The 57,671-nt window shown below is 70.2% G+C and carries 51 protein-coding genes (2 of these 51 only partly in view); 29 read left to right on the forward strand and 22 right to left on the reverse strand.

The features are described 5' to 3' along the window. From IF46_RS0124115 to IF46_RS0124155, 9 genes are all read left to right on the forward strand, one after another. Positions 1–109 carry the final stretch of an ABC transporter permease gene (locus tag IF46_RS0124115; RefSeq protein ID WP_030490654.1) on the forward strand. 791 nt of this gene lie to the left of the window's left edge, so the window shows 109 of its 900 coding nt (coding positions 792–900); its start codon lies off the left edge, out of view; it ends in the stop codon at positions 107–109. 1 nt (position 110) lies between these two features. After that, the gene (locus IF46_RS0124120) at positions 111–1,088 is read left to right on the forward strand and encodes an ABC transporter ATP-binding protein (protein WP_030490655.1); all 978 of its coding nucleotides are present in this window, start codon (positions 111–113) and stop codon (positions 1,086–1,088) included. Beyond that, positions 1,085–2,056, forward strand: a complete 972-nt coding sequence (locus IF46_RS0124125; RefSeq protein ID WP_036393063.1) for an ABC transporter ATP-binding protein — start codon at positions 1,085–1,087, stop codon at positions 2,054–2,056. The genes IF46_RS0124120 and IF46_RS0124125 overlap by 4 nt, the downstream gene beginning before the upstream one ends. Positions 2,057–2,067: 11 nt before the next feature. Further along, entirely contained in the window at positions 2,068–3,306 is a 1,239-nt protein-coding gene (locus IF46_RS0124130; protein ID WP_036393064.1) for an amidohydrolase family protein, read from the forward strand. Next, positions 3,303–4,946, forward strand: coding sequence for a DUF885 domain-containing protein (locus IF46_RS0124135; protein ID WP_030490658.1), 1,644 nt, complete (start codon positions 3,303–3,305; stop codon positions 4,944–4,946). The genes IF46_RS0124130 and IF46_RS0124135 overlap by 4 nt, the downstream gene beginning before the upstream one ends. A gap of 41 nt (positions 4,947–4,987) precedes the next feature. Next, the gene (locus IF46_RS0124140) at positions 4,988–5,359 is read left to right on the forward strand and encodes a nuclear transport factor 2 family protein (protein WP_030490659.1); all 372 of its coding nucleotides are present in this window, start codon (positions 4,988–4,990) and stop codon (positions 5,357–5,359) included. Next, positions 5,356–5,682 carry a TIGR04076 family protein gene (locus IF46_RS0124145; protein ID WP_030490660.1) on the forward strand — a complete coding sequence of 109 codons (327 nt, stop codon included), beginning with the start codon at positions 5,356–5,358 and terminating at the stop codon, positions 5,680–5,682. Before IF46_RS0124140 ends, IF46_RS0124145 begins: the two co-directional genes overlap by 4 nt. Beyond that, the gene (locus tag IF46_RS0124150; protein ID WP_030490661.1) at positions 5,679–6,671 is read left to right on the forward strand and encodes an LLM class flavin-dependent oxidoreductase; all 993 of its coding nucleotides are present in this window, start codon (positions 5,679–5,681) and stop codon (positions 6,669–6,671) included. Before IF46_RS0124145 ends, IF46_RS0124150 begins: the two co-directional genes overlap by 4 nt. 102 nt (positions 6,672–6,773) lie before the next feature. Then, on the forward strand, positions 6,774–10,142 hold the full coding sequence (locus IF46_RS0124155) for a S8 family peptidase (protein WP_232234142.1): 3,369 nt from the start codon (positions 6,774–6,776) through the stop codon (positions 10,140–10,142). A 60-nt stretch (positions 10,143–10,202) separates the two neighbouring features. On the opposite strand, the gene IF46_RS0124160 is transcribed toward IF46_RS0124155, so the two are convergent. The 3 genes from IF46_RS0124160 to IF46_RS0124170 all read right to left on the reverse strand — a co-directional run bounded on the left by IF46_RS0124160 (position 10,203) and on the right by IF46_RS0124170 (position 13,926). Continuing rightward, the gene (locus IF46_RS0124160; RefSeq protein WP_030490663.1) at positions 10,203–10,697 is read right to left on the reverse strand and encodes a DUF2231 domain-containing protein; all 495 of its coding nucleotides are present in this window, start codon (positions 10,695–10,697) and stop codon (positions 10,203–10,205) included. Positions 10,698–10,771: 74 nt separating this feature from the next. Continuing rightward, complete coding sequence (locus IF46_RS0124165; protein ID WP_198041519.1) at positions 10,772–11,956, reverse strand: SGNH/GDSL hydrolase family protein; 1,185 nt, start codon at positions 11,954–11,956, stop codon at positions 10,772–10,774. A 101-nt stretch (positions 11,957–12,057) separates the two neighbouring features. After that, positions 12,058–13,926 (reverse strand): LamG-like jellyroll fold domain-containing protein, encoded by a 1,869-nt coding sequence (locus IF46_RS0124170; protein WP_030490665.1) that lies wholly within the window; start codon positions 13,924–13,926, stop codon positions 12,058–12,060. A gap of 256 nt (positions 13,927–14,182) precedes the next feature. On the opposite strand from IF46_RS0124170, the gene IF46_RS0124175 reads away from it, so the two are divergent. From IF46_RS0124175 to IF46_RS0124200, 6 genes are all read left to right on the forward strand, one after another. Further along, complete coding sequence (locus tag IF46_RS0124175) at positions 14,183–16,267, forward strand: phosphocholine-specific phospholipase C (RefSeq protein ID WP_030490666.1); 2,085 nt, start codon at positions 14,183–14,185, stop codon at positions 16,265–16,267. Between the two features lie 596 nt (positions 16,268–16,863). Next, complete coding sequence (locus IF46_RS0124180) at positions 16,864–17,877, forward strand: ABC transporter permease (protein ID WP_084598029.1); 1,014 nt, start codon at positions 16,864–16,866, stop codon at positions 17,875–17,877. Between the two features lie 80 nt (positions 17,878–17,957). Continuing rightward, a complete protein-coding gene (locus tag IF46_RS0124185; protein ID WP_198041520.1) occupies positions 17,958–19,697 on the forward strand; it encodes an ABC transporter substrate-binding protein in 1,740 nt (579 codons plus the stop codon). A gap of 112 nt (positions 19,698–19,809) precedes the next feature. Continuing rightward, positions 19,810–20,787, forward strand: coding sequence for an ABC transporter permease (locus IF46_RS0124190; protein ID WP_030490669.1), 978 nt, complete (start codon positions 19,810–19,812; stop codon positions 20,785–20,787). Beyond that, positions 20,784–21,887, forward strand: coding sequence for an ABC transporter ATP-binding protein (locus tag IF46_RS0124195; RefSeq protein ID WP_084598023.1), 1,104 nt, complete (start codon positions 20,784–20,786; stop codon positions 21,885–21,887). Before IF46_RS0124190 ends, IF46_RS0124195 begins: the two co-directional genes overlap by 4 nt. A gap of 13 nt (positions 21,888–21,900) precedes the next feature. Beyond that, entirely contained in the window at positions 21,901–22,932 is a 1,032-nt protein-coding gene (locus IF46_RS0124200) for an oligopeptide/dipeptide ABC transporter ATP-binding protein (protein WP_051724127.1), read from the forward strand. A 29-nt stretch (positions 22,933–22,961) separates the two neighbouring features. On the opposite strand, the gene IF46_RS0124205 is transcribed toward IF46_RS0124200, so the two are convergent. The 4 genes from IF46_RS0124205 to IF46_RS0124220 all read right to left on the reverse strand — a co-directional run bounded on the left by IF46_RS0124205 (position 22,962) and on the right by IF46_RS0124220 (position 27,418). Then, positions 22,962–23,996 (reverse strand): LLM class flavin-dependent oxidoreductase, encoded by a 1,035-nt coding sequence (locus IF46_RS0124205; protein WP_030490672.1) that lies wholly within the window; start codon positions 23,994–23,996, stop codon positions 22,962–22,964. A 154-nt stretch (positions 23,997–24,150) separates the two neighbouring features. Beyond that, entirely contained in the window at positions 24,151–24,987 is an 837-nt protein-coding gene (locus IF46_RS0124210; RefSeq protein ID WP_030490673.1) for an aldo/keto reductase, read from the reverse strand. A gap of 47 nt (positions 24,988–25,034) precedes the next feature. Then, positions 25,035–26,870 carry a DUF2075 domain-containing protein gene (locus IF46_RS0124215; RefSeq protein WP_232234143.1) on the reverse strand — a complete coding sequence of 612 codons (1,836 nt, stop codon included), beginning with the start codon at positions 26,868–26,870 and terminating at the stop codon, positions 25,035–25,037. A gap of 212 nt (positions 26,871–27,082) precedes the next feature. Then, positions 27,083–27,418 (reverse strand): nucleotide pyrophosphohydrolase, encoded by a 336-nt coding sequence (locus tag IF46_RS0124220; RefSeq protein WP_030490675.1) that lies wholly within the window; start codon positions 27,416–27,418, stop codon positions 27,083–27,085. Positions 27,419–27,480: 62 nt separating this feature from the next. On the opposite strand from IF46_RS0124220, the gene IF46_RS0124225 reads away from it, so the two are divergent. Next, entirely contained in the window at positions 27,481–27,891 is a 411-nt protein-coding gene (locus IF46_RS0124225; protein WP_030490676.1) for a hypothetical protein, read from the forward strand. A gap of 189 nt (positions 27,892–28,080) precedes the next feature. On the opposite strand, the gene IF46_RS0124230 is transcribed toward IF46_RS0124225, so the two are convergent. Next, positions 28,081–28,584, reverse strand: coding sequence for a hypothetical protein (locus tag IF46_RS0124230; protein WP_157563415.1), 504 nt, complete (start codon positions 28,582–28,584; stop codon positions 28,081–28,083). 280 nt (positions 28,585–28,864) lie between these two features. On the opposite strand from IF46_RS0124230, the gene IF46_RS0124235 reads away from it, so the two are divergent. Continuing rightward, entirely contained in the window at positions 28,865–29,332 is a 468-nt protein-coding gene (locus tag IF46_RS0124235) for a hypothetical protein (protein WP_030490678.1), read from the forward strand. Between the two features lie 56 nt (positions 29,333–29,388). Here IF46_RS0124235 and IF46_RS0124240 read toward each other — a convergent pair whose 3' ends face one another. Beyond that, positions 29,389–29,592 (reverse strand): DUF397 domain-containing protein, encoded by a 204-nt coding sequence (locus tag IF46_RS0124240; RefSeq protein WP_030490679.1) that lies wholly within the window; start codon positions 29,590–29,592, stop codon positions 29,389–29,391. Beyond that, entirely contained in the window at positions 29,585–30,472 is an 888-nt protein-coding gene (locus IF46_RS0124245; protein WP_030490680.1) for a helix-turn-helix domain-containing protein, read from the reverse strand. Before IF46_RS0124245 ends, IF46_RS0124240 begins: the two co-directional genes overlap by 8 nt. 232 nt (positions 30,473–30,704) lie before the next feature. Between IF46_RS0124245 and IF46_RS0124250 the strand changes: the two genes are divergently transcribed. Both IF46_RS0124250 and IF46_RS0124255 read left to right on the forward strand, forming a co-directional pair. Further along, complete coding sequence (locus IF46_RS0124250; RefSeq protein ID WP_030490681.1) at positions 30,705–31,007, forward strand: DivIVA domain-containing protein; 303 nt, start codon at positions 30,705–30,707, stop codon at positions 31,005–31,007. Beyond that, a complete protein-coding gene (locus IF46_RS0124255) occupies positions 31,004–31,255 on the forward strand; it encodes a hypothetical protein (protein ID WP_030490682.1) in 252 nt (83 codons plus the stop codon). The genes IF46_RS0124250 and IF46_RS0124255 overlap by 4 nt, the downstream gene beginning before the upstream one ends. Before the next feature lie 14 nt (positions 31,256–31,269). Here IF46_RS0124255 and IF46_RS0124260 read toward each other — a convergent pair whose 3' ends face one another. From IF46_RS0124260 to IF46_RS0124285, 6 genes are all read right to left on the reverse strand, one after another. Further along, positions 31,270–31,785, reverse strand: a complete 516-nt coding sequence (locus tag IF46_RS0124260; protein WP_232234144.1) for a Uma2 family endonuclease — start codon at positions 31,783–31,785, stop codon at positions 31,270–31,272. Between the two features lie 233 nt (positions 31,786–32,018). Beyond that, entirely contained in the window at positions 32,019–33,116 is a 1,098-nt protein-coding gene (locus IF46_RS35295; protein WP_084598024.1) for a Kelch repeat-containing protein, read from the reverse strand. Between the two features lie 350 nt (positions 33,117–33,466). Continuing rightward, positions 33,467–33,682: a hypothetical protein gene (locus IF46_RS34885; protein ID WP_030490685.1), complete on the reverse strand. Its 216-nt coding sequence runs from the start codon at positions 33,680–33,682 to the stop codon at positions 33,467–33,469. Between the two features lie 121 nt (positions 33,683–33,803). Further along, positions 33,804–34,196, reverse strand: coding sequence for a hypothetical protein (locus tag IF46_RS34520; protein ID WP_036393069.1), 393 nt, complete (start codon positions 34,194–34,196; stop codon positions 33,804–33,806). Positions 34,197–34,382: 186 nt separating this feature from the next. Then, positions 34,383–34,727, reverse strand: coding sequence for a type VII secretion target (locus IF46_RS0124280; RefSeq protein ID WP_030490687.1), 345 nt, complete (start codon positions 34,725–34,727; stop codon positions 34,383–34,385). Further along, positions 34,714–35,106 (reverse strand): hypothetical protein, encoded by a 393-nt coding sequence (locus IF46_RS0124285; RefSeq protein ID WP_030490688.1) that lies wholly within the window; start codon positions 35,104–35,106, stop codon positions 34,714–34,716. Before IF46_RS0124285 ends, IF46_RS0124280 begins: the two co-directional genes overlap by 14 nt. 356 nt (positions 35,107–35,462) lie before the next feature. On the opposite strand from IF46_RS0124285, the gene IF46_RS0124295 reads away from it, so the two are divergent. Then, entirely contained in the window at positions 35,463–36,407 is a 945-nt protein-coding gene (locus IF46_RS0124295) for a TAXI family TRAP transporter solute-binding subunit (protein WP_030490689.1), read from the forward strand. Positions 36,408–36,429: 22 nt separating this feature from the next. Here the strand turns inward: IF46_RS0124295 and IF46_RS0124300 are convergent, their stop codons facing one another. Further along, positions 36,430–37,866: a sensor histidine kinase gene (locus tag IF46_RS0124300; protein WP_030490690.1), complete on the reverse strand. Its 1,437-nt coding sequence runs from the start codon at positions 37,864–37,866 to the stop codon at positions 36,430–36,432. 6 nt (positions 37,867–37,872) lie between these two features. Continuing rightward, on the reverse strand, positions 37,873–38,556 hold the full coding sequence (locus IF46_RS0124305; RefSeq protein WP_030490691.1) for a response regulator transcription factor: 684 nt from the start codon (positions 38,554–38,556) through the stop codon (positions 37,873–37,875). Between the two features lie 144 nt (positions 38,557–38,700). Here IF46_RS0124305 and IF46_RS0124310 point away from each other — a divergent pair, with 144 nt between their 5' ends. The 8 genes from IF46_RS0124310 (at position 38,701) to IF46_RS0124345 (ending at position 53,088) form a co-directional block, all read left to right on the forward strand. Further along, the gene (locus IF46_RS0124310) at positions 38,701–39,717 is read left to right on the forward strand and encodes a tripartite tricarboxylate transporter substrate-binding protein (protein WP_030490692.1); all 1,017 of its coding nucleotides are present in this window, start codon (positions 38,701–38,703) and stop codon (positions 39,715–39,717) included. A gap of 1 nt (position 39,718) precedes the next feature. Then, a complete protein-coding gene (locus tag IF46_RS0124315) occupies positions 39,719–40,180 on the forward strand; it encodes a tripartite tricarboxylate transporter TctB family protein (protein WP_030490693.1) in 462 nt (153 codons plus the stop codon). Between the two features lie 20 nt (positions 40,181–40,200). Next, positions 40,201–41,706, forward strand: a complete 1,506-nt coding sequence (locus tag IF46_RS0124320; protein ID WP_030490694.1) for a tripartite tricarboxylate transporter permease — start codon at positions 40,201–40,203, stop codon at positions 41,704–41,706. A gap of 42 nt (positions 41,707–41,748) precedes the next feature. After that, positions 41,749–42,726: a helix-turn-helix transcriptional regulator gene (locus IF46_RS0124325; RefSeq protein ID WP_051724129.1), complete on the forward strand. Its 978-nt coding sequence runs from the start codon at positions 41,749–41,751 to the stop codon at positions 42,724–42,726. 116 nt (positions 42,727–42,842) lie between these two features. Continuing rightward, complete coding sequence (locus tag IF46_RS0124330; RefSeq protein WP_051724130.1) at positions 42,843–44,618, forward strand: alpha/beta hydrolase; 1,776 nt, start codon at positions 42,843–42,845, stop codon at positions 44,616–44,618. Between the two features lie 140 nt (positions 44,619–44,758). Continuing rightward, positions 44,759–47,212, forward strand: coding sequence for a glycoside hydrolase family 2 protein (locus IF46_RS0124335; protein ID WP_051724131.1), 2,454 nt, complete (start codon positions 44,759–44,761; stop codon positions 47,210–47,212). A gap of 46 nt (positions 47,213–47,258) precedes the next feature. Beyond that, a complete protein-coding gene (locus IF46_RS0124340; protein ID WP_030490698.1) occupies positions 47,259–49,049 on the forward strand; it encodes a gamma-glutamyltransferase family protein in 1,791 nt (596 codons plus the stop codon). 166 nt (positions 49,050–49,215) lie between these two features. Next, positions 49,216–53,088, forward strand: coding sequence for a S8 family serine peptidase (locus tag IF46_RS0124345; RefSeq protein ID WP_198041521.1), 3,873 nt, complete (start codon positions 49,216–49,218; stop codon positions 53,086–53,088). 47 nt (positions 53,089–53,135) lie between these two features. On the opposite strand, the gene IF46_RS0124350 is transcribed toward IF46_RS0124345, so the two are convergent. The 4 genes from IF46_RS0124350 to IF46_RS0124370 all read right to left on the reverse strand — a co-directional run bounded on the left by IF46_RS0124350 (position 53,136) and on the right by IF46_RS0124370 (position 57,031). Next, entirely contained in the window at positions 53,136–54,101 is a 966-nt protein-coding gene (locus IF46_RS0124350; RefSeq protein ID WP_030490700.1) for a helix-turn-helix transcriptional regulator, read from the reverse strand. A gap of 110 nt (positions 54,102–54,211) precedes the next feature. Next, positions 54,212–54,838 carry a response regulator transcription factor gene (locus IF46_RS0124355; protein WP_030490701.1) on the reverse strand — a complete coding sequence of 209 codons (627 nt, stop codon included), beginning with the start codon at positions 54,836–54,838 and terminating at the stop codon, positions 54,212–54,214. Then, positions 54,835–56,022: a sensor histidine kinase gene (locus IF46_RS0124360; RefSeq protein WP_030490702.1), complete on the reverse strand. Its 1,188-nt coding sequence runs from the start codon at positions 56,020–56,022 to the stop codon at positions 54,835–54,837. The genes IF46_RS0124355 and IF46_RS0124360 overlap by 4 nt, the downstream gene beginning before the upstream one ends. Positions 56,023–56,104: 82 nt before the next feature. Next, on the reverse strand, positions 56,105–57,031 hold the full coding sequence (locus IF46_RS0124370; protein WP_030490703.1) for a hypothetical protein: 927 nt from the start codon (positions 57,029–57,031) through the stop codon (positions 56,105–56,107). Between the two features lie 166 nt (positions 57,032–57,197). Between IF46_RS0124370 and IF46_RS0124375 the strand changes: the two genes are divergently transcribed. After that, positions 57,198–57,671, forward strand: the 5' portion of a protein-coding gene (locus IF46_RS0124375; protein WP_030490704.1) for a glyoxalase. 276 nt of this gene lie beyond the right edge of the window; only the first 474 of its 750 coding nucleotides appear in the window; it begins with the start codon at positions 57,198–57,200; its stop codon lies off the right edge, out of view.

Here is a 57,671-nt window from a genome sequence, read left to right on the forward strand (position 1 = left end):
GGTCAGCGTCTTCCCCGGCCTCGCCATCCTGACCGTCGTCATGGCGTTCAACGTGCTCGGCGACGCGCTGCGCGACCGGCTCGACCCCCGCTACTCGAAGGGACGCTGAGGTGGCACCGCTGCTCGACGTCGACTCCCTGGCCGTCACCCTGCCCTCGCCGCGTGGCCCACTGCCGATCCTGCACGACGTGTCGCTGACCGTCGACGAGGGCGAGTTGGTCGGCATCGCGGGGGAGAGCGGCTGCGGCAAGAGCCTCACCGCGCAGACCCTGCTCGGGTTGCTGCCCCCGGGGGCAGCGGTAAGCGGCTCGGCCCGGTACGCCGGCACCGAACTGCTCGGCCTCGACACCAAGGGCTGGCAGCGGGTCCGTGGCGCCGGCATCGCCATGGTGTTCCAGGACCCGAGCGCTGCGCTGCACCCGATGCTCACCGTCGGAAGGCAGCTCACCGAGCACATGCGGGTGCACCTGCGGATGGACCGCCGCGCCGCCAGCCGCCGCGCGGTGGAGCTGCTCGACCAGGTCCGCATCCCGGACCCGGAGCGGGCGCTGCGCGCGTACCCGCACCAGTTCTCCGGCGGCATGCGGCAGCGGGTGGCCATCGCCATCGCCCTGGCCGCCCAACCCCGCCTGCTGATCGCCGACGAACCGACGACCGCCCTCGACGTCACCGTGCAGGCCGGCATCCTCGCCCTGCTGGAACGGCTGCGCGCCGAGACCGGGCTGGCCGTCGCGTTCATCACCCACGACCTCGGGGTGCTCAGCGCCCTCACCACCAGGGGATACATCTTCTACGCCGGGCGGGTCGTCGAGACCGGCCCGACGGGTGCGCTGCTCACCGCCCCCACGCACCCGTACACGGCCGCGTTGCTCGGCGCCCGACCGCACGGCACCCAGACCGGCGGGACGTTGCGGCCGATCCCGGGCGCGCCGCCGGCGCCCGGCGAGGCGCCGCCGGGTTGCCCGTTCCAACCCCGATGCGGGTACGCCGAACCGTCCTGCGGCGACGCCCCGCCCCCGCTCACCCCCGCCGGTGCCGACCGGTCGGTGGCCTGCGTGGTCCGTCCGCGCCTGGAGGTGGCCGCGTGAACGCCCCAGCCCGACTGTCCTTCACCGATGTCGAGGTCGAGTACCGCTCCCGAGGGCGGGGGCGGGTCCGGGCCGTCGCCGGGGTCAGCCTGGAGGTGTCGCCCGGCCAGATCGTCGGCCTGGTCGGCGAATCCGGGTGCGGCAAGTCCTCCCTGGCCCGCGTCGCGGTCGGGCTCAGCGCACCGAGCGCCGGCACCGTCCGGTACGCCGACCGACCGGTCACCCCGCTGGGCTGGCGACCCCGCTCGGGTGCCGAGGTCGGCCTGCAGATGGTCTTCCAGAACCCGTACGCCTCGCTGAACCCCCGGCGCACCATCGGCTCCCAGCTCCTCGACGGCGTCCCGGCGGCGGTCACCGGGGCGGCCCGCCGGGCCCGGGTGCACGAGCTGCTCGAACGGGTGGCCATGCCGACAAGCGCCGCCCAACGGTATCCGCACCAGTTCTCCGGCGGTCAGCGGCAGCGCCTGGCGATCGCCCGCGCGCTCGCCCCGGAACCTCGCATGATCATCGCGGACGAGCCGGTCACCGCGCTGGACGCCTCGTCCCAGGCCCAGGTGGTCAACCTGCTCGTCGGGCTGGTCCGCGACCTCGACATGGGCATGCTGTTCATCTCCCACGACCTGGCGCTGGTGCACGAGATCGCCGACGTGACCGCCGTGATGTACCTGGGCCGGATCGTCGAGGCCGCACCCACCCGCGAGCTGTGGCGCGAGCCCCGACACCCGTATACCCGGGCGCTGATCGACGCGGTGCCGCAGATCGGGCCCACCCCGCGGCTGCCCGCCATCCTCGCCGGGGAGGTGCCCGACCCGGCCAACGCCCCCACCGGGTGCCGTTTCCGGCCGCGCTGCCCGCACGCGTTCGCGCCCTGCGGGGAGCAGCCACCCACCGTCGACCTGGGCGACCGCAGCGTCGCCTGCTGGCTCACCGACTCCGCTGCGGCATCGACCGTCGCGCGCTCACTCTGAGGACGCCCCACATGCGCATGCCCACCGAACAGGTCCTGGTCAACCTCGCCCTCTACGACGGTGTCGAGGATGCCCTCCAACCGGATCGCGGCATCTGGATCGACGCCGACGGGCTGATCCGTGCCGTCGGTCAGGTCGACGACGTCCTCGCCGAGGCCGGCGACGCCCGGGTGGTCGACCTCGGCGGCGACCACGTCATGCCGGGCCTGACCAACATGCACGTGCACCTCTCGTTGGGGCTGCCCGGCCACCTCGCCGACACCGTGCACAGCGCCAACCTGGCTGAGCTGGTACTGCTGATGGCCGACTCGGCCCGGCGCACCCTGCACTCCGGTGTCACCACCGCCCGTCTCGTCGGGGAGAGCCGCTACGCGGACTTCGCCCTGCGCAAGGGGATCGAGGCCGGCGCGGTCGACGGCCCGCGCATCTTCACCGCCGGGCATGCGCTCTGCTGCACCGGCGGGCACGGCTGGGAGGCCGACGCCCTGGAGGCCGACGGCGCGGACGGGTTCCGCCGGGCCACCCGCGAACAGCTCCGCGCCGGCGCAGACCTGATCAAGGTCTGCATCTCCGGTGGGATCGCCGGGCAGCACGAGGCGATCGACACCCCGCAGCTGCTCGACGACGAGATGGCCGCGGTCATCCGCGTCGCGCACGACTGGGGGCGCAAGGTGACCGCGCACGCCGGCCCGGCCGACTCGGTCCGGCGGGCCGTGGAGCTGGGCCTCGACTGCGTCGAGCACGGCTACGAGCTGACCGACGACGTGACGCGGCTGATGGCCGAGCGCAGTGTCTGGTACGTGCCGACGATCGTGGTGAGCCGGTGCGAGCAGTTCTTCCGCGACTCCGGGGTGCCGGGCTGGTTGATGGACCGGGCGCTCGCCGCCGGCCCTCGACACTGGGAGAGCCTCCAGCACGCCATCCGTAACGGGGTGCCGATCGCGCTGGGCAGCGACATGCCCCCGCACGCCGGCTACGACGAGACCACGGCGACCATCCGTGAGCTGGAGTTCATGGTGGACGCGGGGATGCCCGTCGCGGACGCGCTCAAGGCCGCCACCATCCGCCCCGCGCAGTGGCTGGATCGGGCCGACACCCTCGGCAGCGTCGAGGCCGGCAAGCACGCCGACCTGCTGGTGCTGCGCGACGACCCGACCCGCTCGGTCTCCGCGTTGCGCACCCTGCACGCGGTGCTCAAGGGCGGGGTGGCGTACCGCGACGACCACGGCCGGCTCGGCGTACCGCGATGACAAGCATCACCGGGGTCGCCGACGGGTACCTCGACGCGCTCGCCGAGCTGGACCCACAGGCGGCCGAGGCGGTGGGGCGTACCCCTGGGTCGCACGTCCCGGATCTCTCACCGGACGGGTTCGACGCCCGCGCGGAGCTGGCCCGACGCACCGCGACGGCCGCCGCCACCGCGACCACCCACGGCCCCGGCGAGCTGGTCCTGGCCGACGCCCTGCTCGACCGGCTGGCTAGCGAGGTCGACCTGTACGACGCGGGCTTCACCACCCGACTGCTCGCCCCGCTGGCCACCCCGGTGCACCTGCTCCGGCAGATCTTCGACAACCTGCCCCGGGACACCGAGGACGACTGGGCGGTCCTCGCCGTCCACCTGCGCCAGGTGCCCGAGGCCCTCGCCCGGTACGCCGCGACGCTGCGCCGGTCGGCGCAGCGCGGACAGCTGGTCGCCCGCCGACAGGTGCTCGTGGTCGCCAACCAGTGCACGGCCTGGACCCGCGCGGACTTCTACGGGCGGCTGGTGGACGGCTACCCCGGCGGGCCACTCGCCGCGCAGCTGCACCTGGGCGCCCGGCTGGCCACCGCCGCCACCACGGGTTTCGCCGCGTTCCTCCGCGCCGACCTGGCACCCGTAGCGTCCGAGGTGGACGGTGTTGGTGGCGACCTCTACCGAGTCACCGCCCGCAGCTTCCTCGGTGCCACAGTCGACCTCGACGAGGTGTACGCGTACGGCTGGGCGGAGTTGGACCGCACCGCCACCGAGCTGCGTACCGTCGCGGGCGAGCTGGGCCACCCGACGGTGGCGGCCGCGCGGGCGGCGTTGGACGCCGACCCGGCCGGCCGGGTGTCGGCCGGCCCGGCTCTGGAGGAGTGGCTGCGCCAGCGCACCGAGCGGTTGACCGACGCGCTCGACGGCACCCACTTCGACATCCCGGCGGCGACCCGCCAGGTGGTGTGCCGGATCAGCCCCGCCACCTCCGGAGTCATGTACTACACGCCACCCGACCCGGCGTTGACGCGTCCCGGCGCGATCTGGTGGTCGGTGCCCTCGGGCGAGTCGACAGTGCCGGTGTGGCGGCACGTCGGCACGCTCTGCCACGAAGGGCTGCCCGGCCACCACCTCCAGCACGCCGTCACCCTCACCACCGCCGCCCTGCACCCGTGGCAGCGCACCCTCTGCCAGGTGCACGGGTACGCCGAGGGGTGGGCGCACTACGCCGAACGCCTCGCCGACGAGATTGGCCTCTACGCCGGCCCGGCCGAGCGGCTCGGCATGCTCGACGGTCAGATGTGGCGGGCCGCCCGCGTGGTCATCGACCTGGGCCTGCACCTGCGGCTGCCGATCCCGGCCGGCAACGGGTTCACCGAGGAGCGGCGCTGGACGCCCGCGCTCGCGGTGGACGTGCTCACCCGCGTCGCCGGCCTGGACGCCGAGACCGCCCGTTTCGAGGTCGACAGGTACCTCGGCTGGCCGGCGCAGGCCCTGGCCTTCAAGGTCGGCGCGCGGCTGTGGCAGCAGGCCCGTCGGGAGGCCGAGCGGCGTGAGGGTTCGGCGTTCGACCGCAAACGCTTCCACCACACGGCGTTGGCGCTCGGACCCATGGGGCTGGACCCGCTCCGTGCCCGCCTGGCCGACCTGCCCTGACCACCCGCACCGCCGTACCCCCTGATCGGAAGTGACAACCGATGAGCGATGAGCTCTTGACCACCATCACCGACCTGTACCGGTCCCTCGGTGACCGGCCCGCCTTCGACGCGTACCTGCACCCCGACCTGACGTTCTGGGAGTCCGACGCCGCCGGGCTACTGACCGGCCTGCGCGCACTTGACGACCTGCGGGACCGCCGGGCGACCCGGGCCGCCGGCTCGCCACCACTCTCGGTGGTGCCGGAAGACCTACGCGCCGACGCCTGGGGCGACACCGGTCTGGTCCGCTACCTGCTGCGGGCCCGCTTCGGCGACACCCGGCCGGACGAGTGTTTCCGGGTGACCGACGTCCTGCGCCGCGAGGATGGCTCCTGGCGCATCGTGCACCACCACGCGGAGGCCGTGCGATGAGCGCCGAGGAACCCACCACCGACCTGTACGACCTGCGGATCGTGGTGGAGCGGATCGAGGGCCGTTCGGTGTGTGGCCTGAAGCCGGGCGACCACATCGACCTGACCGGCTCCAACCGGCTCACCATCCCCGCCGGCGGGCACTTCTGCCTCTACGCCCTGGCCGCGTGTCTGCCGCTGCTGCCGGCGAAGCAGCGGGAGCTGGCCGAGGGCGACTGGCTGGCCCGGGACAGCCACGTCGCCTGCCCGGACCCGGACGAGCGGTTGATCATGCGGATCGAGCGGACCGGCCTACAGCGCATCCCCACCGAGGAGTTGACGTGAGCGCTGGGCTGGTCGGCATCGGCCTGCAGTCCGACAAGTCCGCCGACGAGTACGCGGAGCTGGCCCAGCTGACCGAGCGGCACGGCTTCGACGTGCTCTCGGTCTTCGGGGACCTGATGTACCAGCCGCCGATCTTCCCGCTGCTGGTGGCGGCCCGGCACACCCGGCGGATCCGGTTGGGTGCCGCCTGTGTCAACCCGTTCACCATGCACCCGGTGGAGGTCGCCGGCCAGGTGGCCGCACTGGACCTGGCCTCGCAGGGCCGGGCCTACCTGGGGCTGGCCCGGGGCACCTGGCTCAACGAGATCGGGGTGCCGCAGGTCCGTCCCATCCGACGCATCGTCGAGACCGTCGACGTGGTGCGGCTGCTACTCGCCGGCGACGACAGCGGCTACCAGGGCACCGAGTTCACCGTGGCACCAGGCACGTCGCTGCGCTACACCCCGGCCCGCGCCGACGTGCCGGTCCTGGTCGGCACCTGGGGGCGGCAGACCGCGCGGGCCGCGGCCGGGTTCGCCAGCGAGGTCAAGGTGGGCGGCTCGGCGAACCCGGCGATGGCCCGGATGATGCGGGCCTGGCTGGACGACACGGCGGCCCCGCACCGGGACGGCACCGGCGTGGTGCTCGGTGCGGTCACCGTGGTCGACGAGGACGGTGCGTTGGCCCGCCGGGTGGCCCGCCGGGAGGTGGCCATGTACCTGGCGGTGGTCGCCGCCCTCGACCCGACGATCGAGCTGGACCCGGAGTTGCTGGCCCGGATCCAGCAGCACGTCGGCCGCCGGGAGGACGACCTGGCCGGTGCGCTGATCGGCGACGACCTGCTCGACCTGTTCGCCTTCTCCGGCACCCCCGAGCAGGTCGCGGGGCAGGCGGCGGCGGTGTTCGACGCCGGGGCGAGCCGGGTGGAGTTCGGCACTCCGCACGGTGCGACGCCGCACGGCGGGATCGACCTGCTCGGCCGACGGGTGCTCCCGCTGCTCAAGGTGTGAGAAACCGCAGCCCAGGATGCCCGCGAAGATCGTTTTCGTGTTTATGATCTTGCGTTAGCCGTCCGTTGGCGGCGTATTCGTCCACATAAGACGAGGGGCAACATGCTCAGGAAAACACGGTGGCTGATGGCGCTCGCCGTCACCGCCACGACGCTGACCGCCCTACCGGGCGGCTCGGCAATAGCGGGATCCAGCAACATCGGCCAGACCGGCGCCCCGGCAGCCTCGGTCGACGGAAAGACCCACACAGTCACCCTGCTCACCGGCGACGTGGTGACCGTACGGGAGACCGGATCGGGCTGCCCGGATGCCACGGTGCGGCCGGCGGACGAGACCGCCATCATCCGCCAGAGCTGTGGGCCCGACGGCCACCTGCACGTCATCCCCGCCCGCGTCGCGTCCAAGATCGGCTCGGTCCTCGACCCCGACCTCTTCGACGTCACCACGCTGATCGCGGACGGCTACGACGACGAGAACGCCACCGAGCTGCCGCTCATCGTGCAGCCCGCCACCGCGTCCGCCCGGGTCGCCGCGCTCGGTGACGTGCTGGCGCTGCCGAGCATCGGCGCGGTCGCCGGCCGGGTACCCAAGAAGAGCCCGGCCACCGCGAAGCTGGCGACCAACTCGCTGCTCGCCGGCGCGAAGAAGGTCTGGCTCGACCGCAAGGTCCACGCCACCGCCCTGACCGGCGGCGCAAAGCACGACGACCTGGACCGCAACCTCGCCCAGATCGACGCGCCAGATGCCTGGAAGGCCGGCTACACCGGCAAGGGCGTCCGGGTCGCGGTGCTCGACACCGGTGCCGACTTCACCCACCCGGACCTGGTCGGCCGGGTCGCCGACCGGGCCGACTTCACCGCCGAGGGCGGTGACGCCGTCGACCACAACGGCCACGGTACGCACGTCGCCGCGACCATCGCGGGCACCGGCGCGGCCGCACACGGTCAGCGCCGTGGCGTGGCGCCAGAGGCCAAGCTGGTGATCGGCAAGGTCCTCGGGGACAACGGCTCCGGCGACGACTCCGGCATCATCGCCGCCATGGAGTGGGCCGCCGCCCGGGCCGACATCATCAACATGAGCCTCGGCGGCGGATCGCCGGACGACGGCAACGACCCGCTCTCGCTCGCCGTCGACGGCCTCAGCAAGTCCACCGGCGTGCTCTTCGTCGTCGCCGCCGGCAACAGCGGTGCCGCGATCTCGTCACCCGGATCGGCCGCCAGCGCGCTGACCGTCGGCGCGGTCGACCGTAACGACAAGCTCGCCGGCTTCTCCAGCCGCGGACCGTTGATGGGCAGCCATGCGGCCAAGCCGGAGCTGGTCGCCCCCGGCGTCGACATCGTCGCCGCCCGGGCCGCCGGCACCAACCTGCAGGACCCGATCGACAAGTACTACGAGGGCATCAGCGGCACCTCGATGGCCAGCCCGCACGTGGCCGGCGCCGCCGCGCTGCTCGCCCAGCGCCACCCCGACTGGACCGGGGCGCGGCTCAAGGCCGCCCTCGTCGGCGCCTCCGACCCGCTCACCGGCATCGACCCGTACGCCGTCGGCGCCGGTCGGCTCAACGCCGCCCGGGCCCTCGGCGGATCCACCAGCGACCAGCCGGTGGTCAACCTCGGCACCTTCGCCTACCCGCAGGCGGGGACCAGCGAGACGAAGCTGAGCTGGACCGGCCCGGCGACCTCGGCGACGACCGTCCTCGACCTCGACGTGTCGATCGTCAACCACGACGGTCAGTCGGTGCCGCGCGGCGCGGCGTCGCTGTCCGCGAGCCGGCTGACTGTCAAGCGTGGCGCCACCGCCGCGACGAACCTGCGGATCAACCGCGCGGCGCTGGCCGCTCGGCCGGGCTTCTACCTGGCCACCGTCACCGCCCGGACCGCCGGCCACAAGCTGGTGGCGACGACCCCGGTGGCCTTCTACGTCGAGCCGCCCAGCTACGACCTGACGGTCCGGTCGAAGCCGGTACCCGGTCTCAAGGAGGGCGCGGACACCTGGCTGGACGTCCTGGTCACCAACCTCGCCGACCCGATGCTCTACTACGACGGGCTGTCGGCAGCCACGCCTGGTGACACCTTCACGCTGCGGGTTCCCGCCGGCCGGTACGCGGTGTTGGGCACCACGATGGTCGCCCAACACACTGACCTTGACAGCAACGACGAACTGGAGACGGCGCTCACCGGTGAGGCCGACCTGGACGTACGCGGCGATCGGACCGTGATGCTCGATCCGGCGCAGGCCCGGCCGGTGACCGTGACCGTCGACGGGGTGCCCACCGCGAACACCAGACTTGACCTCAACAACATCCAGACCGCGCCGAACGGACTGTCCTGGCGGCACAGGTTCAGCGCGTTCGGGCCCAAGGCGACGATCCGCACCGTCGCACTTGCCAAGCCGACAGTCGGCTCCCGGCGTGACGTGCTGGCCGCGCACCTGTCCTCGCCGGCCGGCACCGCCAAGCCGTACCGCTACGCCCTGATCCACGAGTACGAGGGCGCCCTGCCGCCCGGGCTCTCCTACCGGGTGACCAAGGCGGAGCAGGCGAAGCTCGCCCAGATCGATGAGCGGTTCCACCAGGTGGACAGTGAGGGGATGCTCACCCAACTGAAGCGCTACGGCTTCACGCCGGACGGGTTCGGGGTGACCGACCTCTACGAGGAGAGCCCGCCGCCGTACCGCACCGACTACCTCTCGCCCGGTTACCTCTGGGCGGACCATGGCCGTTACGGTGGCCTGCGGGCCGTGGAGGCTGCCCGCAGCTACGAGCCGGCAAGTCGGCAGAGCAAGGTCTGGGCGCGGCAGCCGCTGCACTCCGGCTTCTACGACGAGCCGGCCGGCTTCGGCGAGAGCTGTGTCACCGCGCCGTCGCGGACTCGGGGCAACATGCACATCGTCCTGGTGTCGCTGACCGATCAGCACCAGCGGGGCGACTGCACGCAGGGCCACCTTCTCGGCATGGACCGCACGCTTTCGCTGCACCGCAACGGGAAGCTGGTCGGGGAGCGCGACGTTCCGTTCGCCGAATTCGCCGTGCCGCAGGAGAAGGCCGACTACCGGCTCACCCTGGACGTCGACAACAGTTTGATCCTGCCGTTCTCGACCAAGGTCAACACGTCGTGGACGTTCCGCTCCGCTGGGCCGGACGGGACCGAGAGTGCGCCGCTGCCGCTGCTCGCGCTGGACTACGCGCTGCCGATGGACACCAACAACCACACCACCGGTGGAACGGCCGAGCTGTTCGTCCGGCAGGCGCGCGGGGTCAAGACGCAGAAGGTGACGTCGTTCGAGGTCTGGACGTCGACCGACGACGGCGCCACCTGGAAGTCGGCTCGGGTCACCGCCAGCGGCGACAGCTACCGGTTCACGGCGCCGACTGTCGCCACCGGAAAGTCCGTGTCACTGCGGGTGAAGGCCGCCGCCGACGGCGGTAGCGGAATCGAGCAGACCATCATCCGGGCCTACCGCGCCGGCTGATCGTCGACTCGGTGGTGCGGCCCAGCTCCGGCTGGGCCGCACCACTTTTTTCGTACGCCGTCACTGGCCCTCCCAGACCGCCTTCGCGCCGGAGTCGCCGGTGCGGAACACGTAGTAGATGGCGACGCCGGCGGCCACCACCGACAACACCTGCAACGCCAGGGTCAGCGGCCGACCGGGCCGCCCGTCCGCGCTGGCGTCGGCGCCCCTCGGCGCGACGAAGCGGACGAGTGCCAGCGCCACGATCGCCAACCCGATGGTGGCCCAGAGCGTGATGTCGCCGAACTCCTGATGCGTCTCCAGCTTCGGGAGGAACTCCGGGGTGACCCGGTTGGCCGCCTGCATCCGCTCCAGGAAGGCATCGCCGGAGAGCTTCGTCACCAGGGCGGCGAGGGGTGCGCCCACCGCGAGCAGCCCCAGCACCCAGCGCGTGTGCGGTCGGATCGGCGCGACGAGCGCGTAACCGATCGTCAGCAGGGCGAGCAGCGGCACGAACACGACAGCGGCGTGCAGCAGCAGCGGGTGGGCGGGGATGCCCATGAACTCCTCGAACATCGGCGTCTCCTCCTGGCATCGACCGAACGTCGATCGTCCGGGTGGGTGGACGCTATCGGTACCGCGAGGCCGTGTCAGCCCCCAAGATTGCCCGCGACGCGCGTCCGGCAGCTCAGCACATCGAGATCGACAGCCTCCGCTATCGCCTGCATGCCCCGGTCGTTCGGGTGGACGTGATCTCCGCTGTCGTACAACGGCAGCAGCGCTTGCGGGTCGGCCGGATCGCGGGTGACCCGGTCGAAGTCGACAACGGCGTCGAACACGCCGCTGTGCCTGATCCAGTCGTTGACGCTCTGGCGCACGGCCTCACCCGCGTCGTCGTACTCCGGCCAGCCTTTGTACGCCATCACCGTGGCGCCGACGATGCGCTTGCCCGCCGCGCGCGCTCGGTCGGCCAACTGCCGATAACCCGTGGTCAGGTCGTCCACCGTCACGCCGGTGTGGGCCTTGATGTCGTTGATGCCCTCGTACACGAAGACCGTGCTCACCCCGGGCAGGGAGAGCACGTCACGGTCGAACCGGCGCAGCGCGGCCTCCCCGGCGTCGCTGCCGAGCACCTTGTTGCCGGAGATGCCGGCGTTGGCCACGCCCTTGACCATGCTCTCCGGCGCGGCCTGCAGCCGCCGGGAGAGGTAGTCGGGCCAGCGCCGGTTCAGGTCCGTGCTGGAGGCCCACCCGTCGGTGATGGAGTCGCCGAGGAGCACCACCGAGCTGATCGCCGTGGAGGTTCGCACGCTGACGGCGTCGAGCCAGTACCAGGACGTCATCGACTCGGTCCAGTTGGTCGCCGCCTCCTCGGCGGCGTGATCACCCGCGGCCGCGTACGACGTCTGCATGGCCATGCCGTGCCCGCTCGTCGGGCCCTGCGCGCCGGTGACGTGGAGGCTGACCACGAGGTCGCTCTGGGCGGCCCACTCGCCGGGCAGGGGGTCGCTGAGGATCACCTCGCCGGCCGGCACGGTGACCGAGGGCTGCCCGTCGAAGGTCAGCCGCCGGTTGCTGCCCGCGACCAGCTCGGCGCCGTGGCGCTGCAACCCGGCGAAGGCGCTGTCGAAGGTCACCGGGTGCTCACCGAAGGCGTTGGTCAGGCGGATCCGCAGGGCGTCCCCGCCGACGCTGGTCCGCACGACCAGCCGGTAGCTGCGTTCGGCTGGCCCGGCGTCCTGTCGGTCGGCGCTGGCGGCCCAGGTGACCGCGAAGTGCCGGCCGTCACTGACCGCTGATCCGTTGTCCTGCCACCCGTCGGCGTCGATGTTCACGAAATCGATCTTAGTGTCGCCGCTTCGGCCACTTCGGACCGCGGGCTCGTCGCCGGTCGTCCGGTCGGTCACCGTGGTGACCGACCGGACGTCAGCGCTGCTCAGGCGTACGGCGTCAGGAAGTCCTTCGGACGCAGCGCCTTGGCGGTGACCCGGACATCGCCGATCCACCCGTAGAAGCCCTGCTCGTACTTGAGGTCGAACGACGTCGCGCCGATCACGAACGGGAGCCCGAGGGTGGCGATGCCGGTCGACGGCTGGGTGGGGTTGCGGGCGATCTTCGACCCGTCGACGTAGACAACGGTCTTCTGACCGTCGTTGACGACCGCGAGGTGGGTCCAGCGCCCGATCGGCAGGGCGTGGCTCCACGAGGTCGGGTCGGCGTCCTGCTTGTCGGCGTAGACGACGTACTGCAGGAACCGCTCGGAGGAGACGTTGAGGCTGCAGGTGGACTCCAGTGGAGACCAGCCGGTCGTCTTGCCGGCGTCGCCGCTGCGCCCCTCCCAGCTCAGGATGCCCATCCAGGCGTGGTCGCCCTCGAACGGGTCGGGGAGCTTGATGAACGCCTCGATGGTGTACCCGCTTGTGAACTTCATGCTGTTGATCGAGGCGCCAGGGCTGGCCCGGAGAATGGCGCCGCGATCCGGGCCCTTGCCGCCGTCGAAGCGGAGGCTGGCGTGTGCCGGCTGACCGGGGTGGTGCTCGGTGGAGTAGGTAAGCGCCTCGGATCCGCCGGCCCCGATCCGCTGCACGGTGAGGTTGTTGCCGTTCCCGCTCAGGTCCCGCACCACAGTGCCGTCCGCGACCGGCTTACCGGCCGCGCCCGCCGGCAAGCCGTACGAGTCGAACCGCCAGTAGCCGACCGTGGCGCGCGGCAGCACCGCGACCGGGGGACGGGGAGCAGGCGGCGTCACCGGCGCGAACCCGTGGAACCGGGAGTCGAAGTCGATCTCCATGCTGAACCGGTCGACCGGGCCGGTCAGCTCGATCGTCTCGGCCTCCAACGGCGTGCGCTTCTCCGGGTCCCGGGCCAGGAACCAGGGCGAGAACGTCTCGACGTCGATGACGTTGCGCGCCAGGTCGAAGTGGTACAGGCGGATCATCGCCGCGCCGCCGTAGTAGCGGTCCTGGTAGTTGGTGATGTGCACCTGGACGTCGTTGCCGGCGGCGTTCTTCAGGGTGGTCCGGCCGGGCGGCCAGTAGTGTCCGTTGAGGGTGAGGAAGATCTGGTCGTTGTTGCGGATCAGCCGGTCCCAGAGGCGCTGGCCGTTGTCCGAGAGCTGCGCCGTGCCCGCGTCGTCGGCCCAGGCCAGGTCGTGGGTGGTGAGGATGACCGGCAGGGTGGAGTGCTCGTCGATCACGCCCTGTGCCCAGGCCAGACCCTTGTCCGAGATGCGCCAGTCCAGCGCGAGCACCAGCCAGTCGCGCCCTGCGGCGCGCAGCACGTGGTAGCTGTTGTAGCCGTCCGGCGACGCGCCGCCGAAGGTGGGCATCGAGGCGAACCGCTGCGGGCCGAAAGCGCGCAGGTAGACGCTGTCGCCGCGCTGGTCGTCGCCGCCGCGGATGTCGTGGTTGCCGGCCAGGACGCTGTACGGCAGCTTGCCGTCGAGGGTGCGGAACGTCTCGGCGGCCAGCGCGATCTCATGCTCACTGCCGTGCTCGGTCACGTCACCGAGGTGCGTCATGAACACGATGTTCGCGTCCTTGCGCTCCTGGTTGAGGTAGCGGAAGGTGGCCTTCAACGGCTCCGGGTCGGCGCTGTCCTCGTCGAAGAGGTATTGCGTGTCGGGCAGCACCGCGAGCGCGAAGCGGGGGCTCTGCGCGTCGAACGCCGCTGTCGTTGTCGCGGTTGCGGCCGAGGCGGCGGTGCCACCGAGCACCGACACGGCGGCGCCCGCGGCGGGTGCGGCGAGCATCGCCTGGAGCAGGGTCCGCCGCTCTACGTTTCGTTGATCGCCGCTGGCGGCCATCTGTTCTCCCTGGTGGGTGAGGTGCTGGGACGCCGAGCACTCTCCCGAGGGGCGATGAGCGTTCCCCGACGACTGGCTGAACAGCACCCGGCAGACAGTCGAAGATCATCTTCGTGGTTCACGCTGCTCAAAGGGGCTGGTTGCCGCCGGTCGTCGAGAGGTTGCAAAACCATCCAACTATGGCCATCTGGTGTCAACCCACCGTCGGTAGCGTCCGGTCGCCCGTTTCCCGAGCAGAGCACATGATGGGGGAGTAATGAGCACGGTGGACCGCCGTACGTTCCTGAAGGCGATGGGAGTTCCCGCGATCGGCGCGGCGCTCCCGTTGGACCTCGACAAGGCGCTCGCCATCCCGGCGAACAACCGGACCGGCTCGATCAAGGACGTCGAGCACGTCATCATCCTGATGCAGGAGAACCGCTCCTTCGACCACTACTTCGGCACCATGCGCGGCGTACGCGGTTTCGGTGACCCACATCCGGCCACACTGCCGTCCGGCAAGGACGTGTGGCACCAGCCCAACGGCGCCGACGAGCTGCTGCCCTTCCGTCCTGAGGTGAAGGACCTCGGCCAGACCTTCCTGCCGGACCCGCCGCACGGCTGGAACGACGGGCACGCCGCCTGGAACGACGGCCGGTTCGACAAGTGGGTGCCGAACAAGGGCGTCACGGCGATGACCTACCACACCCGCCAGGACCTGCCGTACCACTACGCGCTGGCCGACGCCTTCACCGTCTGCGACAGCTACCACTGCTCGCTGATGGGGCCGACCGACCCGAACCGCTACCACATGTGGAGTGGCTGGGTTGGCAACGACGGCAAGGGCGGCGGCCCGGTCATCACCAACGCGGAGGCCGGCTACGACTGGTCCACGTACCCCGAGCGCCTGGAGCGCAACGGCATCTCCTGGAAGATCTACCAGGACGTCGGCACTGGCCTCAACGCCACCGGCTCCTGGGGTTGGACGAACGACCCGTACATCGGCAACTACGGCGACAACTCGCTGCTCTACTTCCACCAGTACCAGAACGCGCAGCCCGGAACGCCGCTGGCCGACAAGGCCAAGACCGGCACCGAGATCAGGACCCAGGGCCGCGACCCGGAGGCGCTGCTGGCCGACTTCCGCGCCGACGTCGAGGCGGGACGTCTGCCCGAGGTCTCCTGGATCACCGCGCCTGAGGCGTACACCGAGCACCCGAACTGGGGGCCGGCGTTCGGGGCCTGGTACATCTCGCAGGTCATCGACATCCTCGCGTCGAACCCCGAGGTGTGGAGCAAGATGGCGCTGTTCATCACGTACGACGAGGAGGGCGGCTTCTTCGACCACATGGTCCCGCCGACGCCCCCGCAGACCCGCGAACACGGGCAGTCGACCGTACCGACCACCAACGAGATCTTCCCCGGCGACGCTGACCACCCGGCCGGGCCGTACGGCCTCGGCATCCGGGTGCCGATGGTCATCGTCTCCCCGTGGACGCGTGGCGGCTACGTGAACTCGCAGGTCTTCGACCACACCTCGCTGATCAAGTTCCTGGAGGCGCGGTTCGCCGACGGTCGGCCGGACCTGATCGAGAAGAACATCACCCCGTGGCGACGCGCCGTCGTCGGCGACCTGACCAGCGCCTTCGACTTCCGGCACCCGAACCGCTCGCGCGCTGCCCGGTTGCCCGACACCGACGACTTCAAGCCCGAGGAGCTGGTCCGGCACCCCGACGAGGTGCCGGTCCCGCCGGCGCACCAGCGGCTGCCGAAGCAGGAGCACGGGGTACGCCCGGCGCGGGCCATCCCGTACACGCTGCACGCCGACGGTCGTCGCAGCGACGGCTCGTTCCGGATCGACTTCCGCAACACCGGCGGGGTCGCCGCGGTCTTCCAGGTCCGTCAGGCCGGCAGCGCGGACGCCCCGCGCAGCTTCACCGTCGAGCCGGGCAAGCACCTGAGCGACACCTGGCAGGTCACCTCCGGGTACGAACTGTCGGTGCACGGGCCGAACGGGTTCTTCCGCCGGTTCACCGACAGCGAGGCGGGCCGGCACGCCACGGACCTCGACATCACCCCCTCGTACGACGAGCGCGACTACAAGGTCGTGCTCACGCTCAAGAACCGTGGGTCGAAGCGGATCGAGGTGGCCGTCAAGGACGGGTACAACTCTCGTCCGGTCAAGCTGTCGCTGCGCCCCGGCGACACCGAGCGCGCGCACTGGCAGCTTTCCCGTACCCACGGTTGGTACGACCTGACCGTCAGCGTCGCCGGTGACACCGATTTCGCGTACCGCTGCGCGGGGCACGTCGAGAACGGCAAGGAGAGCATCAGCGACCCGTCCCTCGGCGGGCTCGTCTAAGCGCTGTCGCGTGTCACCCGGGCCGTCCTGGCCCGGGTGACACGACGCGCTCATCGGCAGCCTGACCTTCGCCCGGCGCCCGGCACCCGCTCGCTCGGACAACACGCCGCATGGATTATGCATCCACGGACATCACTGCATAAATTCCGGTGAGGCTTCCCGGACTCGTGATGCGAAATTGCGGTCAGGGCTTCTCGAGTCGGCATGGTGGATGCCTCCTTTCCATTGAGGGCCGTTACAGCGAGTGATGCGAAAATGTTGCCCAGGGCAACAGTAAGACCGGGTCGGCCAGTTCATTGACGTATTGAACTGCAAGGACGCGCCTGCTCGTCGCGGGTGCCCGCAGTGGCCGGGTCGTTATGCTCACTCTGCGTGATCACGCGACCGCTGTGCTGCAATCACTGGTGGTCAGTGGCGATCGGTGCGCCGAAAGGGTGGCTGAGGCGGATCCCACGACATGGGCACGTAACAGTCCCGACTCATCGCGAAATCATTTGCTCGACTAATGTTCCGGCACTAGAGCCGCCAGTCGGACAGCCGTCCGGCTGGCGGTGCCCTGTGTCAGCACGATGAGGAGGTCGTCCCGCGTGGAGCCGATGGTCTCGGAGCCCCAGGTGCTCCGCGCCGGAGAGCCGGACGACGGACCGGTGCCGAGTGCGGCGTCGCCCGCCGCCCCGGTCCGGACGGTCAGCAAGTCACCGACCCGGATCGCCCTGGCCCGGCTGCGCCGCGACCGGATCGCGATGATCTGTGCCGCGGTCTGTGCCGCCTATGTCCTGATCGCGATCTTCGCGCCACTGCTCGCCGGGCTGGAGGGGCAGAACGCCAGCGACCTGCACCAGAACCTGATCGACGAGTTCGGCTTCCCGACGATCGGGCCGACCAGCGAGCACTGGTTCGGGGTGGAGCCCCGACTGGGCCGCGACCTCTTCGCCCGCTGGGTGTACGGCGCCCGCCCGTCGCTCATCGTCGCTGTGGCGGTCACCACGATCACCACGATCATCGGCGTGGTCGTGGGCCTGGTCGCCGGCTTCTCCGGCGGCTGGATCGACCGGGTGCTCTCCTGGCTGATCGACCTGGTGCTGAGCCTGCCGTACCTGCTCTTCGCGATCGCGAGCTCCGCCGTCCTGGTCGCGATCTTCGGCGGCGCCGACGGCGTCGCTGCCGAGGAGGTCGCCCAGATTCGCTTCATCTCGCTGATCTGCGTGCTGTCGTTCTTCGGCTGGGCGAGCCTCGCCCGCCTGGTCCGGGGGCAGGTGCTCTCCCTGCGTGAGCGGGAGTTCGTCGCGGCGGCCAAGGTGCTCGGCATCCCGACCCGGCAGGTGCTCTTCAAGGAGCTGCTGCCGAACCTGGTGGCGCCGATCGTCGTCTCCGTGTCGCTGGCCCTGCCCGGTTACGTGGTCGCCGAGGCCGGCCTGACCGTGCTCGGGGCCGGGCTGATCGAGCCCACCCCGTCCTGGGGGCTGACCATCTCCGCCGCCACCACCTACTACCGGGCCGACCCGCTCTACCTGTGGCTGCCCGTACTCGGCATCACGATCCTGGTGCTCGCCCTGAGCCTGCTCGGCGACGCCGTGCGCGACGCCTTCGACCCCCGGACCCGTCGATGAGGACGCTCCGGACCGGAGGAGAACCACGGACCCCGCACGTCGGGGGTCCGCTGACTGGAAGACAAGACAGGAGTACGTCTGTGAGGCAACTCAAGGTTGGTCTCGCCGCCGCAGTGGCCGCCGCTCTGGCGGTGTCCGGCTGCGGCAGCCCGTCGTCGAACAACGGCAGTAACGGCGGAGGTGACTCCAAGGGCATCGAGACCCAGCAGAGCGCGTTCGACCCGGCCGCCAAGGGCCCGGCTGCCGAGGTGCCCGGGGCCAAGAAGGGCGGGGTCGTCACGGTCTACTCCCAGCTGACCCCGAACACGTTCGACCCGACCGACACCTACTACGCCGACGCGCTGGCGATCGAGAAGCTGCTCTTCCGTAGCCCGACCCAGTTCGCGCTGCGTGGCGGCAAGCCGGTGCTCGTGCCGGACCTCACCGACCTCGGCACCGTCTCGGCGGACAAGCTGACCTGGACGTTCAAGATGCAGTCGGGCGTCAAGTACGCCGACGGCAGCGAGGTCAAGGTCGAGGACCTGGCGTACGCGATCAAGCGTTCGTTCGCCCACGACGTGTACACCAGCGCCCCGACGTACCAGGCGACCTACTTCAAGGACGGCGACAAGTACAAGGGCCCCTACACCAGCGGCGACTCCTTCGCCGGCGTGGAGACCCCGGACGCGAGCACGCTCGTCATCCACCTGGCTCGGCCCTTCGCGGACCTGCCCCTCTACATGACCTTCCCGGTGTTCACGCCGATCCCGAAGGCGAAGGACACCAAGGAGAACTACAAGAACAACCCCCTCGCCACCGGGCCGTACCAGTTCGACACCTACACCCCGGGCACCGAGCTGAAGCTGAAGAAGAACCCGAACTGGGACGCCAACACCGACGCGGTGCGCCACCAGTACCCGGACGGCTTCACCTTCAAGTGGGGCGGCGAGGACCCGAAGACCCAGCAGCAGGTGCTCAACAGCGCCGGCGAGGACGCCAACGCCCTCAACTACAGCCCTGTCGACGCCTCGCTGATCCCGCAGGTGACCGGGGACAAGAAGGCCCAGCTGATCCAGGGCGACCAGCCCTGCACCTACTCGGTGCAGCTGGACACCCGCAAGATCCCGCTGGAGGTGCGCAAGGCGATCGCCAAGGCGTACCCGTACGACCAGGTGTACAAGGCCAGCGGCCTGACCAGCTTCAACGCCGCGACGGCCAGCACCATCCTGCCGCCGAGCGTGCCCGGCTACACCAAGTACGACGCGCTGCCCGACCTCAACGGCAAGGGCGAGGGCGACCCGGCCGCCGCGAAGGCCATGCTGGAGGCGGCTGGCAAGGCCGGCTTCGAGCTCAGCTGGTACTACGACAACACCAAGCCGATCCCGCAGCAGACCAACCAGATCCGGGTCGACGCGTTCAAGGCCGCCGGCTTCACCGTGAAGCCGATCGGTGTCAACACCGCTGAGCTGCGCAAGAAGATCGGCGACTACGAGGCTCCGGTCAACATGGGCCAGGCGCCGCAGGGCTGGTGCTCGGACTGGCCGAGCGGCGGTAGCTGGTTCCCGGTGCTGTTCCAGACGCACAGCATCGGCGACGGCCTCAGCTGGGGCATGCTCAGCGACAAGGCGCTGGACGCCAAGATCGACGAGATCGGCAAGCTCCCGGCCGAGGAGTCCGTCGCCAAGTGGGGTGAGCTGGACAAGGAGATCCTGGGCATGTACGTGGCCCTGCCGCGCTACTACGCCAAGCTCGCCTTCGTCACCGGCACGAACATCGGTGGCGCCGAGGGCGACGCCTCCGCGGGTGAGCCGTTCTACGTGAACATGTTCCTCAAGAACTGACCCTCATCGTGGACGCCGGCCGGCCTCCGGCACTGTGCCGGCCGGCGTCCACCCCCTCCCCGTTCCGGCTTGGGCTACCAGCCCCGGCCCGCTGCCACCAGGAGCCTCGGCGGTGCTCATCTACATCCTGCGACGGATCGCCAGCGCGGTCTCCGTCGTCATCGTGACGCTGGTCGCCAGCTTCGGCCTGTTCTTCGTCGCCCCCACCGACCCGGCCGGCACGATCTGCGGCCCGCGCTGCACCCCGGAGCGCTACGCCGACATCAGCGCCAGCCTGAACCTCGACGAACCCGTCGTGCAGCAGGTCGGCGAATATCTCAAGGGGCTCGCGGTCGGGCGGACGTACCACTCCGGTGGGCTCGCCGTCGAGTGCGATGCACCCTGCCTCGGCTACTCGTACACCCTCGGTCAGCCGGTGACCAAGCTGATCGGGCAGGCGTTGCCGATCACCGTCTCGATCGTCCTCGGCGGCGCGGTGGTCTACCTGATCGCCGGCATCCTCGGCGGCATCATCGCGGCCCGACGACGCGGCACCTACCTGGACCGGCTCATGGTCGGCACCTCGCTCGGCATCAACGCCGTGCCGTACTTCGTGGTGGCGCTGCTCGTCTCGCTGTACGCGACGTTCCTGCCGCACGCCGGCTACCACCCGTTGCTGGAGAACCCGCTGACCTGGGCGACCGGGCTGCTGGCCGCCTGGCTGACGCTCGGCCTGGCCAACTCCGCCTCGTACACCCGATACGCCCGCGCGTCCATGATCGAGACGCTGGGTGAGGACTACATCCGGACCGCCCGCGCGAAGGGCATCAGCGAGCGGCGCGTGGTCTACCGGCACGGCCTGCGCGCCGCGATCACTCCGATCGCCACCATCTTCGGCCTCGACCTGGCCTTCCAGTTGACCGGTGCGATCTTCACCGAGGCGATGTTCGGGCTGCCGGGTCTCGGCGTGCTCACCCTGCGCGCGTTCAACCAGTACGACCTGCCGGTGCTCATGGGCGGTGTCCTGGTCGGCTCGGTGGTGCTGGTCGTGATGAATCTGCTCGTCGACATCCTCTACACGATTCTCGACCCGCGAGTGAGGCTGGGATGACCGAACCGCAACTGCTGACCACCCCGGACCGACGGCCCGAGACGGTCTTCCGGGCCCGCCGTGACAGCGCCGAGCGCGTCGCCGGTCAGTCCTACCTGGAGGTCACGGACCTCACCGTCACCTTCCCCACCGCCGACGGGCTCGTCCAGGCGGTCCAGGGGCTCAGCTACTCCCTGCCGCTGGGCCGCACCCTCGCGGTGGTCGGCGAATCCGGCTCCGGCAAGAGCGTGTCCAGCATGGCCATCATGGGTCTGCACGACCCGCGCAGCACCCGGATGACCGGCTCGATCACCGTCGGCGGCGAGGAGATCGTCGGCATGCCACCCGCCGAACTCCGCAAGCGGCGAGGCGCCAACGCGGCGATGATCTTCCAGGATCCGCAGTCCTCGCTGCACCCGTACTTCACCATCGGTGACCAGATCATCGAGGCGTACCGGGCGCACCACCGAGTGTCCAAGCGGGTGGCCCGGGACCGCGCCGTCGACATGCTCGGCCGGGTCGGCATCCCCAACCCGCGCCGCCGCCTGGACGACTACCCGCACCAGTTCTCCGGCGGCATGCGGCAGCGCGCCATGATCGCCATGGCCCTGGTCAACGACCCCAAGCTGCTGATCGCCGACGAGCCCACCACCGCGCTGGACGTCACCGTGCAGGCGCAGATCCTCGACCTGATCATGGAGCTGCAGCAGGACTTCGGCTCGGCGGTCCTCTTCATCACCCACGACCTCGGTGTCGTCGCCGAGATCGCCGACGACGTGCTGGTCATGTACGGCGGCCGCGGCGTCGAGTACGGCCGCGCAGAGTCGATCCTCGGTCGGCCCCTGCACCCGTACACCTGGGGTCTGCTGGAGAGCATCCCGGCGGTCTCCGGCGAACCGGCCCGGCTGCACCCCATCCCCGGCACGCCGCCGAGCCTGCTCGCGCTGCCCAGCGGTTGCTCGTTCCACCCGCGCTGCGAGTTCGCCGGCCGGGCGCCAGGGTGCGCCGTCGACCTGCCTGAGCTGGTCTCCCGCACGGCGGACACCACGAGGGCCTCCCGCTGCCACCTGGCCGACCCGGCCGGGATCTTCGAGACCGACATCCTGCCCCGGCTGCCCTGAAGGAACACACGAGATGACCACCACCACCGACACCGGGGCACCGTTGCTGGAGCTGCGGGACCTCGAGATGCACTTCACCGCGCGGGGCGACGGATGGTTCAGCCGTAAGCAGCACCGGGTCCGCGCCGTGGACGGGGTGTCGCTGCAACTGCGTGCGGGCGAGACGCTCGGCCTGGTCGGCGAATCCGGCTGTGGCAAGACCACCACCGGACGCATGATCACCCGGCTGCTCGAGCCGTCCGGCGGGCAGGTCCTCTACCAGGGCGTCGACATCACGCACCTGAAGGAGAAGGACCTGCGCCCGTACCGGCGGGAGCTGCAGCTGATCTTCCAGGACCCGTACTCGTCGCTGAACCCGCGGCACACCGTCGGCACGATCATCGGCGCGCCGCTGCGGGTGCACAACATCGTGCCGAAGGGCAAGGAGTTGGACCGGGTGCGGGAGCTGCTGGAGGTGGTCGGGCTCAACCCCGAGCACTACAACCGGTACCCGCACGAGTTCTCCGGCGGCCAACGGCAGCGCATCGGCATCGCCCGCGCGCTCGCCGTACAGCCGAAGGTGATCGTCGCCGACGAGCCGGTCAGCGCCCTCGACGTGTCCATCCAGGCGCAGGTGATGAACCTCCTCGAAGACCTGCGCAAGGAGTTCAACATCGCGTTCGTCTTCATCGCGCACGACCTCGGCGTGGTGCGGCACTTCTGCGACCGGGTCGCGGTCATGTACCTCGGTCGAGTCGCCGAGATCGCCGACCGCGACACGCTCTACGGCACCCCGCAGCACCCGTACACCCAGGCGTTGCTCTCCGCCGTGCCCGACCTGGGAGTGGCGCGCGGCGCGACGCCGAAGGCCCGCATCCGACTGACCGGCGACGTGCCCGGCCCGATGGACCCGCCGGCCGGTTGCCGGTTCCGCAGCCGCTGCTGGAAGGCCGAGGACGTCTGCGCCACCACGAACCCTCCGCTGCTGCAGGTGGGCGCTGGGCACGCGGCGGCCTGCCACTTCGCCGGAGCACTGAACGAGGAGCCGGCCGCCGCGATCGCCTGAGGCCCCGCGCGGCGGGGCCAACAGCGCACTCAGTCGGCCAGCAGCTCCCGAACCCGGGGGATCACCTTCGTGCCGTACAGCTCGATGGTGTTCATCAGGTGCTCGTGGGCCATCGAACCGTTTGCGTACTTGAGGTCGATGCGCTGCAGACCGAGGGCCCGGACCGTCTGTGCGATCTTGCGGGCCACGGTCTCCGGTGAGCCGACGTGCCAGGCCCCGTCGACGATGTCGGCTTCGAACCGGGCCCGGTTGATCGGCGGCCAACCGCGCTCCCGGCCGAGCCGGTTCAACAGGTCCCGGGCGTGCGGCCAGAGCAACTCGACCGCCTCCTCGTCGGTGCCGGCAATGAAGCCGGGCACGTGCGCGGTGACCGGAAGGCGCTCCTGGCCGAACTGGGCAAGGGCACGGTGGTACAGCTCGACGTAGGGCGCGAACCGGGCCGGCTCACCGCCGATGATCGCCAAGGCCAGCGGGTAGCCGAGCCGCGCCGCCCGAACGACCGACTGAGGGCTGCCGCCGACGCCGACCCAGGTGCGGATCCGGCCGGACTCCGTCTTCGGGTAGACCTGCTGCTGCGTCAGCGGGGGACGCACGCTGCCCTGCCAGGTCACCGGGCCCTCGGTCAGCAGCTGTGCCATCAGTTCGAGCTTCTCCTCGAAGAGCTGCTCGTAGTCGGCGAGGTCGTATCCGAACAGCGGGAACGACTCGGTGAACGAGCCCCGGCCCAGCATGATCTCCGCGCGACCCTGGGAGACCGCGTCGAGGGTGGCGAAGCGCTCGAAGACGCGTACCGGATCGTCGGAGCTGAGCACGGTCACCGCGGTGCCGAGCCGGATCCGCTCGGTCCGGCCGGCGATCGCGGCGAGCACGATCTCCGGGGCCGTGATCGCGTAGTCGTCGCGGTGGTGCTCACCGAGGCCGATCGCGTCGACGCCGAGCCGGTCCGCGAGCACCGCTTGCTCGACCACGTTCCGGATCACCTGCGCGGACGGCAGCCGCTTCCCGTTCGCGTCGACTGTGACATCGCCGAAGCTGTCCAGCCCGAACTCGACCTCGGTCTGCATGTCGTCTTCTCCTGATCTTGACGCGCCGGCCGCGCCGTTCCTCCAGCTGCTTCCGGCAGTTAAACGGCGGCGTCACAGGCTCCCATTCCCGAACTTGGCAGTGGTAAGCCGCACTCTCGGTCAGATCCTGGACGCCGCCGCCGGGCAAGATCGCTCAGAACTCCTCGTACACCGCCGGGTCCTGGTCCGCGAGCCGCCCGTCCGGGCGGCCCAGCGCCGTGATGGCCTCGACCTGCGCGTCGGTGAGCTTGATGCCGAAGACGTCCAGGTTCTCCGCCTGCCGCTGCGGCGAGGCTGCCTTGGGCAGCGGAATCACCTGACGCGCCACATGCCAGGCCAGGATCGTCTGCGCCGGGCTGACGCCGTGGGCGGACGCGATCTCCACAATGACGGGGTGTTTTTGCAGGTCGTTGCCGTGGCCGAGCGGGCTCCACCCCTGCACCAAGATGCCGTGCTCCCGGTGATAGTCGAGCGCCTCCTGCTGCGGGAAGTACGGGTGCACCTCGATCTGGTTGACCACCGGGGCGACCCCGGTCTCGGCCACCAGCCGGTCGATGTGCTCGGGCAGGAAGTTGGAGAGACCAATGTGCGTGACCAGGCCACGCTCGCGCGCCTCGATCAACGCCCGCCACGCCTGCACGTACAGATCGACCTTGGGGTTCGGCCAGTGGATCAGGTACAGGTCGATGTGGTCGAGGCCGGTGCGGAACACACTCTCCTCGATGGTGGTCAGCGCCTCGTCGTAGCCGTGGTGCCGCCCCGGCAGCTTCGAGGTGACGACCAGTTCGTCGCGTACGTCGCCGGCGGCACGGGCCGCCCGGCCCACGGCACCCTCGTTCTCGTAGTTGAACGCCGAGTCGATCAACCGGTAGCCGGCCCGGATCGCCTGGCCGATCGCGTCGACACCCGCCGAGCCGTTCAGTCGGTACGTGCCGAGCCCGATCGCCGGCAGGGTGGTGCCGTCGGCTGCCGTCAGGTGGGGAATCGTCATGATCGGACCCTACCCGCACGAGCCAGACACCGAACCCAAGCAACCGATCAGTCGACGCCACCTTCGTCGGCTACCTCGTAGACCGTCTCGACCGGCCGGATCACCTTGATCAGCGAGGCGAGGTAATCCCGCGTCTCCGAATCGGTGGAGTAGACGATGGTGCCCTGCATTCCACGGGTCAGCAGAACCTTGTAGGTGTTGCGGATCAGCAGATCCGCTTCGGTATCGCTGACCGACTTGCGGCTGCGGAAGGCCGGGTCCTTGGATTCGTCGCGTCGCGTCACCAGGCGACCGTCCCGGGCCACCAGATCCGGCCCGATGATGACGCCCGACCAGGTGTACTCGAACCCCTGCGCTGTGTAGACGCAGCCCACCTGGCCGAAACCGTCCGGGTCGGTGGCCCAGAACGCACTGCCTGGTGCGTCGCCGACGCTGCGTTCGCTCTTGACGTTCCAAGGTCGCGCCCAGCCGCCGACCTGCACGTCTGGCACCAGGCTGTCGTCCGGACGCGGATCACTCCACGGCCAGCAGTAACCGGCGGACATCCGGGCCGTCACACCAACCGCCTGCTTGTGCGCGAGGAAGGCTTCCATCTCCTCTGGCGACTCGGCAAGACGCAGGTCGACCCGCCCGTCGCCGGCCCAGACGGACGGCTCGCCGTCGTCTAGACCGAGTAGGTCAACGACCCATCGCTCGTATGCCTCACTGCCGCCACAGCGGAACTGGCTGTGCAGCGACACCACCTCGACGTCAAGGTTCAGTTGTTTCGCGTACGACGAGATGACCTCGACGTTGCCCAACTCGCCCGGCTTGACCACCTGATGCTGATCGAGCAGGAAGACCGGCACCCGGGCCGCGGCGATAAGTTCATCGATCTGTGAACGAGCCTCCGCCCGGCTGGCTTTCGGCGTGAACCGGTTGACCGAGGTCTCCCGAATTCGGTGCGCCTCGTCGCAGATCAGGACGTCCAGGCCGTTGCGGTCGGCGGACATGAAGCTGTTGAAGTAGCCAAAGAGACTCTTCAGCCGGGTCGAGCCTTTTCCGGCGTATTTGCGCAAGGTCTGGGTGAACGACCGCGAGCCCGTGGCGTGCATGACGGAGCGGTTCTGGCGGGCCAACTCGCCGAGCACCGAAAGGGCGATCACGCTCTTGCCGCTGCCTGGTCCGCCCGAGACGATGACGACCGACTTGCGGTCCGCCGACCGGGCCCGTTCGACGGCGTGCAGCACCAACTCGTACGCCACCCGCTGCTGATCCAGCAGTGTGAAGTGCGACCGATCCTTCAGCTCCTGCGCGGCATACCGCAACAGGTGGCGACTGGGCCGGACCGAGCTGGTGAGGAAGCGATCCGCTGCTCCGGCTCCGGAGGCCGGGGCGAGATGGGTGCGCAGGTAATCGAGGAACTGGCCGCGCCGCTGCTTGGTGAAGATGCGGCTCTGCTCGGTCGCCCGGCGATCGAACAGGTCACTGATGTCGCGGTCGGACGCGTTGTGCAGATACGCCGCCCCGCGGACCGGGTTCCGTTCCTCGGCGAGGATGCCCAGGAAGTCCGTCAGGTACTCGCAGTACTGCTCGACCTGGACACCGGGATGCAACCGCAGGCCCCGTGCGTGCTCTACCGCCACGAGGGTGTCAGACCCCTCGTAGGACTCGGCGTAGGACCACTGCTTCAACTCGACGACGACGTAGGAATCTCCGGACGTCCTGGGGTCCACACCGGCGAGCACGACATCAACCCGCTTGCTGGTCAGCGGCAACTGGTACTCCACCAGCATCTCCACCTGGCCGAGACCCGCGTCGGCGAGATCCTGCCCCAGCACCTCAAGGCTGCGAGACCAGGAACGACGTTCTGCCGGACCCACGTTGCGACCGATCTGTTCCACGATTCGGTCCGGGAGTACACCGGCGGCACTCAGGCGCAGCAGACCATCGGCAGACGTACGGAACGCTGACAACACTTGCCCCCGGGCAGCACGAAGTTATCGTGCGCATGGGGGGCGTGTCCGGCAGTCGCCGAAAGCCCGTCGTGACGCGCTTCTACGTGATGGACTGTAGCGAAGAGATCAACTCAACGCCATGCTGACGCTTCCGGCGGTTACCGTTTCGCCGCTGACCCGCGAGCCTGCTCGACGGGGTAGCGGCGAGCCGAGTCCTCGAGCTTGGTCAGGGCTGCCTCTACCAGGTCGACACCGAGTACGTCGGCGAGCCGAGTCAGATAGATCATGACGTCACCGATCTCGGCCCGCACCCGGCTGCCCGCGTCCGGATCGGACATGACCGTCGCGGACTGCTCCGGCGTGAGCCACTGGAACTCGGCAATCAGCTCACCGACTTCACCAGCGAGTGCCATGGCCAAGTTCTTGGGCGTGTGGAACTGCTGCCAGTCCCGCTCCTCCGCGAACGCCCGTACGCGGCCAGTCAGGTCATCCATGCCGTGAGCATCGCAGCTAGACTCAGTCGACCAGCACTTGCCGGACCCGGGGGATCAGGTCGATGAGCGGCGGCCAGCTGAAGACGGCGGGGATGTTCCGCGAATTCGGGCCGGTCCGCTCCGCCGAGCCGCAGGAGAGCATCTTCGACAGCGTCGCCGACGAGAAACTACCCGACCTCACGCAGGTAGTCACCTATCTGGATTCAGGCCACATCCTCGTCGACGCGATGGACATCGCCAACGACGCCTTCGACCCGACCCGGCAAGTGATGAACGGCTCTACCGTCATGACCGACGGTGATTGGCTTTGGCGGAAGGACCTCGCCTACTACCTGCGGCGTCACCGTATCGCATTGCCGGAAGAATTCCTTGCGATCATCCGCGAGCGTAACTACGTCGTCCCTTCGCGGAGTGTGCCGGAGCTGACGGCTTGTTCGCGGCAGGCAGGGGACTTGATGTTTTGGGACAGCTGACAAGCCCGCTGGCCACGCAAGCCCTTCGGCGGCAGCCGTGAGCTGACGCACTGCACGAGACAGATACCCAGAGTGATCGAAGAATCTCGGAGTGTCAATGTCGTGCGAATGCGCCAGCTCGCTACCTGGGCAACCCGAAATGCGGAGATAAGTCGGCGTACGGGATGAATTGCTAGGCGCGGCGGCGGGTCACAACGAGACGATGACCGGCTGGACCTGGACGTTCTTGGTCAGCTGCTGCGGCGAGGGGATGGGCGTGCTGATGTTGACAGACGTGTTGTAGCCGTAGATGACGACGCCGTCGAGGTGGTTCGCGCCGGGCCAGTTCGACTCCAGGCGGACCGCCATCTGAGTAGGGAAGTTGGTCACCTCTTCGGCGCATGACCGGATCAGGACGACGCTCGGGGTGGCGGTCAGGTGGGTGGCCAGCATTTTCGCCAGCTTCTTGTAGGTCCAGCCCCAGTTCTTGGCGCCAGCTTCGGCATCGCCGATCTCTTCGTCGTTGCCGTGCGCACGAATGCACAGTGGCTCGCCCGCCTGCACCCCGGCCAGGTAGGTGGCCAACTGCCGATCCGCCTCGGCCTGCGTGAGCCCGGCGTCGATCGGCAGGAGTGCGCCCCACGCAGCCGCACCCGATTCGGGTCCTTCAGATTGGCTGCGGGTATTTGGATCCTGCGTCGCCACAATGAACATGACATTCTCCTTTGGAGTAGGCGCCAGTTTCAGAAGAACCGCCGAAGGCAGATTAGCGTGGTGACCGAAGAATCTCCCTGTCAGCTATCCGGCTTAAACGGGCGGTGTCGTTGGTCGGACAATTATTGACGGCGTCAACGGGGCGAGGCTTGATTGGTGCCAGTCGTCGACGTGCAATTCCCGGATGCGCAACTGGCGTACGGTCGGGGCCGACGTCGGGGCAGCCGCCAGGGGCGGGATGGGATGTCCTCGTCATGACAGGAGCTACCGGAGGTAAGAGTTGCGCTATCAGATCCACTTCGAGCAGGAACTTCCCGCCGAGGCGCTACGCCGACTCCTGCAGGAGGACTACGGCATCTCTCCGGACACGGTCTACGTGGGCCGCATCGAGGCCCGGGCGGTCGATGACCCTCGGCCGATCGCCATGCTCAACCCGCCGGGCGAGGACGAGGAATTCGGCTGGATCCTAAGCGGCGACAACGAACTTGCCGACGCTACTGGTCAGGGTGAACGAGAGCTGGCGGCGACCCTGGCCCGAAATTTCGGGGTGCGGGCGCTCGTCGACGACGGTGGCATCTACCCCGACCGGTGGGTACTGGTCAGCACCGACGGCAGCAGCGGTCGGGTCCACACTGACGAGGACGCAGCCGCCGACGGGGACCTGCGGGTCGTACACGCTCTCGAACCGATCAGTGGAGAGCCGCAGCTTTCCGTCGTACCACCGCCGGACTGGGCCCGTGACTGGTGACCGATTGGAGAAGGCAGCACCCGTATCATGCCTGCACGCCATCGGTGAGGCCGAATTTAGCTGGAGCGTCCCTCACGTTTGGCAGCCACGACGAAGTGGGTCCATGCCTGGACGGTGAAGGTGAGTAGCGGTCCCGCGGAATCCTTCGAGTCGCGGACCGCGACGATGCCGGGGAGGTTGTCGGCGACCTCGACGCAGTCGCCACCGTTGTCGCCGCTGCGGGTGCTCTTGCGCCAGACGGCGCCGGTCAGGTCAGTCATGCCGCATCTCCCCAGCGATCCGCTTGATCATGTCAGTCGATTCTGCCTCGCCGAGGGCAAGCGCATCCAGCCCTCGCCAGACGCGCTCGTAGGCGGCCAACTCGTCGGGCTTGTCGAGGTACAGCGCCCCGGTCAGCGATTCGCTGTAGACCACCGACGGCTCCGGCGCGGCGCGACCACCCTTAGTCGGCGGAAAGTCGAGGATCACAAACGACCCCGCAACCGCGCCGGGCTGCGGTCCCGCCGCCAGTGGCAACACCCTAACGCTGACATTCGGCAACTCGGACAGCTTGGCGAGGTGATCGAGCTGCGCGGTCATGACCATCGGCCCGCCGACGCCGCGGCGGAGGACCGCCTCAGACAGCACGGACTCCAGCCTCGGAGCAGTCGGCAGTCGCCGGAAGAGCAACGCCTGCCGTTGGAGTCGGACCTCGACCGCCCGCTCCCGATCTTCCTCGCTCAGCATCCCGCCGAGGCGATAGAGCGCGTGGGCGTACTCCCTGGTCTGCAGGATCCCCGGGATGAGCGACTCGTCGTAACGACGGAGCCGGGCCGCAGCGGATTCCAGCCCCACGTACAGCTCGAACCAGTTCGGCACCGCATCGCCGTACGCGTGCCACCAACCCTTCGATTTCGTCTCCACGGCCAGCCCGCGCATTGCCTCGGTCATCTCGGGCGACACCCCGTACAGCTCGCACATCGCCTTGACGTCGAGCACCCGGACTGAGCCCTGGCCGCATTCGAGGCGCCAGATCTTCTGTCGGCTGTATTCGAGGGCTTCGGCGGCGGCGTCGAGCGTCACGCCGGCCTCGTTGCGGAACTGCCGCAGCAGCCGGCCGAGTTGCCGACGCGGCACGGTCGATCCGATGTCTTCGGGCATCCACACACTCCCTGGTTCCAACGCGCAACACTGCGTGACCTGGCTCTGCAACTCCTACGGGTTTCAGCAAAGAAAGTCAATGCACAACAGGGAAATCGCGGTATTGAATGTTGCGTTTCCGCTGCGGACCGTCGCAGGCTGGTCACAGCACGGCGGCCGACCGGTCCCCCCGAACGGTCGCCGTGCTTCCCCGAGCACCCCGCGTACCTCCGCATCCGGAAGGCAGGCAGACATGAACACCCAGAGCCAGCGGCCAGGGCCGCGAAGCGGTGGTGCGACCCACCGCTCTGCCGCGTACACAAGGCTGTTGCCGTGGCAGGTGCGCGAGCGCCGCTTCTCGCCGGTCGGGTTCGGACGTCGCGGTCTGAACCCCGACGACGTCTACGCCTTCCTCGACCGGGTCGCCGTCGACATGGCCGCCGTCTACGCCGCTCTCGCCGAAAGTCGCCGCGAGACCGCCCGGATCAAGGCCGGGCTGCGTCGCTGGCAGACCGATCAGGCCCGTGCCCGCAACGAGCGGGGCGAGGGGCGATGAGCCAGCGGTACGTCGTCCACCTGCCCGTCGTCGCCACCGACCTGCCCGCCGCGCAGCGCCTGGCCCGGGTCATCGGCCGCTGGATGCTGGTGCTGCCGATGACCGACCCGGGGGAGACCACCGTCTCCGAAGAGGATCAGCAGTTCCTCCGCCACCGGGTCTTCTGTGACCTGCGGATGCCTGGCGGCCGGCGTTGCCTGCTCCGAGACGGCCATGATGGCGCCTGCTCACGCCGCTTGCGTCGCTGACCAGTCGGACCGCTCTAGCCGAGGCCGTACTCGTCTATGCCGGTGTTGAGGACCCAGGCGAGTGGCATGGTCGCCTGGGTGACGTACTGGTCGCCGTCCAGGCGGTACATGCTGACGGTCTGCGCCGAATCCTGATCGACCACCCAGTACTGGGGGATGGCGGCGGCGGCGTATTCGCTGCGTTTGGTCACCGTGTCGACACCCTCGGAGCCGGGGGAGACGATCTCGACCACGAGGAGAACGTCGGCGACTGGCAGCCACACACCGTCTGCTTGAGCCTTGCTCCATACGACCAAGTCTGGGATCCGGCCGCCGATACCGCCGTCACGGCCCGGTATGCGTAACCCGACCGCTTGGGCGATGTGTTCCGCCGGGACACCGCCCTGGGCAAGCCACACCATGAGCCGGGTCGCGATGATCGCGTGGTTGTAGCCCGGCGGCGGCATGATCGAGACGACTCCCTCGGGGCTGATTTCGTACCGGTGGTTCTCGTCTGCGGCCATCATTGCCGTCAGGTCGTCGAGCGTCACGACCGGGGGCATGTACCTGCCAACCGCCTCTGAGCTCATGGGCGCATCGTACCGACTCGCCGCGCGGTTCCGGCGGTGACGGAGCCGCATCACCGCAGTGACCGCCGGATTCATTCTTTGCAAGCGCGTTTGGTTTGTGGGTTGGTCGGGTGTGTCGCTCTCACCGACGAGGCGCAACAACTCCCCATCGTCCACATCCACCAGGCGCGCACACCTCCGGCACCCAGCCGTCGCTAACGTCCGCTGCGCATCGCGTCCGCCTGAGGCTGAGGATCGGGGGAAGAGTCGCCGGCCGGAGGCTGGGGGACCCGGTGGCGGGCAGTCGCCCGCGCGGACTCCACCGCGGAGGTGTGCCCGCTGATGGCGAAGATCCTCCTGCCGCTCGTAACCGCCGCCCCTTCACGATGGGCGGCGGTGGTACCGGTGACCGTCTCCCAGATGCCGGTGTTGGGCGAGTACACATCCACCCGGGTGGTGTCCACACAGTCGACCGGCACTCCCGTAGGGTCGGTGACCAGCTCACAGCCACCTATCGCGTAGATCCGGCCGTCCGGGCCGGTCGTGGCGTCGACCAGACACCGCCGGCTGGGAAGCGGCGCGAGAGTCGTCCAGGAGTCGATCGCGGGCGAGTACGCCTCGACGACGTTGAGGGCGTTCGTGTCACCGTCTCCGCAGCCGCCGATCGCATAGATCCGCCCGTCCGGTCCGCTCGCCACCCCCATGTCGTAGCGCGGCGTGGGCATCGACGCTCCGGTGGTCCACCGGTCCACCCTGGGGTCGTAGATCTCAAGGGTGGCGAGCGAGTTGCGGCGGTGCCCGCCAACGGCGTAGACGCGGCCGTCGGCGCCGGCTGTCGCGGCGAGCAGTTGTCGTTCGGTGGGCATCGGCGCCACGGGCACCCAATGGTCGTCGCCCGGCGTCAGGGCGAACACGGAGCTGAGGAACGCTCCCTCGGCGCCGGGAGAGCTGCCACCGATCGCGTAGACGCGTCCGTCTCCGCCCGTGGCCGCCGCAAGACGTAACCTGGGGCGGGGCAGCGACGGACCAGCCTTCCACTGTCTCGTCCGAGGTGTGTAGACCTCCACGACCCCGGTGGCAAAAGCCCCGATAGCGCCCCCGATCGCGTAGATCGACCCGTCCGGTGCCGTAGCCGCCGCCAGCGCGAAGCGGGGGCTAGATAGCGGGTCGTCCGCCCGCCAGTGGACTGCGGATCGGTCGCCCCCGCCTGCGGCACCGGCGACGGGTGTCAGAATCTGGGCCACCGCGACGGCAATGGCGAGGAACAGTGCTCTACGTGGCGCAGCGCGGCCGATAATACGAATTGTTGTCACGATTAGGGCGCTCCATTCGCGATGAGTCGGCGGGCGCTTCCGCCTTCGGCAGATTAACAGCCTGACGTCCGCGAAAACTGCGAGAAATCGGTCACTTCCCGCCGAATGCGAAAAGGCGCCGTGGTCAATTACGCCGTCCTGCGGGAGGAAGTCAGCATCCCGTCTGGGTCCACGGTCTGACCACGGACGACCAGGCGGTTCCTAATCCCACTCAGAGCGCGTTTGGTTTGTGGGTTGGTCGGGTGCCTGCCGGTCCGACAGACGCGAGATCAGGAACTCCAGCGTCCAGTCGAACAACCCTCCCGCCGTAGTCCAGTCAACCCCGGGCTTCAGCACGATAAGACTAGCCATCACGTCTCCATGACGATTGCTGGCGGACCGACGCTGTGGGCCGCGATGAAGTGCTCGATCGCACCGGCGATAGCTTTGGGCAGCCCGACCGGGTTCAGCTTGCGAACGCCATCCTCGTCGGGAACTCGCCGCTGGACCGCCAACTTGTCATCCAAACCGAACTCGTACCGGACCTCGTCTGCGGCTGCCTCGACACGCCGCACGGTCACCAGCATTCCTATATCGTTGGCCGCCAATGTCCGAGTCGTCCTCGTAGGCCGGCCCGGGTGCGGGCGCTCTCCAGCCGGAAGGTGCCTGCTCCCGCCGCAGAAAGGTTCTGAGGTTGGGCCATCCGCGTCAGTGGTATCCGAGGATCCGTGTCGCTTCCTCGCCAACCAGCCGGAGCTGATCTGCTCGGAGGTCGGGCATGCGGTAATCATTGCCGCGCACGGTCTCCAGAAATTCCGTGGGGAGCTGCACGCGGTATGTGGCGAGGTAGTAGCGGAGGTCGTCACGCCACAGCCACTCGCCGTCCGTAAGTATCGATGCGCCCCCAACAAGGTGTCGGCCGCTGCCGAGCACGTCGATCTCCGCGCCCATGACGGCGATGAGGCCATGCCCATGGCGTAGATAGTCTTCGACCCGGACGGCGTCGGGGAGCGGCTCCGCGTTGACGTGCGTGTGGATGCTCTCCACGTACACCTCGGTCTGGTTGGGTCCCAGTTCTCGAAAGAACCCCACGGTCTTCATTGGTGCCCTCTCGCTCGCGGTACGAAGACCTCCCAGGCGCCGCCGCTCTCGACGACTGGAGGCTGCCGTCGATCCAACTGACGTTGCGGACGCCCTGCGCGATGAGTTCGATGTCCTCGCAGATCCACACGCCGGCCCAGGCGCTGGGCGGGGTGTCCGCAGCGGCGGCGACGAGTGGGCTCACCGTCACGGCTGCTGCCGCACCCCGTCGAGCGGCTGTTGCCGTACCCCGTCGAGCAGGTGTTTGGCGTGGGCGTCGGAGCTTCGGTAGCGGTGGGCGCCGACCCGCAGCTTGTCGGCGGTGTCCCGCACCGACTCGGCGGCGGCGGCGACGCCGTCGACGAGGGTTCGCTGGAGGCCGTCGAGCAGCATCGGCATCATCGCGCAGAGTTGCCCGTAGGCGTCGGTGCCCAACCGGACGTGCTGGCCTGCCTGTTGGGCGGTGTCGAGGCTGCTGGCGCAGCGATCGAGGCGCGCGGCGTGGGCGGTCAGGTCGTCCGGGTCGACCTGGATGCCGTCACCGGCGGGCATCGTCCTGGTCGCGGATCAGCCGCGTGCGGTACGAGTCGATGATGGCCTGGGCGATCGGGTCGTCACCCAATGACTGCGTGACTGCGTCGCTGACCTGTCGGAGCAGGTCGGCGCGCGCGGCGGTGGTGGTCTCCAGGATCTGCCGAGCGGTGTGCGCCGCGGGTTGTTGCCGGATGCGTTCGTCGAGTTGCAGGTCGATCAGCAGGCCAGCCAAGTCGACGGTGACCTCGATCGTCCGGTCGGCGTTGCGGGCGGTGCCGATCAGGGCCGGCATCGTCGCCGACAGCGTCTTCGCGCGTGCCGCCCGCTCGGCGAGCGACGACTCCCACTCGTCGAGGCGGCGCTCCGCCGCGTCGAGCGCAGCGTCATCCGTCCACATGTCGACCCTCCCCAGGGGACCACCACCGGCAGCGGCCGCCAACATCACCGGCACGCTATCAACCGGTGGCGCTGCGTGCAGGCCCGCTCAGGCTGTCGACAAGGCCCGCCGTCCCCTCGCCTCGGCCTCGTCGATCATGGAGTTGTGGTGGGCAACAAAGCACCCGTCATCACCCCAAGCCAGGCACCACAACTCCATGATCGACCGAGTCGGTCCGCGATCTTGCACTTGCTGTCGCGGCATAAACCTTTAGTCCGCGCATATCGACAACCGAGACTGCAAGATCGGCGAGGCGAGGCGAGGCGAGGCGAGGTGGGGTGGGGTGGGGTGGGGTGGGGCGTCCGTATCATTTTGGCATGGTGCTGGTCAGCCGGCGGGCGGTGCTCTTGAGCGCTGCAGGGCTGCTTGTGGGCTGTTCGGGGCGGCCTGAGGCGGGCGAGGTCCACCTGCGGCTGGCGACCGGGCCGGCGGGGGCGGTCTACCGGCGGATCGGCGGCGCGCTGGCCGAGCACATCTCCGAGCAGGTGCCGGGTACCACGGTGACCACCGTGCCGAGCGGGGCGTCCACCGACAACATTCGGATGCTGCGCGCCGGCGAGGTGCACCTGGGGCTGACGAGCCTGGACGCGCTGATCACGAGCGATGGCACCGCGCCTGGAGGGCTCTCGGCGATCTGCCGGCTCTACGACAGTCACCTGCACCTCGTGGTCATGGCCGATTCGGCGATCGGCGAGTTTCGGGATCTTGCGGGCAAGCGCGTGTCGCTCGGTGCGCACGACTCCGGCACGGAGTTCACGTCGCTGCGGGTCCTGAAGCTCGGCCCGCTCAACGCCGACGGCCGGAATCTCAGTCAGGCCGAGTCGGCGGCGGCGCTGCGCGACGGCACGATCGACGCGATGTTCTCCCTGACCGGCGTCCCGACACCCGCGATCACCGAGTTGGCGCAGCGGCACCCCATCCGGCTGATTCCGTTGGACGCGCAGGCGGACGGGCTCTTCACGGCGTACCCGGGTCCGTATGCCCCGGCCATGATCCATGCGGCTGCCTACGCCGGCGTCCCGGCCACCCGCACCGTCGCCGTACCGAATGTGCTGCTCGCGCGCGACGACCTTCCCGACGACTTGGTCTACGCCATCACCGACACGGTCTTCACGCACACCGGCGCGATTACCTCCGCTGGCCGCGACGACGCCGAAGCCCTTCCGGAGGCGTGGCAGATCAACGTGCGGACCGGGATCTCCACCGCGTCGGTCCCGCTGCATCCCGGCGCGGCGGCCTGGTTCCGCGACCGCAAGCGCTGACCCCGCAACAGGGACCGGAACGTCAGACCGACGCCGACGCGTCGGACGGCGACGCCACCTGAGGAGCGACCGGCAACGCCACCACCGCGGCGAACCCGTACCCGGACCCGTCCGGACGGCGCAGGCCCTCCTCCAGCCGCAGCTCACCCCCGGCCGCTCCGACCAGGTCGGCGCAGATCGCCAGGCCAAGGCCGGTCCCGGACACGTTCTGGTGCCGCGGTGACCGCCAGAACCGTCGTAACGCCTGGTCCCGCTCAGACGCGTCGATGCCCTGGCCGTCGTCACGGACGGCGATCGTGACCACGGCGCCGGGGACGGCCTGTGCGGTCACCTCCACGACCCGCGCGTCGGAGAGCCGTAACGCGTTGCTGATCAGCTCGTCGAGGATGCTGCCCAGGCCGCCCGGCGGCTCCAACAACCGCAACCCCGGCGGTACGTCGACCGCCAGCGTCTGGCCTGCCGTGGCGGTGAGGGCCCGCCACCGGTCGACCCGGGTCGCCAGCACCTCGTCGAGGTCCACCGGCGACGCCGTCCGCAGGCTCTCCATCCGCGCGCTGGCCTGTAGCGAGTTGAGCATCCGCTGCATCGCCTTCAGCTCGTCGACGGCGACGTCGTACATCTGCTGCCCGTCGCCCTCGGGCCGCAGGTGCGGTGCGAGGCTCTCCACCGCGAGCCGGAGGCTGGTCAACGGGTTGCGCAACTGGTGCGACGCGTCGGACACGAACGCGCGCTGGCGCTGCACGGCGTTCTCGACGGCGTCCATCATGGTGTTGAACGACCGCGCGAGCCGCCGCAGCTCGATCGGGCCGGCCTCGGCGTCGGCGCGGATCGTCAGGTCGCCCTCGGAGATCCGCGAGGTCGCCGCGTCCAGTTTCCGCACCGGTCGCAGCACCCACGCCGACACCGGCCAGGCCACGGCCGTTAGCGCGAGCAGCGGCAGCAGCCCGAGCCCGGCCAGCCGGGCCCAGCGTACGAGGATCAGCTCCCGCGTCCTGGACAGGTCGGAGATCGTCACGACGGCCCCGACGACCTCGCTGTCCCGGCCGACCGGCTCTGCCACGACCAGCGCGGAGTCGTGCCACGGCGCCCACTCCCAGGATGGTTCGGATCGGGCGCCGGCAAGTGCCGCGGTCACGATCCGGGGCAGCGCCGGCTCGGCGCGGGCCGCCTGCTCGTACGCGTCGGTCGGCCCGAGCAGCACCGTGCCGGACGTGTCGATCAGCGCGACCGGGATGGCGTAGAGCTCGTGGTACCGCGTCAACTCCTGCTGTAACGCCTCGGTGCGCCCGGTCGACAGCGCGGTCTCGGCCAGCGAGGCGAACCGGCCGACGTCGCCCAGCCGGTTGACGTACGTCTCCTGCATCTCCCGTTCGGCCACGGTGACGCTGAGCGGCACCCCGAGCGCCGCGACGAGCAGCACCGCGAGGGGCACCATGACGACGAGCAGTCGGCGGTGCACGGCGCGTCAGCCGATCAGCTCCGGCTGGTCGGCCAGCAGCCGATAGCCGACGCCGTGGATCGTGCGGATGACCACGCCCGGCCCCAGCTTGTGCCGCAGCGCCGCGATGTGGGTGTCCAGGGTGCGGCTGGAGGACTCCCAGGTCGCCCCCCAGATCTGGTCGAGGATGACGTCGCGGCCGACCACGTTGGGCGCGCGCCGGGCCAGGAGCAGAAGCAGTTCGAACTCCTTGCGGGTCAACGGCACGGCGGTGCCGTCGACGGTGACTTCGCGGGTGCCGACGCCGATGCGCATCGGGCCGAGGACGAGTGGCTCGTCCGGCTGGCCGAGAGCGCGAGCGGCCCGGGTGCGCCGTAGGACGGCGTCGATCCGGGCGAGCAGCTCCGGGATGCCGAACGGTTTGACGATGTAGTCGTCGGCACCGGCCCGCAGGCCACGGACCCGTTCGTGCTCTTCGGATCGGGCGGTCACCGCGATGACGGCGGTCTGTGGGCGGTCGCGCAGCTTGCGGATCACGTCGAGCCCGTCGCCGTCGGGCAGGCCCAGGTCGACGAGGACCACGTCGGACGGCGCGGCGCGCACGGCCTCGGCGGCGGTCGCGACGCGGTGGACCTCGAAGCCCGCCTGGGTCAGGACGGTCACCAGACCCCGCGCCACACGGTCGTCATCCTCGATGACGGTTATCCGCATACCAGCGGATTGTACGGCCCTCCTCGGCGCTCGTGCCGGCCCTGTTCTTGGGATTTTCCTGACACCATCCGGGCCCCGACCAGCCCAGACTGAGTGCCACTGACACGCCGAGGAATGTCCATGCGTTGATGGGGAGGCCGCCGTATGCGAACAACCAGCAGGTTCCGGGCCGCCGCGCGAATGATCGCCGCGATCGGTGTCGTCTCGCTCGCCGCCGCCTGTTCCGGTAACGGCGGCGGTGGTGGCGACGCCGCGAGCTACCCGGACCAGAACATCACGATCGTCGTACCGTTCAGCGCCGGCGGCCCGACGGACACGGTCACCCGCATGATCGCCGAGCCGATGGCCAAGAAGCTCGGCGGCAAGATCGTCGTCCAGAACGTCGAGGGCGCCGGCGGCACGGTCGGCGCTGGCGAGGTCGCGCGGGCCAAGCCGGACGGCTACACCGTCCTCATGCACCACATCGGCATGTCGACGGCGCCCGCCCTCTACAAGAGCCTGGGCTACCAGCCCCTGGAGGACTTCGAGACGATCGGGCTCGTCACCGAGGTGCCGATGACGATCGTCGCCCGCAAGGACTTCGCGCCGGCGACACTGCAGGACCTGGTGACCCACGTCAAGGCGAACGCCAACAAGGTCACGTTGGCCAATGCCGGCATCGGTGCCGCGTCGCACCTGTGCGGTCTGCTGTTCCAGAGCACCACCGGGGTGAAGCTGCAGGAGGTCCCGTACCAGGGCACCGGTCCCGCGCTGACCGACCTCGTCGGCGGCCAGGTCGACTTCATGTGTGACCAGACGACAAACACCAGCGGCCAGATCGCCGCCGGGAAGGTGAAGGCGTACGCGGTCACCACGCCCGAGCGGGTGAAGAGCCTTCCCGACCTGCCCACCACGACCGAGGCCGGGCTGCCCGAGCTGAAGGTCAGCGTGTGGCACGGTCTCTACGTGCCGGCGGAAACCCCGCCGGAGATCGTCCAGAAGCTGTCCGAGGCGCTGAAGGTGGCGCTGGCCGACCAGGGCGTCATCGACCAGATGGCCAAGCTCGGCACCGCGCCGGTGCCGGCCCAGGACGCGACGCCGGAGGCGCACCGGGCGAAGCTCGACGAGCAGCTCGGCACCTGGGCGAAGATCATCGCTGACTCCGGGGTCAAGGTCTCCTGAGGTGCAGCGCCATCGGTCGTTCCCGGACGTCCTCGCCGGGGCAGTCTTCGTCCTGATCGGTGGCGCATTCGTGGTGGGGGCGCTCGGCTACGAGCTGGGCACCCCGACGCGGATGGGCCCGGGCGCGTTCCCGCTGCTGGTCGGCGCTGCCGTGGTCGCCCTGGGCTTGGCGATCGTCGGCAAGGGCCTCATCGCCGGTGAGGTGATCTCGTTCGGGCCGGTCCCGTGGCGAGCGGTCGCCGTCATCGTGCTCGCGGTCCTGTTCTTCGGGTTCACCATCAGGCGACTCGGGTTCGTACCGACGACGGCGGTGACCGCACTGCTCACCACCCTGGCCAGTGCCCGCGTACGGCTGCTCACGGCGGTGGCCGTGGCCGCCGGGCTGACCGTGGCCAGCACGCTCATCTTCGTCGTCGGACTTCAGCTGCGGATCCCGCTCTGGGGCCCGTGGCTGGGCTTCTGACGCGGCATCCGGATTGAGGCATGGAACTCCTCGACAACCTCGCGCTGGGCTTCTCGACGGCCCTCCTGGTCCAGAACGTCCTCTACTGCTTCGTGGGAGTGCTGCTCGGGACCGCGGTCGGCGTGCTGCCCGGCATCGGGCCGACGGCGACGGTGGCGATGCTGTTGCCGATCACGTTCAGCTTCGAGCCGGTCACGGCGCTGATCATGCTGGCCGGCATCTACTACGGGGCACAGTACGGCGGTTCGACGACCGCCATCCTGATCAACCTGCCCGGTGAGTCGTCCGCGGCGGTCACCGCGCTGGACGGGCACGAGATGGCCCGCCAGGGCCGCGCCGGCCCGGCCCTGGCGGCGGCGGCGATCGGGTCCTTCGTCGCGGGTACGGTCGCCACCGTGGCGTTGGCCGCCGCCGCCCCGCCCCTGGCCAGCGTCGCGTTGAAGTTCGGCCCGGCCGACTACTTCTCGCTCGTGCTGTTCGGTCTGATCGTGTCGATCGCGTTGGCGCGGGGCACGGCGCTCAAGGCGCTGGCGATGATCGCGCTCGGCGTGCTGCTCGGCACGGTCGGCCAGGACATCTACACCGGCACGCCCCGCTTCGTGTTCGAGCAGCGCGAGTTGTACGGCGGGATCGACTTCGTGTCGGTCGCCGTGGGCCTGTTCGGGGTGGCCGAGATCCTGCGCAACCTGGAGAACGAGCAGACCCGTACGGCCATCGTCAGCAAGGTGACAAACCTCTGGCCGACCCGCGAGGACCGGCGGCGGATCGTTGCCCCGATCCTGCGCGGCACAGGTCTCGGCGCCGCGCTCGGCGTCCTGCCCGGCGGCGGCCACGTGCTCGCCTCGTTCACCTCGTACGCGGTGGAGAAGCGCATCTCGAAGCGACCGCAGGAGTTCGGGCGGGGCGCCATCGAGGGGGTCGCCGGCCCCGAGTCGGCGAACAACGCCGCCGCGCAGACGTCGTTCATCCCGCTGCTCACCCTGGGTCTGCCCGCCCACCCGGTGATGGCACTGATGATCGGCGCGTTCATCGTGCACGGCATCACCCCGGGCCCGAACGTCATCAACGACGAGCCGGCGCTGTTCTGGGGCCTGATCGCGTCGATGTGGATCGGCAACGTGCTCCTGCTGCTGCTGAACCTGCCGCTGATCGGCCTCTGGGTGCGGATGCTGCGCATCCCGTACCAGGTGCTGTTTCCGATGATCATCCTGTTCGCCGCGATCGGCACGTACTCCCTGAACTTCAACGCGTTCGACGTCTACGCGATCGCGTTCTTCGGGATCCTGGGCTACCTCCTGATCAAGTGCGGCTGCGAGCCGGCGCCCCTGCTGCTCGGCTTCGTCCTCGGCCCGCTGCTGGAGGAGAACCTGCGGCGCGCGCTCATCATCTCCCGGGGCGACCCGTCGGTCTTCCTGACCCGACCGATCTCCGCGGCGCTGCTGGCCCTGGCCCTCGCCGCGCTCGTCGTCGCCGTCCTCCCGACGATTCGTCAACGCCGCGCCGTCGTGTTCGCCGAGGAGGAGTAGACGTTCTGGACCGCCGCCACCCTCGCGCCCTACGATCCGGGCATGCGGACCGAGCCCTCTGGCGTGGCCTCTGCGCCTGAGCTGGGCCCGCTGCCCCTCACGCCGGACGCCGCGGACGTCTACGGCGACCTGCTGAAGTCGGCGCCCATCGCGCAGCGGGAGTTCCTGTCCACCGCGGCACCGCAGGCCGCACGGGCGCTCGCCGGGTTGCTGAACAGCGGAGCGGTGCACCGCGACCCGGCCGGCGTGCTGCACGTCCGGCCGCCGCGCGCCGCGTTGGAGAGCTGGGCCGCGCAGCGGGAGATGGAGGCCGCCCAGGCCCGGGCCGCCGCCGAGACGCTCTCCGGGCTCTACACGGCGGTGCACGGGACGGGAGCCGCGTTCGTCGAGGTCATCGCGGGCAAGCACGCCGCCCGCGAGGTGTTCCGCCAGCTACAGGCCGGTGCCCACACCGAGGTACGCGGTCTGGAGCGCGGGCCGTACCTGCGCGACACCGCGCGGGTCCCCGAGGAGGTGCAGTACGACGCATTGCGGCGTGGCCTGCGCTACCGCTGCGTCTACGAGGGCGAGCTGCTGCACGACGAGGCGATGTTGGTGGCGGTGCGGGCCGCTGTCGGCGCCGGTGAGCAGGCGCGGGTCTTCCCGGAGCTGCCGCTGAAGATGATGCTGACCGACGCCGACCGGGGCCTCGTCATCCTGCCGCGTGCCGGCGGCGACGACGCCGACGCGATGGTGGTGTACCCCTCCCGTCTGCTCGACGGGCTCTCCGAGTTGTTCTGGCGCCTCGGCGCCCCGATCCACGCCACCACCGACACCGCCGAGCCGGACGCCGAGCCGACCGCCGCCACGCAGCGGTTGCTCGCGCTGCTCACCGCCGGCCTGACCGACGAGGCCATCGCCCGTGACCTCGGCATCAGCAACCGCACCGTGCACCGTCGGGTCAGTCGCCTGCAGGAGCTGCTCGGCGCGCGCAGCCGGTTCCAGCTCGGTGTGCAGGCCACCCGACGCGGCTGGCTCTGACTGGCGAAATCCTGCCGTGGCCGGTCTTCGTCAACGCGGGGAGCGTGGCGGCGAAACACTCCTGGTCCAGGGTGAAGGCGATTCGATCATCCGCTCCATGAGAGGACGGGACAAGAATGCCCCACCCCCTGACCGGGTCGCGCCGCGTGCGCCGCCCGGCCGCCCTCCTCGCCGCAACCCTGGTCGCGGCCGTCCTGACCAGCGGTGCGGCCTCGACGCCGGCTGCCGCGGCCAAGACCGCCGAGCCGGACACCGCCGCCCTGGCCGCGTCGCTCACCAGCCAACGGCTCTCCTGGGAGCCGTGCGGCCTGCTCGACCTCAGCCCCGAGGACGAGGCGCAGCTGCGGCTGACCTGCGCGACGGTCACCGTGCCACGGGACTGGCACAACCCGCGCGACGGCCGGACGCTCCAGGTCCGGATCAGCCGCACCGTCGCCTCCGGCAGTGACCGCAAGGGCATCCTGTTGGTCAACCCGGGCGGCCCCGGTGGCAGTGGCCTGTCGCTGGCGCCGTACGTGGCGCGGTCCGCGCCGAAGCTCGCCGAGCACTACGACGTGATCGGTTTCGACCCGCGCGGCGTCGGTCAGAGCACGCCGCTGCTCTGCACGGTCACCTACCGCGACACCGACAACACCAACGACCTGATCACCCGGGCGAATGTGGCCGGCTGCCGCAGCACCGAGCTGACGAAGTACATCACCACCGAGCAGACCACCTACGACATGGACTTCATCCGGGTGCTGCTGGGGGAGCGCAAGCTCAACTACCTCGGCTACTCGTACGGCACCTGGCTGGGCACCTGGTATGCCGCCACGTTCGGCAGCCGCACCAACCGGATGGTGCTCGACTCGGTGGCCGCGGTCGGCTCGCCCACCCTGCAGGAGACCTGGGACCTGCAGCCGTTCACCCGCGACCGGGCGTTCCAGGAGCAGTTGCTGCCGTACATGGCTCGCCACGCCGACCTGTACGGCCGGGGCACCGACCCGATGAAGATCCGGGAGATGTTCGAGCGGGCCGGCGGCACCCGGATCGGCATGGGGCCGTTCATGTTCGCGTTCTACATCCTCGGCGCGCTCTACGACACCCAGTACTACCCGACCGCGGCGGCGGCGGTGAACACGGTCATCGAGTACTACGAGGAGTGGAACGGCTGGACGCCCGAGCAGATCCTCAGCGCGGCGACCGCGAAGCTGCTCGCCGCGCCGGGAATCACCGCCGAGGACCGGGCGTACATCGAGCAGTCACGGGTCAGCGCCGAGGCGGCGCTGAAAACCCAGCCGGGCCGGGTTCAGCTGCCGCAGGGCGCTGATGAGTACACGTACGACATCGACTACGTCTTCGAGGTTATCCGCTGCCAGGACGGGCAGTGGAACGACAGCGTCGCGCACTGGAACGCGTTCAGCCGTCGGCTGACCCGCGACGCCCCACTGGTCGCGCCGTTCCTGCAGAACCCGCCGGCGTGCGCGTACTGGCCGACGAGCAACCGGATGCCGACGTTCGACAAGAAGACGTTCCCCAAGGTGCTGATGCTGCAGGACGAGCTCGACGCCGCCACGGCGTACGAGGGTGCGCTGGCGGCGTCGAAGAAGCTGCCCGGAGCGTCGATGATCAGCGTCGACAACGAGGGCAGCCACGGGGTCTTCCCGTACTACACGCCGTGCGTGGACGACCCGGTCTACGCCTACCTGCTGGACGGTCAGCTGCCCGCCGAGAAGTACACCGGATGCCAGGCGGTGCCGTTGCCGGGTGACACGGCCGTCTTCGAGGTGGGTGGCAAGTTGACCGGCAAGGGGACGGTGCGTACCCGCCTGATCACCGACGACATGCGGGCTGCGAACCGGATGCTCAAGCGGATGCTGCGCACCGAGCCGGGGCCCTCGTACCCGGAGTAGTTCGTGGCCGGGGTGCGGGCGGTGACGGCCGCCCGCACCCTGCGGTGAGGGAGGGTCTTGACTCTTGGGAAGCCGGCCGCCACGATCTGACATCGTTGTCATTCGCCTAACCTGACAACGTTGTCATCCTTGGAGGTCAGGTGTCTGAGCGATCGCCCGCACCCGACCTCACGGTGGCCGCCGACGGCACGGTCCCGCTGGAGTCGGGCTGGTCGCTGACGATGGACGACTTCGCCGGGACCGCCGACGGCGCCGAACTGTCCCGACCCGGCGTCGACGTCCGATCGTGGCTGCCGGCGACGGTGCCCGGCACCGTGCTGGGCGCCCTGGTCGAGCAGGGCCACCTGCCCGACCCGGTGGTCGGCCTGGACAACCTGCGCATCCCGGAGGCGCTGTCCCGACACACCTGGTGGTACCGACGCGCGCTGTGCTTGCCGCGCGAGCTGGACACCCCCACCGGACGGCGGATCTGGCTGGAGTTCGACGGCGTCAACCACGAGGCCACCGCCTGGGTCAACGGCGTGCGGATCGGCAGCGTCGAGCACCCGTTCGCGCGGGCGGCCTTCGACATCACCGACGCGCTGGCCGGTCACCGGGGCGAGCACGTCCTCGCCGTCCGGGTCACCCCGATGCCGCAGCCGGGCAGCCCCGGCGACAGGCGGATGCCCGCCGTCCGGGACCGGGCCACCGGCCTCTGGGGCCACGTCCGGCTGCGCGACACCGGCGTCGTGGTTCTCGGCGACCCACACATCCAGACCACGCTTCCCGACCTGCCGGACACCGACACCGCCGAGGTCACCATCGGGGTTCCCCTCCGCAACGTGGCGGCCACCGCCACCACGGTCACCGTGCGAGCGGAGTTCGACGGGGTACGGGTCGAGTCCACGGTGACCGTCCCACCGGACGGAAACACCACCGTCACCTTCGCCCCGGATCGCTTCCCCGCGCTGCGCCTGCGCAACCCCCGACTGTGGTGGCCCAACGGCTACGGCGAGGCGCACCTGTACGACCTCACGCTCACCGCCACCGTCGAGTGTTCGGTAAGCGACCGGCGTGCGCTGCGCTTCGGTGTCCGGGAGTTCGCCTACGACGCGCGCCAACCGGTCGACGACGCCGGCACCCCGCTCACGATCAGCGTCAACGGGGTGCCGGTGTTCGCCCGGGGCGGCAACTGGGGCTGGGACGAGATGCTGCGTCGGGTGCTGCCCGAGCGGCTGGCCGACACGGTCGAGATGCACCGCGACATGAACTTCACGATGATCCGCAACTGGCTCGGCAGCAGCAACCGCGAGGAGCTGTACCAGGCGTGCGACGAGCAGGGCATCCTGGTGTGGAACGACCTCTGGCAAGCAGGCGCGTTCGGGCTCGACCCGCCCGGCTACGTCGACACCGTCGCCGACACGATCCGGCGGTTCCGCCACCACCCCAGCATCGTGGTGTGGTGCGGTGCCACCGAGGGTGACCCCCCGCTCGCGGACGCGGGGCTGAAGCAGGCCGCCGCCGAGCATCCCGAGGTCCTCTACCTCCCCAAGTCCGCCAGCGGCCACGGCCCGTACCACTGGGTGGAGCCGGCGACGTACAACAATAGGGACACGTACGACGCGGGTGCGTTCGGTTTCCACACCGAGATCGGCATGCCGGTGGTGCCGGTGGTCGAGAGCATGCGCAACCTCGTCGGTGACGCGCCAGAGTGGCCGATCGGTGACGTGTGGAGCTATCACGGCTGGTCGGCCATCGGTAACCAGCGCGTCGACACGTACCAGGCGGCGATCGACGCGCGCCTCGGCGAGTCCGAGTCGCTCGACGAGTTCGCCACCCGGGCGCAGTTCGTCAACTACGAGAGCCACCGCGCCATGTTCGAGGCGTGGAACGCCAACCTGTGGCAGGACGCCACCGGCCTGCTGCTGTGGATGTCGCACCCGGCCTGGCACAGCACGGTCTGGCAGACCTACGACTACGACCTCGACGTGAACGGCGCCTACTACGGCGCCCGCAAGGGGTGCGAGCCGCTGCACGTGCAGGCCGACCCGGGCACCTGGCAGGTCCGGGTGGTCAACCACACCGCCGCGCCGCTGGGCGGCGTCACCGTCAGCGCCCGACGCTACGACCTGAGCGGCCGGACGCTCGGTACGCCCCAACGGCAACGGGTGGACGTGGCCCGCTCGGCCACGACGCCGGTCTTCCCGCTCGCCGTGCCGGACGGTGGCGGGCTGCACCTGGTGCGCCTGGAGCTGCGCGACAGCCGGGACCGGCTGCTCGCGGAGAACACCTACTGGCGCTACGACAAGGCCGAGCAGATGCGGGCCCTCAACGACGTGCCGAGCACCCGACTGTCGACGTCGTCGAGCACCGTACGCGTCGAGGACGGGCGCAACACCGTCACCACGACGGTCCGCAACCAGGGCCGTACCGTCGCCGCGTTGGTGCGGCTCGCCGTCCGTGACCAGCACGGCGGCCGGGTCCTGCCGGCCCGTTACGACGACAACTACTTCTGGCTCCTGCCCGGGGAGACCCGTGCGGTGCGGGTCTCCTGGCCCGCACGGTCGGGCCTCGCCCGCCAGGTGCGGGTGACGGCGCAGGCGTACAACTCTTAGGAGCAGCGGCGCTGTCTGGGCCGCAGACCCCGAGTGAGGTGTGGCCATGACGTTCACCACCCGTCCGACCCTGCAGGGCACCTTCGGCATGGTGTCCTCGACGCACTGGCTCGCCAGCCAGGCCGCGATGGGCACCCTCGAACGCGGCGGCAACGCCTTCGACGCCGCCGTCACCGCCGGGTTCGTCCTGCACGTCGTCGAGCCGCACCTGAACGGGCCGGGCGGCGAGGTGCCGGCCATCGTGGCTACCGCATCCGACCCCCGGCCGAGGGTGCTGTGCGGGCAGGGCCCGGCCCCGGCCGGTGCCACCATCGCGCACTTCCGGTCCCTCGGGATGGACCTCATCCCGGGTGCCGGGCCACTCGCGGCGGCCGTGCCCGGCGCCGTGGACGCCTGGCTCCTGCTGCTGCGCGAGCACGGCACGCGCACCCTCGCCGAGGTGTTGGAGCCGGCGATCGGCTACGCCGCCGCTGGGCACCCGCTGGTGGGCCGGGCCGGCGACACCGTGGCGGCCGTCCGGTCGCTGTTCGAGGAGCACTGGCCCACCTCCGCCGCGCTCTGGCTGCGCGGCGGCCGGCCACCGGCCGCGGGGGAGATGGTCACCAACCCGGCGTACGCGGCCACGCTGCGCGGGTTGGTCGAGGCGGGGCAGGCGGCCGGCGTCGACCGGGAGGCACAGATCGAGGCCGCCCGCCGGGCCTGGAAGACGGGGTTCGTCGCCGAGGCGATCGACGCGTTCAGCCGACGACCGTTCCAGGACTCCAGTGGTCGCCCGCACGCCGGGCTGGTGACCGGCGACGACCTAGCCGGGTACTCGGCGACCTGGGAGAAGCCGGCCACCCTCGACTGGCAGGGCTACTCGGTGGCGAAGACCGGATTCTGGGGCCAGGGACCGGTGCTGCTGGAGTCGCTGGCCACCCTGGACGCGCTCGACGACCCCGAGGCGTACGAGACGGGGACCGCGGCGGGCGTCCACGCCCAGGTCGAGGCGCTCAAGCTCGCCTTCGCCGACCGGGAGGCCTGGTACGGCGACAGCGCCGACGTGCCCACCACAGCGCTGCTCTCCGGGCAGTACGCGCGGGAGCGGGCCGCCCTGATCGGCGATCGGGCGTCGACGGGGTTGCGGCCGGGGTCTCCGGGCGGGGCACCCCCACGACTGCCGGCGCACGTCCGGCCCGGTGCCACTCGACGCGCCACCACGGCGGACCCCGCGACCGGGGAGCCCACGGTGCAGGCGGACGGGGTGACCCGGGGCGACACCTGCCACGTGGACGTGGTCGACCGCTGGGGCAACATGATCTCCGCAACGCCCAGTGGTGGCTGGTTGCAGAGTTCGCCGACCATCCCGGAACTCGGCTTCCCGCTCGGCAGCCGGCTGCAGATGTTCTGGTTGGAGGAGGGCCTCGCCTCCTCGTTGGCCCCGGGCCGCCGGCCGCGTACGACGCTGAGCCCGACGATGGTGCACCGTGACGGTCAGCCGGTGCTGGCGTGCGGCACCCCCGGCGGCGACCAGCAGGACCAGTGGCAGTTGCCGTTCCTGCTGCGGCATCTCGTCGGCGGCCAGTCGTTGCAGGAGGCAATCGACGCGCCAGCGTGGCACACGCTCAGCCTGCCGGGGTCGTTCTACCCCCGGGACATGGAACCTGGCGTCCTGCTGGTGGAGGAGCGGCTCGACGAGGGTGTGCGGGCGGCCCTGCGAGCGTACGGGCACGAGGTGCGCGTCGTCGACGGGTGGAGCCTCGGTCGGCTCTGCGCCGTGACCCGTGACCCGGCGACGGGCGTGCTGGCCGCCGGCGCGAACCCCCGGGGGATGCAGGGCTACGCCTGCGGCCGATAGCGCCCACGGCCGGCAGATGTCGTTGCGGCGAACGCGGGATGGCGGATACCCGCCATGTCCGTGCTCCGCCAGTGATCTTGAAACTCATTCGAAATGCCGTCGGCCGAGAATCGGCGAGGCGGTGTCGGCCTTCCCTGGCGACCGCCAGAGGAAGGGATGTTTCTTCATGCACAGACACAGCCAGTGGACCCGCCGTGTCATGCGGGCCGCCGGTGCGGCGTTGGCAATCGTGCTCGCGGTGCCGACCGGCGCTGCCGTGGCCGCGCCGGCGTCGGCGTCGGCCAAGGGTGCGGTCGACCCACTGCACAAGGTGGACCCGCGGGTGCTCGGGTCGGCCCGCGTCGGCACCAACGCGAGCTTCTTCGTCGAGCTGGCAGACCAGGCCAAGCTGGACCAGGGTGACCTGGATCGGGTGGAGCGCAGCGTCGGCGGCCGGGCCGGGCGGGTCGCCCGCACCAAGCGGGTCTACGAGACCAAGCAGGCCCATGCCGAGAAGACCCAGCGCGGGCTCCGTTCCCTGCTGCGCAACCGGCACGCCGACTTCACCCCGTACTGGATCGCGAACGTCATCGAGGTCACCGGCGACCTGAAGCTGGTCACCGAGTTGGCCGGTCGGGCCGAGGTCGCCCGGATCACCGCGATCGGCGGGACCAAGCTGGTGGAGCCGGTGCGCACCGCCGGGGCGTCCGCCGACAACCCGCAGTTGCCGTGGAACCTCACCTCGCTCGGCGCCGACAAGGTCTGGAAGGAGTACGGCAGCCGCGGCGAGGGCATCGTCGTCGGCAGCATCGACTCCGGGGTCCAGTACGACCACCCGGCGCTGGTCCGCCAGTACCGCGGCAACAACGGTGACGGCTCCTTCACGCACGACTACAACTGGTACGACCCGACCGAGATCTGCCTGCCGTCGATCCCCTGTGACAACCACGGGCACGGAACCCACACGGTCGGCACGATGGTCGGCGACGACGGCGATGGGCGGATCACCGGCGTGGCCCCGGGCGCCACCTGGATCGCGGCCAAGGGGTGCGAGGCCAACTACTGCAGCAACAGCTCGCTGCTCGCCGCCGGTCAGTGGATGCTCGCGCCGACCGACAGCAACGGCGAGAACCCTCGTCCGGACCTCGCGCCGGACATCATCAACAACTCCTGGGGCGGCCACGAGGGTGACCCCACCTTCTACGACGCGATCATCGACGCCTGGATCGCCGCCGGCATCTTCCCGGTCTTCGCGGTCGGCAACGAGGCCAAGGACTACCCGGACCCGTGCGGTACGGCGGGCCACCCGGCCTCCAACCCCCTCGCGTACGCCGTCGGCGCGACCGACTCCGCCGGTGTGATCGCCGACTTCTCCAGCCGCGGTCCGGGCCGGGATGACACGGTGCGACCAGACCTCACCGCTCCTGGCGTGGGCATCCTGTCCTCCGTGCCGGGCGGCGACTGGGCCATGAGCGACGGCAGCTCGATGGCCGCTCCGCACGTCGCCGGCGCGGTCGCCCTGGCCTGGTCGGCTGTGCCGAACCTGCGCCGTGACCTGGCGACCACCCGTGAGCTGCTGGACCGCACCGCGCACGATGTCAACGACCTGCAGTGCGGTGGCACCCCGGCCGACAACAACGTCTACGGCGAGGGCCGGCTCGACGCGTACGACCTGGTCACCCAGGCCTCGACGGCGCAGCTCGGCGGCGTCGTGGTGCACGCGAAGCTGAGCGGCACCGTGCTCTCCGGCGCGAAGGTCACCCTGACCTCCGCGCTGGTCACCCGCACCGCCCGCACCGACGCGCGCGGCACGGTCCAGCTGGGTCGGGTGCCGGCCGGGGAGTACACGCTTACCGCGTCGTTCTTCGGGCGGCGGACCGTACGGCAGACCATCACCGTGTCGACCAGCGGCACGGTCAACCTGACGCTTGACCTCTCCGCGCCGGCGGCGTGGCAGACGGTCCAGGGTCGGGTCACCGACCCGGCGGGCAAGCCGGTCGGGGGCGCCCGGTTGGCGCTCGCCGGCGAGACGTTCCCGGCGTTCGTCACCGACGCCGACGGTCACTACACCGGGATGCTGCCCGAGGCCGACTACGACCTGCTGGTCGAGTACGGCCGCTGGCTGGCGCCGAAGACGGTCGCGCTGACCGTCGACGGGCCGGAGACGGTGGACGTGGCGCTCGCCGCGAAGACCGACCGGCACGGCTACCAGGCGGGGTCCGCCACCGCGGAGTGGGTCGACGGCGGCACCGTGCTGCCGCTGACCGGCGACACCGCGAGCCGGGCCATCGACCTGACGTTCCCGATGACGTTCTACGGCACCACCTACCGTCAGGTCACCGTGCACACCGACGGTTACCTGACCTTCGGCGCCGACGCGAGCACCTCGGTCGGCGACAACGGACCGCTGCCCGCTACTGCGGTCGCCGCACCGGCCGTCTACGCGTTCTGGGACGACCTGGTCCTGGATCACAACTCGACGGTGCGGACCAAGGTGTCCGGGAGCGGCACGGCCCGGCAACTCGTGGTCAGCTGGAACCGGGCCGCGCTGGAGAGCGCCCCGAAGACCCGGGTGGACGTGCAGGTGCGACTCGCCGAGAACGGCACCGTCACCATCCAGTACCGCAAGCTCGGCGACACCGCGGCGGCGACCGGCGCTTCGGCGACGGTCGGCATCGAGGACGCGGCCGGGCACGACGCGCTGACGTACTCGCGGGACGAGCAGGTGCTCGCCGAGGGCGACGCGGTCACCTTCCGGGTGGCCGGTCACGCGCTGCTGCGCGGCACGGTGAGCGACGCGAACGACCGTCAGCCGCTGGCCGGCGCGACGGTACGCGTCGAGTCGTCGAACGCCCGGGCGGAGATCACCGCGACCACCGACGCCGATGGCTTCTACCAGCTGGAGGCGCCGGCCGGTCCGGTCACGGTGACCGCTCTGCAGGCGGGTTACGACCTGCCGGCGAGCACCGTCGAGCTGGCCGAGGCGACGGTCGTCAAGCGCGACCTGGCGCTGCGTACGCCGCTGCTGCTGGCCAACAAGAGCGCGGTCGCGGTGACCGCACGGGCCGGGGTGACCAAGACCGCGACGGTGACCCTGACCAACCGGGGTGACCTGCCGGCCAACTGGCTGGCCCGGGAGATCAACTCGCCGACGCCGCCGACCGGCATCCCTGGCCGGCAGCTCAGCTCGTTCCCGGTCGATGAGCTCTACAACGCGTACGGCGTCGGCTACCGCAACGGTGAGTTGATCGTCTCCAACTCGTACCACTTCGGGCAGTTGCAGCGCTTCAACACGGATGGCCGTTCGCTCGGCAAGGGCCTGCTGCCGGTCGAGGGTTGGCCCTCGGACATGGCGTACGTGCCGAACCGAGACCTGATGTGCGCGCCGACGATGCAGCTCCTCGGGGACCGGCCGATCGTGTGCTTCGACCCGGACACCCTGGAGGTGAAGGAGACCATCACCGGGCCGTGGACCGGCTCGCTCTACTACGGGCTCGCCTACCGCGCCTCGGACGACACCTTCTACCTCAGCGGCAACGGCGGGATCCGGCACCTCGCCGGCCTGTCCCACCCGGAGCCCGGTGCGGTGCTGGGGCAGTGCACCCCGCCCGTTCCGTGGATCAACGGGCTGGCGCTGAACGAGGAGCACAACGTGTTGTGGGGCATCAACCAGGACTCCAAGGAGTCGATCTGGGCGCTCGACCCGGCTACCTGCCAGACGCTCGCCTCGATCCCCGACCCCGACCCGCACTCGCTCAGCGGCGCCGGGCTCGACCTGGACGAGCAGGGCAACCTGTGGGTGCTGGCCAACGCCACCGGCCGCCCGTACGGCAGCAAGGTCTACCACGTCGACGGGTCGCTGCCCGCGTACAGCGACGTGCCGTGGCTGTCCGCCGCGACCTCTGGTCAGGTGCAGCCGGGGGCGAAGCAGGAGATGACCATCAACGTGAACACCACCGGACTGGCGCCGGGTACGTACGCCGCCACGTTGCTGGTCACCAATGACGGTGCGAAGAGCGGGGCCACCCCGATCACCGTGTCGGTGACGGTCACCAAGTGAGGCACGGGGCCTGCCGACTCAGCCAGGGTCGGCAGGCCCCGTCCGGCTCAGAGCCAGTCGTTGCGGGCGACGAACCAGCCGAGCTGCATCCGGGTGGCGCTGCCGGTAGCGTCCATCAACTGCCGCAGCCGCCGCTGCACCGTACGTAGCGAGATGCCCAGTTGGGAGGCGACCGCCTTGTCCGGCAGGCCGGTCATCAGCAGCGACAGGATCTGCCGGTCGGTGGGGGTGGGCATGCTCTGCCGCTCGACGTCGTCGACGACTGCGCTGGCCGGGGCCAGTCGCAGCGGCGTGGCCCGGTCCCACACCTCGGTGAAGAGCGCCACCAGCACCTGCACCCAGGTGGCACCCCGGACCAGCAGCGCCCAGGGTTCGATGCTCTCGTCCGGGGTGCTGAACGAGATCAGCGCCACCCGACGATCGGCGACGGCGAGCTTTCCCGGCACGTTCGTGGCGACCCGTGCCTGCTCACCGGCGGCCACGAACCGGCCGATGTGGGCTGCCGCCCCCGGCCGTTCCAGCCCACGTCGGTCGTACACCACCCGGAAGTCGATGCCGCGGCCGAGCATCTCGACCTCGGTCGGGTTGTCGTGCAGCACGGCCGCGTACGGCGGGCGGTCGAAGCCGAGGATCTCCTCCTGTGCCCCGCGCAGGCACTGGTCGAACGCCTGCATGATCGCGGGCACGCCGACGACCACCTGGACGTCCTGGTCCATCGCCTCCGCCGGGCGTTGCTGCCGCAGCCAGTTCCACAGGCCGACCCGCGCCTCCTGTAGCTCACGCACCCGCTGGTTCAGCAGCGACTCGATGGCCAGGTCGGGCGGGGCGGCACCGGCGCGGCCGGCGACGAGGCGGACCAGCCCGGCCCGGGCGAGGGCGTCGAGCGCGTGGTCCAGCTCGGCCACCGGGGCCGCGACCCGTGGCGCCAGTTCGGCCGCCGTTGCGGCCCGACCACGGACCAGCTCCAGGTAGACCTTCTCCTCCAGCTCAGTCAGACCGAAAGCGCTCAGCAACAGACCACCACACCCGACTCGGGCGGCCCGCCGTGCGCGCGGCTCCGCTCCAGCCGATCTTGAAGCGCTCCCCGTCGCACGTCAAGGGCAGGTCGCGCGGCGTCCGGCCGTCAGACGCCGCGCGCGAACAGGGCGAGGCGTACCCGATTGGGGCTGTCGGTCTTGGTCATCAGGCTGGTGATGTGGGTCTTGACCGTGGTGACACCGATGTGGAGCTGATCGGCGATCTCGGTGTTGGACAGGCCCTCGGCGACCAGGTCGAGCACGTCCCGCTCCCGGGCGGTCAGCCCCGGCATGGCCGGTGGTGACTCGGGGCGGGCGTGCACCGCGCGCTGCACGAGGCGGCGCAGCACGTCCGGGCTGAACGGGCTGTCGCCGACGGCGGCCCGACGGATGCCGTCCAGCAGCTCGGTCGGGGGCGCGTCCTTGAGCAGGAACCCGCAGGCGCCGGCGGTCAGCGCGGGGTAGAGGTGGTCGTCGTCGCCGAAGGTGGTCAGCACCAGGACGCGGGTGGCGGGGCGTTCGGCGAGGATTCGACTGGTCGCGGTGATCCCGTCGACACCGGGCATCCGCAGGTCCATGACGACGACGTCGGGGAGCACCCGCCCGGCCAGCGCGATCGCCTCGCGACCGTTGTCTGCCTCCCCGACGACCTCGATGTCGGGTTGGGCGTCGCAGAGCATGCGCAGCCCGGCTCGGATGAGGTGCTGGTCGTCGACCAGCAGCACCCGGATCACGCCGGCTCCGACGCGGGGGTCACGGCCGGCAGGACGGTACGCACCCGCCACCCGGTGTCGGTCGGGCCCGCCTCCAGCCGGCCGCCGAGGACCTCGACGCGCTCGCGCATCCCGGTGATGCCGTGCCCGCCACCGGCCGGAACGCCTGCCGGCACCGCGCCGTGCCCGTTGTCGGTGACCTCCCAGTGCACGCAGCCGTCCCGGACGGCGACGACGAGTTGCGCGAGCGCGGACGTTCCCGCGTGTTTGGCCACGTTGGTCAGCGCCTCCTGGGTCAGTCGCAGCACCGCCATGCCGCGCACCGCGTCGAGTGAGCCGATCGCCGGGTCGAGGTCGGCCTCCACGGTGACACCCGCCTGCCGGGCCCGATCGATGGACGCGCCGATCGCCGCCGGCAGCGCGGCGGGTTCGATCGCGGTCAGCGCCGCGTCACCGCGTACCCCGTCGGGGTTGCGCAGCACCGCGACCAGCCGACGCAGTTCGGCCAGGGCCGCGGTACCGGTGCCGTGCACGTCGTCGAAGACCTCGCCCACCCGGGGGTCCAGGTCGGTGAGCACGTGCCGGGCGACGCCGACCCGCAGGACCATCGACGCCACATGGTGCGCGACGACGTCGTGCAGCTCGCGGGCGATGGCGCTGCGTTCGTCGGCGCGGGCGGCACGGCTCTCCGACTCGTGCTGGCGTTGCTCGGCCAGGGCCCGCTCCACGGCCTGCCGACTCAGCTCCCGGTTGGCGCGGATGACCAGGCCGAGCAGCACCGGCACACCGACCTCCAGGGCCAGCCCGACGACGCCGGAGGCGACCTGGCCGGCCCGGTCGCCGATCGAGTCGGTCAGGTCGACCACGACCAGCAGCGCGGCGGACAGCCAGATGGTCCGGGGTCGGCGCGCCCGCATGGTGATCTCGAGCAGGGCCCAACTCGCGCCAACCTGGTTGATCGTAAAGTCGTCGACCAGGCAGATCGCCACCGCCAGCAGGGCGGCCTGCGCCAGCAGGTTGACCACCGGCCAACGGTGCACCGCCAGCCCCACGGTGAACGCGAGCACCGCGAGGATCCACTGTGTCGTCGTGGGCCTGCTGGCGGAGTGCGGGACGAAGAGCAGGTAGCCCACCCCGGCGAGGTCGAGCAGCGCCATCCGCACGAGCGTGTCCCGCATGTCGAACAGTCGCCCCGGCCAACCCACGGTGGTCAGCCTAGGCGCTGCGGCCCGGCGGCGGCGGTCGCCGGCGCGGCCACCGCGAACGTCAGGCAGAACAGCGTCGCGGTCATGCGGCCAGCGCCAGCTCCGGGCGGCGTCGGCGGGCCAGCACCAGGGCGGCGGCGGTCGCCGTCGCGACCGCCAGGGCCGCGAACGCGACGAGCGTGCCGGCATCCGGGCGCAACAGCGGCTGCCCGCGCAGGGCCTGCCAGGTCAACAGCACAGTGAGTACGCCGTACGCGCCGCCCGCGACGACCAGCAGCCGGGCCCGGGTGCGCTCGTCCAGCCGGGTCGCGAACCGGCTCAGCAGGATCGCCAGGATCGGCAGCGCCTGCAGGGCGTGCAGCCCCACGAAGTGCCCGACCCGCAGGTCACCACCGGTGGTGCTCCAGCCGACGATCGGCAATCCCGGCCCACCGTCGGGCACCCCGACGCTGTGTGCCCCGCCGATCCCCTCGATCCCCGGGTCCTGCATCGGCAGCGCCATCGGCACCGCCGCGAGCATGCCCAGCAGGGACAGGCCGAGCCCCCACCCGACGGCGGTCGCGGCGACCCGGTCGGGGATCCGCTGGATCAGGACCACTATCCCGATGACGAGGTGCGCGAAGAACAGCACCCCGATCGCCGCCCCCATCGCCGCGAACAGCGCGGCGTTCAGGGGAGTGCTGTCGTTGAAGTGGCTGGCCTGCCCGCGTAGCACCTGACCGATGATCCACGCGTTCTCCACGACCGCTACCGCGACGATGACAACGACCGCCCTCTCGACAGCCCGACTGCGTCGCGGCAGCAGGGAGAGCATCCACGCGAGCGTCACTCCGTACAGCACGAAGGACACCGCGAACTTCAACGGCTTGAGCCAGATCGGCGCCCCGGTGAGGATGCGCGAGTCGACCAGGATGCCGACCGCGGCGACGACGCCGCACACCGCCATCACGGATACCAGGAACATCAGGGGGCGGTTCCAATGCGTCGCCCGGCGCAGAACGGTAGTCATGTCTGTAGATGTTCGTCACCGGGCCCGCCGATCGCGTCCGACCGGAAGCCCTGGTTGCGGCCGGTGGTCGGAGCGCGCCTCCTCCCTGGGTAGGAGACGAATCCCGTCGAGGTCGGTCCCCGGTGCTGGCACAATGGCCGGCCTGCCCACCGGAGCGGGAGCGAGCATGACGACAAATGAGGACCGCGTCCAGCCGAACGAGACCACAGTGCCGCTGCTGCACTGCCCGGCCCCGGAGGAGACCCTGGCGTTCTGGCGGGCGCTCGGCTTCGAGGTGACCTACGAGCAGCTCAAGCCCTACGTGTACCTGGCCTTCACGTGGAGTGGGTTCCAGTTGCACTACGGCCCCGCGCCGAAGGACCTCGACCCGGCGAAGGAGCACTCCGGTGGCTGCCTGGTGATGGTGGACGCGGTGGCGTCGTACCACGCGGTGTTCACCGAGGCGATGCGCCGCGCCTACGGCAAGGTGCTGGTCAAGGGTCTGCCCCGGATGACCCGCTACCGGGCCGGGGCATCGCGGTTCAGCATCGTCGACCCGTCGGGCAACACCATCGTCTTCATCCAGCGCGACGAGCCGGATGACCTGGAGTACGGCGGGTCGAAGGCAATTGAGGGGCTTGCCCGGGTGCTCGACAACGCG

This window comes from Micromonospora chokoriensis, from assembly GCF_000718555.1.
Taxonomy (GTDB): Bacteria; Actinomycetota; Actinomycetes; order Mycobacteriales; family Micromonosporaceae; genus Micromonospora; species Micromonospora chokoriensis_B.

What these genes read in the sequence shown, in the direction of transcription:
- IF46_RS0124130 (WP_036393064.1), top strand. Translation starts at nt 2,068, where the DNA reads ATGCGCATGCCCACCGAACAGGTCCTGGTCAACCTCGCCCTCTACGAC.
- IF46_RS0124135 (WP_030490658.1), top strand. Translation starts at nt 3,303, where the DNA reads ATGACAAGCATCACCGGGGTCGCCGACGGGTACCTCGACGCGCTCGCC.
- IF46_RS0124140 (WP_030490659.1), top strand. Translation starts at nt 4,988, where the DNA reads ATGAGCGATGAGCTCTTGACCACCATCACCGACCTGTACCGGTCCCTC.
- IF46_RS0124145 (WP_030490660.1), top strand. Translation starts at nt 5,356, where the DNA reads ATGAGCGCCGAGGAACCCACCACCGACCTGTACGACCTGCGGATCGTG.
- IF46_RS0124155 (WP_232234142.1), top strand. Translation starts at nt 6,774, where the DNA reads ATGCTCAGGAAAACACGGTGGCTGATGGCGCTCGCCGTCACCGCCACG.
- IF46_RS0124160 (WP_030490663.1), bottom strand. Translation starts at nt 10,697, where the DNA reads ATGTTCGAGGAGTTCATGGGCATCCCCGCCCACCCGCTGCTGCTGCAC.
- IF46_RS0124170 (WP_030490665.1), bottom strand. Translation starts at nt 13,926, where the DNA reads ATGGCCGCCAGCGGCGATCAACGAAACGTAGAGCGGCGGACCCTGCTC.
- IF46_RS0124175 (WP_030490666.1), top strand. Translation starts at nt 14,183, where the DNA reads ATGAGCACGGTGGACCGCCGTACGTTCCTGAAGGCGATGGGAGTTCCC.
- IF46_RS0124180 (WP_084598029.1), top strand. Translation starts at nt 16,864, where the DNA reads ATGGTCTCGGAGCCCCAGGTGCTCCGCGCCGGAGAGCCGGACGACGGA.
- IF46_RS0124195 (WP_084598023.1), top strand. Translation starts at nt 20,784, where the DNA reads ATGACCGAACCGCAACTGCTGACCACCCCGGACCGACGGCCCGAGACG.
- IF46_RS0124200 (WP_051724127.1), top strand. Translation starts at nt 21,901, where the DNA reads ATGACCACCACCACCGACACCGGGGCACCGTTGCTGGAGCTGCGGGAC.
- IF46_RS0124205 (WP_030490672.1), bottom strand. Translation starts at nt 23,996, where the DNA reads ATGCAGACCGAGGTCGAGTTCGGGCTGGACAGCTTCGGCGATGTCACA.
- IF46_RS0124210 (WP_030490673.1), bottom strand. Translation starts at nt 24,987, where the DNA reads ATGACGATTCCCCACCTGACGGCAGCCGACGGCACCACCCTGCCGGCG.
- IF46_RS0124220 (WP_030490675.1), bottom strand. Translation starts at nt 27,418, where the DNA reads ATGGATGACCTGACTGGCCGCGTACGGGCGTTCGCGGAGGAGCGGGAC.
- IF46_RS0124225 (WP_030490676.1), top strand. Translation starts at nt 27,481, where the DNA reads ATGAGCGGCGGCCAGCTGAAGACGGCGGGGATGTTCCGCGAATTCGGG.
- IF46_RS0124230 (WP_157563415.1), bottom strand. Translation starts at nt 28,584, where the DNA reads ATGTTCATTGTGGCGACGCAGGATCCAAATACCCGCAGCCAATCTGAA.
- IF46_RS0124240 (WP_030490679.1), bottom strand. Translation starts at nt 29,592, where the DNA reads ATGACTGACCTGACCGGCGCCGTCTGGCGCAAGAGCACCCGCAGCGGC.
- IF46_RS0124245 (WP_030490680.1), bottom strand. Translation starts at nt 30,472, where the DNA reads ATGCCCGAAGACATCGGATCGACCGTGCCGCGTCGGCAACTCGGCCGG.
- IF46_RS0124250 (WP_030490681.1), top strand. Translation starts at nt 30,705, where the DNA reads ATGAACACCCAGAGCCAGCGGCCAGGGCCGCGAAGCGGTGGTGCGACC.
- IF46_RS0124255 (WP_030490682.1), top strand. Translation starts at nt 31,004, where the DNA reads ATGAGCCAGCGGTACGTCGTCCACCTGCCCGTCGTCGCCACCGACCTG.
- IF46_RS34885 (WP_030490685.1), bottom strand. Translation starts at nt 33,682, where the DNA reads ATGCTGGTGACCGTGCGGCGTGTCGAGGCAGCCGCAGACGAGGTCCGG.
- IF46_RS34520 (WP_036393069.1), bottom strand. Translation starts at nt 34,196, where the DNA reads ATGAAGACCGTGGGGTTCTTTCGAGAACTGGGACCCAACCAGACCGAG.
- IF46_RS0124280 (WP_030490687.1), bottom strand. Translation starts at nt 34,727, where the DNA reads ATGCCCGCCGGTGACGGCATCCAGGTCGACCCGGACGACCTGACCGCC.
- IF46_RS0124285 (WP_030490688.1), bottom strand. Translation starts at nt 35,106, where the DNA reads ATGTGGACGGATGACGCTGCGCTCGACGCGGCGGAGCGCCGCCTCGAC.
- IF46_RS0124295 (WP_030490689.1), top strand. Translation starts at nt 35,463, where the DNA reads ATGGTGCTGGTCAGCCGGCGGGCGGTGCTCTTGAGCGCTGCAGGGCTG.
- IF46_RS0124305 (WP_030490691.1), bottom strand. Translation starts at nt 38,556, where the DNA reads ATGCGGATAACCGTCATCGAGGATGACGACCGTGTGGCGCGGGGTCTG.
- IF46_RS0124310 (WP_030490692.1), top strand. Translation starts at nt 38,701, where the DNA reads ATGCGAACAACCAGCAGGTTCCGGGCCGCCGCGCGAATGATCGCCGCG.
- IF46_RS0124320 (WP_030490694.1), top strand. Translation starts at nt 40,201, where the DNA reads ATGGAACTCCTCGACAACCTCGCGCTGGGCTTCTCGACGGCCCTCCTG.
- IF46_RS0124325 (WP_051724129.1), top strand. Translation starts at nt 41,749, where the DNA reads ATGCGGACCGAGCCCTCTGGCGTGGCCTCTGCGCCTGAGCTGGGCCCG.
- IF46_RS0124330 (WP_051724130.1), top strand. Translation starts at nt 42,843, where the DNA reads ATGCCCCACCCCCTGACCGGGTCGCGCCGCGTGCGCCGCCCGGCCGCC.
- IF46_RS0124340 (WP_030490698.1), top strand. Translation starts at nt 47,259, where the DNA reads ATGACGTTCACCACCCGTCCGACCCTGCAGGGCACCTTCGGCATGGTG.
- IF46_RS0124345 (WP_198041521.1), top strand. Translation starts at nt 49,216, where the DNA reads ATGCACAGACACAGCCAGTGGACCCGCCGTGTCATGCGGGCCGCCGGT.
- IF46_RS0124370 (WP_030490703.1), bottom strand. Translation starts at nt 57,031, where the DNA reads ATGACTACCGTTCTGCGCCGGGCGACGCATTGGAACCGCCCCCTGATG.